General features: G+C 53.9%; 75 protein-coding genes and 2 pseudogenes (2 of these 77 cut by a window edge). 40 read left to right on the top strand and 37 right to left on the bottom strand.

Going from position 1 to position 52631, the window contains the following annotated elements; genetic code table 11:
- A protein-coding gene (gene dcuR, locus G6Q29_RS03695; RefSeq protein ID WP_165464554.1) for a two-component system response regulator DcuR crosses the window boundary here: on the bottom strand, positions 1-411 show its 5' portion. The gene continues 309 nt to the left of window position 1, outside the view; only the first 411 of its 720 coding nucleotides appear in the window; its start codon is at positions 409-411; its stop codon lies off the left edge, out of view.
- A complete protein-coding gene (locus tag G6Q29_RS03690; RefSeq protein ID WP_165464553.1) occupies positions 408-2024 on the bottom strand; it encodes a sensor histidine kinase in 1617 nt (538 codons plus the stop codon). The genes dcuR and G6Q29_RS03690 overlap by 4 nt, the downstream gene beginning before the upstream one ends.
- Positions 2025-2177: 153 nt before the next feature.
- Between G6Q29_RS03690 and G6Q29_RS03685 the strand changes: the two genes are divergently transcribed.
- Positions 2178-3041, top strand: a complete 864-nt coding sequence (locus G6Q29_RS03685; protein WP_165464552.1) for an N-acetylmuramic acid 6-phosphate etherase — start codon at positions 2178-2180, stop codon at positions 3039-3041.
- A 59-nt stretch (positions 3042-3100) separates the two neighbouring features.
- On the opposite strand, the gene G6Q29_RS03680 is transcribed toward G6Q29_RS03685, so the two are convergent.
- Positions 3101-4177 (bottom strand): porin, encoded by a 1077-nt coding sequence (locus G6Q29_RS03680; protein WP_165464551.1) that lies wholly within the window; start codon positions 4175-4177, stop codon positions 3101-3103.
- A gap of 284 nt (positions 4178-4461) precedes the next feature.
- Here G6Q29_RS03680 and G6Q29_RS03675 point away from each other — a divergent pair, with 284 nt between their 5' ends.
- From G6Q29_RS03675 to G6Q29_RS03665, 3 genes are read left to right on the top strand one after another with little or no spacing between them, the layout of a single operon-like run.
- Complete coding sequence (locus G6Q29_RS03675) at positions 4462-5163, top strand: phosphohydrolase (RefSeq protein ID WP_165464647.1); 702 nt, start codon at positions 4462-4464, stop codon at positions 5161-5163.
- Between the two features lie 43 nt (positions 5164-5206).
- A complete protein-coding gene (locus G6Q29_RS03670) occupies positions 5207-6640 on the top strand; it encodes a DNA cytosine methyltransferase (protein WP_165464550.1) in 1434 nt (477 codons plus the stop codon).
- Complete coding sequence (locus G6Q29_RS03665) at positions 6621-7112, top strand: very short patch repair endonuclease (RefSeq protein WP_165464549.1); 492 nt, start codon at positions 6621-6623, stop codon at positions 7110-7112. The genes G6Q29_RS03670 and G6Q29_RS03665 overlap by 20 nt, the downstream gene beginning before the upstream one ends.
- Here the strand turns inward: G6Q29_RS03665 and yedA are convergent.
- Positions 7084-7998: a drug/metabolite exporter YedA gene (gene yedA, locus G6Q29_RS03660; protein ID WP_165464548.1), complete on the bottom strand. Its 915-nt coding sequence runs from the start codon at positions 7996-7998 to the stop codon at positions 7084-7086. The two genes, G6Q29_RS03665 and yedA, sit on opposite strands and share 29 nt — an antisense overlap.
- A gap of 178 nt (positions 7999-8176) precedes the next feature.
- Between yedA and G6Q29_RS03655 the strand changes: the two genes are divergently transcribed.
- The 3 genes from G6Q29_RS03655 to dgcQ all read left to right on the top strand — a co-directional run bounded on the left by G6Q29_RS03655 (position 8177) and on the right by dgcQ (position 11131).
- Positions 8177-9088: a DUF808 domain-containing protein gene (locus G6Q29_RS03655; protein WP_165464547.1), complete on the top strand. Its 912-nt coding sequence runs from the start codon at positions 8177-8179 to the stop codon at positions 9086-9088.
- A gap of 76 nt (positions 9089-9164) precedes the next feature.
- A complete protein-coding gene (locus G6Q29_RS03650) occupies positions 9165-9347 on the top strand; it encodes a YodC family protein (protein WP_003859574.1) in 183 nt (60 codons plus the stop codon).
- 83 nt (positions 9348-9430) lie between these two features.
- Positions 9431-11131 (top strand): cellulose biosynthesis regulator diguanylate cyclase DgcQ, encoded by a 1701-nt coding sequence (gene dgcQ / locus G6Q29_RS03645; RefSeq protein WP_165464546.1) that lies wholly within the window; start codon positions 9431-9433, stop codon positions 11129-11131.
- Here dgcQ and G6Q29_RS03640 read toward each other — a convergent pair.
- Both G6Q29_RS03640 and yodD read right to left on the bottom strand, forming a co-directional pair.
- Positions 11116-11916: a mannosyl-3-phosphoglycerate phosphatase-related protein gene (locus G6Q29_RS03640; protein WP_165464545.1), complete on the bottom strand. Its 801-nt coding sequence runs from the start codon at positions 11914-11916 to the stop codon at positions 11116-11118. The genes dgcQ and G6Q29_RS03640 overlap by 16 nt on opposite strands.
- Before the next feature lie 295 nt (positions 11917-12211).
- Positions 12212-12439 (bottom strand): YodD family peroxide/acid resistance protein, encoded by a 228-nt coding sequence (gene yodD / locus G6Q29_RS03635; protein ID WP_165464544.1) that lies wholly within the window; start codon positions 12437-12439, stop codon positions 12212-12214.
- Between the two features lie 128 nt (positions 12440-12567).
- On the opposite strand from yodD, the gene dsrB reads away from it, so the two are divergent.
- On the top strand, positions 12568-12756 hold the full coding sequence (dsrB, locus tag G6Q29_RS21575; protein WP_003859583.1) for a protein DsrB: 189 nt from the start codon (positions 12568-12570) through the stop codon (positions 12754-12756).
- 99 nt (positions 12757-12855) lie between these two features.
- Here the strand turns inward: dsrB and rcsA are convergent, their stop codons facing one another.
- The 14 genes and pseudogenes from rcsA to fliF all read right to left on the bottom strand — a co-directional run bounded on the left by rcsA (position 12856) and on the right by fliF (position 24378).
- Positions 12856-13479, bottom strand: coding sequence for a transcriptional regulator RcsA (gene rcsA, locus G6Q29_RS03625; RefSeq protein WP_003859584.1), 624 nt, complete (start codon positions 13477-13479; stop codon positions 12856-12858).
- 290 nt (positions 13480-13769) lie between these two features.
- Positions 13770-14562, bottom strand: a pseudogene (fliR, locus tag G6Q29_RS03620) (flagellar biosynthetic protein FliR); the annotation flags it as partial.
- A 6-nt stretch (positions 14563-14568) separates the two neighbouring features.
- Positions 14569-14838 (bottom strand): flagellar biosynthesis protein FliQ, encoded by a 270-nt coding sequence (fliQ, locus tag G6Q29_RS03615; protein WP_003859587.1) that lies wholly within the window; start codon positions 14836-14838, stop codon positions 14569-14571.
- A gap of 10 nt (positions 14839-14848) precedes the next feature.
- Entirely contained in the window at positions 14849-15586 is a 738-nt protein-coding gene (fliP, locus tag G6Q29_RS03610) for a flagellar type III secretion system pore protein FliP (RefSeq protein WP_003859589.1), read from the bottom strand.
- Positions 15586-15960: a flagellar biosynthetic protein FliO gene (gene fliO, locus G6Q29_RS03605; RefSeq protein ID WP_165464541.1), complete on the bottom strand. Its 375-nt coding sequence runs from the start codon at positions 15958-15960 to the stop codon at positions 15586-15588. The genes fliP and fliO overlap by 1 nt, the downstream gene beginning before the upstream one ends.
- A 2-nt stretch (positions 15961-15962) precedes the next feature.
- The gene (gene fliN, locus G6Q29_RS03600) at positions 15963-16376 is read right to left on the bottom strand and encodes a flagellar motor switch protein FliN (protein WP_003859592.1); all 414 of its coding nucleotides are present in this window, start codon (positions 16374-16376) and stop codon (positions 15963-15965) included.
- Entirely contained in the window at positions 16373-17377 is a 1005-nt protein-coding gene (gene fliM / locus G6Q29_RS03595; RefSeq protein ID WP_006811158.1) for a flagellar motor switch protein FliM, read from the bottom strand. The genes fliN and fliM overlap by 4 nt, the downstream gene beginning before the upstream one ends.
- 4 nt (positions 17378-17381) lie before the next feature.
- A complete protein-coding gene (gene fliL / locus G6Q29_RS03590; protein ID WP_003859598.1) occupies positions 17382-17852 on the bottom strand; it encodes a flagellar basal body-associated protein FliL in 471 nt (156 codons plus the stop codon).
- Positions 17853-17958: 106 nt separating this feature from the next.
- Positions 17959-19173, bottom strand: a complete 1215-nt coding sequence (gene fliK, locus G6Q29_RS03585; RefSeq protein ID WP_165464540.1) for a flagellar hook length control protein FliK — start codon at positions 19171-19173, stop codon at positions 17959-17961.
- Positions 19170-19613 carry a flagellar export protein FliJ gene (gene fliJ / locus G6Q29_RS03580; protein WP_006811155.1) on the bottom strand — a complete coding sequence of 148 codons (444 nt, stop codon included), beginning with the start codon at positions 19611-19613 and terminating at the stop codon, positions 19170-19172. The genes fliK and fliJ overlap by 4 nt, the downstream gene beginning before the upstream one ends.
- A 21-nt stretch (positions 19614-19634) precedes the next feature.
- Positions 19635-21005, bottom strand: a complete 1371-nt coding sequence (gene fliI, locus G6Q29_RS03575) for a flagellar protein export ATPase FliI (protein WP_017693144.1) — start codon at positions 21003-21005, stop codon at positions 19635-19637.
- A complete protein-coding gene (gene fliH / locus G6Q29_RS03570) occupies positions 21005-21712 on the bottom strand; it encodes a flagellar assembly protein FliH (protein WP_165464539.1) in 708 nt (235 codons plus the stop codon). The genes fliI and fliH overlap by 1 nt, the downstream gene beginning before the upstream one ends.
- Positions 21705-22703 (bottom strand): flagellar motor switch protein FliG, encoded by a 999-nt coding sequence (gene fliG, locus G6Q29_RS03565; RefSeq protein WP_165464538.1) that lies wholly within the window; start codon positions 22701-22703, stop codon positions 21705-21707. Before fliG ends, fliH begins: the two co-directional genes overlap by 8 nt.
- Positions 22696-24378 (bottom strand): flagellar basal-body MS-ring/collar protein FliF, encoded by a 1683-nt coding sequence (gene fliF / locus G6Q29_RS03560; RefSeq protein ID WP_165464537.1) that lies wholly within the window; start codon positions 24376-24378, stop codon positions 22696-22698. Before fliF ends, fliG begins: the two co-directional genes overlap by 8 nt.
- Positions 24379-24606: 228 nt before the next feature.
- Here fliF and fliE point away from each other — a divergent pair, with 228 nt between their 5' ends.
- A complete protein-coding gene (fliE, locus tag G6Q29_RS03555) occupies positions 24607-24921 on the top strand; it encodes a flagellar hook-basal body complex protein FliE (RefSeq protein ID WP_003859612.1) in 315 nt (104 codons plus the stop codon).
- 26 nt (positions 24922-24947) lie between these two features.
- Here fliE and G6Q29_RS03550 read toward each other — a convergent pair whose 3' ends face one another.
- Positions 24948-26243: a tyrosine-type recombinase/integrase gene (locus G6Q29_RS03550; RefSeq protein WP_165464536.1), complete on the bottom strand. Its 1296-nt coding sequence runs from the start codon at positions 26241-26243 to the stop codon at positions 24948-24950.
- 45 nt (positions 26244-26288) lie between these two features.
- A complete protein-coding gene (locus G6Q29_RS03545) occupies positions 26289-26534 on the bottom strand; it encodes an excisionase family protein (RefSeq protein WP_040074976.1) in 246 nt (81 codons plus the stop codon).
- A 156-nt stretch (positions 26535-26690) separates the two neighbouring features.
- On the opposite strand from G6Q29_RS03545, the gene G6Q29_RS03540 reads away from it, so the two are divergent.
- Positions 26691-26903 carry a hypothetical protein gene (locus G6Q29_RS03540; RefSeq protein WP_165464535.1) on the top strand — a complete coding sequence of 71 codons (213 nt, stop codon included), beginning with the start codon at positions 26691-26693 and terminating at the stop codon, positions 26901-26903.
- Between the two features lie 78 nt (positions 26904-26981).
- On the opposite strand, the gene G6Q29_RS03535 is transcribed toward G6Q29_RS03540, so the two are convergent.
- From G6Q29_RS03535 to G6Q29_RS03480, 12 genes are all read right to left on the bottom strand, one after another.
- Positions 26982-27362, bottom strand: a complete 381-nt coding sequence (locus G6Q29_RS03535; RefSeq protein ID WP_165464534.1) for a hypothetical protein — start codon at positions 27360-27362, stop codon at positions 26982-26984.
- A gap of 169 nt (positions 27363-27531) precedes the next feature.
- Positions 27532-27873: a DUF551 domain-containing protein gene (locus G6Q29_RS03530; protein WP_165464533.1), complete on the bottom strand. Its 342-nt coding sequence runs from the start codon at positions 27871-27873 to the stop codon at positions 27532-27534.
- Complete coding sequence (locus G6Q29_RS03525) at positions 27870-28088, bottom strand: hypothetical protein (protein WP_109956910.1); 219 nt, start codon at positions 28086-28088, stop codon at positions 27870-27872. The genes G6Q29_RS03530 and G6Q29_RS03525 overlap by 4 nt, the downstream gene beginning before the upstream one ends.
- Positions 28085-28636, bottom strand: a complete 552-nt coding sequence (locus G6Q29_RS03520) for a phage N-6-adenine-methyltransferase (protein ID WP_165464532.1) — start codon at positions 28634-28636, stop codon at positions 28085-28087. The genes G6Q29_RS03525 and G6Q29_RS03520 overlap by 4 nt, the downstream gene beginning before the upstream one ends.
- Complete coding sequence (locus G6Q29_RS21675) at positions 28633-29097, bottom strand: hypothetical protein (protein WP_242637197.1); 465 nt, start codon at positions 29095-29097, stop codon at positions 28633-28635. Before G6Q29_RS21675 ends, G6Q29_RS03520 begins: the two co-directional genes overlap by 4 nt.
- A 10-nt stretch (positions 29098-29107) precedes the next feature.
- A complete protein-coding gene (locus tag G6Q29_RS03510) occupies positions 29108-29590 on the bottom strand; it encodes a siphovirus Gp157 family protein (protein WP_165464531.1) in 483 nt (160 codons plus the stop codon).
- Positions 29587-30501, bottom strand: coding sequence for a recombinase RecT (locus G6Q29_RS03505; protein WP_165464530.1), 915 nt, complete (start codon positions 30499-30501; stop codon positions 29587-29589). The genes G6Q29_RS03510 and G6Q29_RS03505 overlap by 4 nt, the downstream gene beginning before the upstream one ends.
- A 9-nt stretch (positions 30502-30510) precedes the next feature.
- Complete coding sequence (gamL, locus tag G6Q29_RS03500) at positions 30511-30789, bottom strand: host nuclease inhibitor GamL (RefSeq protein WP_165464529.1); 279 nt, start codon at positions 30787-30789, stop codon at positions 30511-30513.
- 72 nt (positions 30790-30861) lie between these two features.
- The gene (locus G6Q29_RS03495; RefSeq protein ID WP_022651077.1) at positions 30862-31071 is read right to left on the bottom strand and encodes a hypothetical protein; all 210 of its coding nucleotides are present in this window, start codon (positions 31069-31071) and stop codon (positions 30862-30864) included.
- A complete protein-coding gene (locus G6Q29_RS03490; protein ID WP_165464528.1) occupies positions 31068-31232 on the bottom strand; it encodes a hypothetical protein in 165 nt (54 codons plus the stop codon). The genes G6Q29_RS03495 and G6Q29_RS03490 overlap by 4 nt, the downstream gene beginning before the upstream one ends.
- Entirely contained in the window at positions 31229-31483 is a 255-nt protein-coding gene (locus tag G6Q29_RS03485; protein WP_147273960.1) for a hypothetical protein, read from the bottom strand. The genes G6Q29_RS03490 and G6Q29_RS03485 overlap by 4 nt, the downstream gene beginning before the upstream one ends.
- A 133-nt stretch (positions 31484-31616) precedes the next feature.
- The gene (locus tag G6Q29_RS03480) at positions 31617-32255 is read right to left on the bottom strand and encodes a hypothetical protein (protein WP_127341243.1); all 639 of its coding nucleotides are present in this window, start codon (positions 32253-32255) and stop codon (positions 31617-31619) included.
- 488 nt (positions 32256-32743) lie between these two features.
- Between G6Q29_RS03480 and G6Q29_RS03475 the strand changes: the two genes are divergently transcribed.
- A complete protein-coding gene (locus tag G6Q29_RS03475; protein WP_165464527.1) occupies positions 32744-33118 on the top strand; it encodes a hypothetical protein in 375 nt (124 codons plus the stop codon).
- A 13-nt stretch (positions 33119-33131) separates the two neighbouring features.
- On the opposite strand, the gene G6Q29_RS03470 is transcribed toward G6Q29_RS03475, so the two are convergent.
- The gene (locus G6Q29_RS03470) at positions 33132-33824 is read right to left on the bottom strand and encodes an XRE family transcriptional regulator (protein ID WP_165464646.1); all 693 of its coding nucleotides are present in this window, start codon (positions 33822-33824) and stop codon (positions 33132-33134) included.
- 127 nt (positions 33825-33951) lie between these two features.
- On the opposite strand from G6Q29_RS03470, the gene G6Q29_RS03465 reads away from it, so the two are divergent.
- The 16 genes and pseudogenes from G6Q29_RS03465 to G6Q29_RS03400 all read left to right on the top strand — a co-directional run bounded on the left by G6Q29_RS03465 (position 33952) and on the right by G6Q29_RS03400 (position 41297).
- Positions 33952-34203, top strand: a complete 252-nt coding sequence (locus G6Q29_RS03465) for a transcriptional regulator (RefSeq protein ID WP_001514164.1) — start codon at positions 33952-33954, stop codon at positions 34201-34203.
- A 29-nt stretch (positions 34204-34232) separates the two neighbouring features.
- Positions 34233-34778 (top strand): toxin YdaT domain-containing protein, encoded by a 546-nt coding sequence (locus G6Q29_RS03460; RefSeq protein ID WP_165464526.1) that lies wholly within the window; start codon positions 34233-34235, stop codon positions 34776-34778.
- A gap of 61 nt (positions 34779-34839) precedes the next feature.
- Entirely contained in the window at positions 34840-35556 is a 717-nt protein-coding gene (locus G6Q29_RS03455) for a GIY-YIG nuclease family protein (RefSeq protein ID WP_165464525.1), read from the top strand.
- Entirely contained in the window at positions 35557-36420 is an 864-nt protein-coding gene (locus G6Q29_RS03450) for a hypothetical protein (RefSeq protein ID WP_165464524.1), read from the top strand.
- Positions 36417-37106, top strand: a complete 690-nt coding sequence (locus G6Q29_RS03445) for a replication protein P (protein ID WP_165464523.1) — start codon at positions 36417-36419, stop codon at positions 37104-37106. The genes G6Q29_RS03450 and G6Q29_RS03445 overlap by 4 nt, the downstream gene beginning before the upstream one ends.
- Position 37107: 1 nt before the next feature.
- Positions 37108-37452 (top strand): transcriptional regulator, encoded by a 345-nt coding sequence (locus tag G6Q29_RS03440; RefSeq protein ID WP_165464522.1) that lies wholly within the window; start codon positions 37108-37110, stop codon positions 37450-37452.
- On the top strand, positions 37449-37904 hold the full coding sequence (locus G6Q29_RS21570) for a hypothetical protein (RefSeq protein WP_207309771.1): 456 nt from the start codon (positions 37449-37451) through the stop codon (positions 37902-37904). Before G6Q29_RS03440 ends, G6Q29_RS21570 begins: the two co-directional genes overlap by 4 nt.
- Entirely contained in the window at positions 37901-38068 is a 168-nt protein-coding gene (locus G6Q29_RS03430) for a hypothetical protein (RefSeq protein ID WP_165464521.1), read from the top strand. The genes G6Q29_RS21570 and G6Q29_RS03430 overlap by 4 nt, the downstream gene beginning before the upstream one ends.
- Positions 38065-38514 (top strand): ead/Ea22-like family protein, encoded by a 450-nt coding sequence (locus G6Q29_RS03425; RefSeq protein WP_165464520.1) that lies wholly within the window; start codon positions 38065-38067, stop codon positions 38512-38514. Before G6Q29_RS03430 ends, G6Q29_RS03425 begins: the two co-directional genes overlap by 4 nt.
- A gap of 1 nt (position 38515) precedes the next feature.
- Positions 38516-38725 (top strand): hypothetical protein, encoded by a 210-nt coding sequence (locus G6Q29_RS21670; protein ID WP_242637189.1) that lies wholly within the window; start codon positions 38516-38518, stop codon positions 38723-38725.
- Positions 38722-39327 carry a hypothetical protein gene (locus tag G6Q29_RS03420; RefSeq protein WP_207309770.1) on the top strand — a complete coding sequence of 202 codons (606 nt, stop codon included), beginning with the start codon at positions 38722-38724 and terminating at the stop codon, positions 39325-39327. The genes G6Q29_RS21670 and G6Q29_RS03420 overlap by 4 nt, the downstream gene beginning before the upstream one ends.
- 34 nt (positions 39328-39361) lie before the next feature.
- A complete protein-coding gene (locus tag G6Q29_RS03415; RefSeq protein ID WP_242637188.1) occupies positions 39362-39865 on the top strand; it encodes a hypothetical protein in 504 nt (167 codons plus the stop codon).
- A gap of 126 nt (positions 39866-39991) precedes the next feature.
- Positions 39992-40060, top strand: a pseudogene (locus G6Q29_RS21665) (hypothetical protein); the annotation flags it as partial.
- On the top strand, positions 40057-40506 hold the full coding sequence (locus G6Q29_RS03410) for a recombination protein NinB (protein ID WP_165464519.1): 450 nt from the start codon (positions 40057-40059) through the stop codon (positions 40504-40506). The pseudogene G6Q29_RS21665 and the gene G6Q29_RS03410, both read left to right, overlap by 4 nt.
- Positions 40499-40669 (top strand): NinE family protein, encoded by a 171-nt coding sequence (locus G6Q29_RS03405; protein ID WP_165464518.1) that lies wholly within the window; start codon positions 40499-40501, stop codon positions 40667-40669. The genes G6Q29_RS03410 and G6Q29_RS03405 overlap by 8 nt, the downstream gene beginning before the upstream one ends.
- A complete protein-coding gene (locus G6Q29_RS03400) occupies positions 40662-41297 on the top strand; it encodes a recombination protein NinG (protein WP_165464517.1) in 636 nt (211 codons plus the stop codon). Before G6Q29_RS03405 ends, G6Q29_RS03400 begins: the two co-directional genes overlap by 8 nt.
- A gap of 28 nt (positions 41298-41325) precedes the next feature.
- On the opposite strand, the gene G6Q29_RS21860 is transcribed toward G6Q29_RS03400, so the two are convergent.
- Positions 41326-41580 carry a hypothetical protein gene (locus G6Q29_RS21860; RefSeq protein WP_431732531.1) on the bottom strand — a complete coding sequence of 85 codons (255 nt, stop codon included), beginning with the start codon at positions 41578-41580 and terminating at the stop codon, positions 41326-41328.
- Between the two features lie 11 nt (positions 41581-41591).
- Here G6Q29_RS21860 and G6Q29_RS03390 point away from each other — a divergent pair, with 11 nt between their 5' ends.
- The 5 genes from G6Q29_RS03390 (at position 41592) to G6Q29_RS03370 (ending at position 44734) form a co-directional block, all read left to right on the top strand.
- Positions 41592-42281 (top strand): bacteriophage antitermination protein Q, encoded by a 690-nt coding sequence (locus G6Q29_RS03390; protein WP_165464515.1) that lies wholly within the window; start codon positions 41592-41594, stop codon positions 42279-42281.
- An 862-nt stretch (positions 42282-43143) separates the two neighbouring features.
- Complete coding sequence (locus G6Q29_RS03385; RefSeq protein WP_001514183.1) at positions 43144-43545, top strand: putative holin; 402 nt, start codon at positions 43144-43146, stop codon at positions 43543-43545.
- Positions 43542-43817, top strand: coding sequence for a phage holin family protein (locus G6Q29_RS03380; protein ID WP_001514184.1), 276 nt, complete (start codon positions 43542-43544; stop codon positions 43815-43817). The genes G6Q29_RS03385 and G6Q29_RS03380 overlap by 4 nt, the downstream gene beginning before the upstream one ends.
- A gap of 3 nt (positions 43818-43820) precedes the next feature.
- On the top strand, positions 43821-44261 hold the full coding sequence (locus tag G6Q29_RS03375; RefSeq protein ID WP_165464514.1) for a lysozyme: 441 nt from the start codon (positions 43821-43823) through the stop codon (positions 44259-44261).
- 35 nt (positions 44262-44296) lie between these two features.
- Complete coding sequence (locus tag G6Q29_RS03370) at positions 44297-44734, top strand: lysis protein (RefSeq protein WP_431732533.1); 438 nt, start codon at positions 44297-44299, stop codon at positions 44732-44734.
- Between the two features lie 614 nt (positions 44735-45348).
- Here G6Q29_RS03370 and G6Q29_RS03365 read toward each other — a convergent pair.
- Positions 45349-46209, bottom strand: a complete 861-nt coding sequence (locus G6Q29_RS03365) for a tyrosine-type recombinase/integrase (protein ID WP_165464512.1) — start codon at positions 46207-46209, stop codon at positions 45349-45351.
- 88 nt (positions 46210-46297) lie between these two features.
- Between G6Q29_RS03365 and G6Q29_RS03360 the strand changes: the two genes are divergently transcribed.
- The 8 genes from G6Q29_RS03360 to G6Q29_RS03325 all read left to right on the top strand — a co-directional run.
- On the top strand, positions 46298-46516 hold the full coding sequence (locus tag G6Q29_RS03360; protein ID WP_165464511.1) for a hypothetical protein: 219 nt from the start codon (positions 46298-46300) through the stop codon (positions 46514-46516).
- Positions 46517-46520: 4 nt separating this feature from the next.
- Positions 46521-46952, top strand: a complete 432-nt coding sequence (locus G6Q29_RS03355; RefSeq protein ID WP_165464510.1) for a terminase small subunit — start codon at positions 46521-46523, stop codon at positions 46950-46952.
- Positions 46939-48405, top strand: coding sequence for a DNA-packaging protein (locus G6Q29_RS03350; RefSeq protein ID WP_165464509.1), 1467 nt, complete (start codon positions 46939-46941; stop codon positions 48403-48405). Before G6Q29_RS03355 ends, G6Q29_RS03350 begins: the two co-directional genes overlap by 14 nt.
- An 11-nt stretch (positions 48406-48416) precedes the next feature.
- Positions 48417-49865, top strand: a complete 1449-nt coding sequence (locus G6Q29_RS03345) for a DUF1073 domain-containing protein (RefSeq protein ID WP_165464508.1) — start codon at positions 48417-48419, stop codon at positions 49863-49865.
- A complete protein-coding gene (locus tag G6Q29_RS03340; protein ID WP_165464644.1) occupies positions 49801-50790 on the top strand; it encodes a phage minor head protein in 990 nt (329 codons plus the stop codon). The genes G6Q29_RS03345 and G6Q29_RS03340 overlap by 65 nt, the downstream gene beginning before the upstream one ends.
- 83 nt (positions 50791-50873) lie before the next feature.
- Positions 50874-51170, top strand: a complete 297-nt coding sequence (locus tag G6Q29_RS03335; RefSeq protein WP_108444046.1) for a hypothetical protein — start codon at positions 50874-50876, stop codon at positions 51168-51170.
- 72 nt (positions 51171-51242) lie between these two features.
- A complete protein-coding gene (locus tag G6Q29_RS03330; RefSeq protein WP_165464507.1) occupies positions 51243-52592 on the top strand; it encodes a DUF2213 domain-containing protein in 1350 nt (449 codons plus the stop codon).
- Positions 52592-52631: the 5' end (the start) of a hypothetical protein gene (locus G6Q29_RS03325; RefSeq protein ID WP_126504002.1), read on the top strand. 422 nt of this gene lie beyond the right edge of the window; the window shows 40 of its 462 coding nt (coding positions 1-40); its start codon is at positions 52592-52594; the stop codon falls past the right edge of the window. Before G6Q29_RS03330 ends, G6Q29_RS03325 begins: the two co-directional genes overlap by 1 nt.

Here is a 52631-nt window from a genome sequence, read left to right as displayed (position 1 = left end):
GTCGGCCTGTTCATAATACTGATGCGACCCCATCAGACTGCGCCTGGACTTCCAGCCGTTTAGTGCCTCTTCAAAACGCGGGAACTGGAACGGTTTAATCAGATAATCCACCACGCCATAGTGCATCGACGTCTGGATCGTTGCGGCATCGGAGGCCGATGAGATCATAATGACGTCGATCGGGCGACCAGATGCGCGGATGATGGGCAGCAGATCCAGCCCGTTATCCTGCTGCATATAAACATCCAGCAGCACCAGATCGATAGGCTGACCTGGGTTTGCGATCAATGCCTCGGCCTGGTTGAGCGTGGAAGCGACGCCGCAGCAGCTAAAACCTTCAACGCGGTTAACATACAGACGGTTGAGATCGGCTACCATGGCGTCGTCATCGACAATTAACACATTTATCACGCGATATTCCTCTCGCTATCCCAGGGGATCTGAACAAAAAATTGGGTAAATACGCCAGGCTCCGACTCGACGGTAATCTCTCCGCCCAGGTTCTGGATCTGCTGACGCGCAAGGAACAGCCCAACGCCGCGGTTTTCACCTTTTGTTGAGTAGCCCTTTGTAAAAATAGCCTCCAGCCGCTCGGGATCAATACCGGGACCGTCATCGCTGACTTCACCGCTCAGCCAGCCGTTCTGATAGTGCAGCAGCAGGCCGATCTCGCCATCCGGCTGACCTTCCATCGCATCCAGGGCATTTTCGATTAAATTGCCCAGCACGGTGATCAGCACCGCAACCTGCTCTTCATTGGTGGTGTCAGGAAGCTGACTCTCCTCCGCCAGCGTCAGAGTCACCCCGGCCTCTTTGGCGCGGTTAATTTTACCCAGCAGGAAACCCGCAATGACTGGCGATTTCACCTTGCGCTGTATCGCGCCGATGTCCGTCTGATAATTCTGCGCGGTCTGGATGATGTACTCCTCCAGCTTATCGTAGCGCTTCATGTGCAGCAGGCCGAGGATCACGTGCAGCTTGTTCATAAACTCGTGCGTATGAGCGCGCAGCGCATCAACGTAGTTAACCATGCCATCGATACGCTGCATGAGCTGGCTGATTTCGGTTTTATCGCGGAACGTGCTGATGGCGCCGATCACCTGATTCTGGCTTTTTACCGGCACCATATTGCACAGCAGAAGCCGTCCATTACAGCCTATCTCCTGATCCTGACGGGCAATACCAGTTCTGGACACTTCGCGCAGGCTGGCCAGCAGCGGTTCACTGCTGCTTTCTGAATGCTCGCCAGAGGCCAGGAGTAATATTTCTCTGGCGGTGTGGTTAATCATCGTCACGCGCCCGTGAATATCCACGGCCATGACACCCTCGCGCAGAGACTGCAACATGGCCTGCCGCTGCTCAAAGAGGGCGGAGATCTCGTAAGGCTCCAGCCCGAACAGGATACGTTTCAGAACCCGGACCAGGCCCCATATCGCCAGTGAACTCATCAGCACGCTGAATAAGATAGTCCACACGGCGTTGAGCCGTCCGCGGGCAATCTGATCTTCTACTTTATTCAGCGAAATGCCCACCACCACTACACCGATCTGGTCGTGCCGATCGTCATACACGGGCGTAAAGACGCGCAGCGCTTCCGCCAGCGCGCCCCGGTTAACGGAGACATTCTCTTTTCCTTCCAGGGCGGGCGTCAGATCGTCGCCAATAAAATGCAAACCTAACAGCGCTTCGTTGGGATGGGAATAGCGGATCCCGCGCAGGTCAGTGACCACGGTAAACAGCAGGTCGTTGCGCTTCGTCACTGCCTGGGCAATCGGCTGGATGATGCCGGCCTGCGGCGACGCCATCAGGCCGCGCTTGATATCCGGGCTGTCGGCCAGCGTTCGGGCGATACCCAGCGCGGTATCTTTCACGTCATCGCGCGTGGCGCGGGTGATCTGCACAGAGTACAGGGCGAAGACCACCAGCAGCACAGAGCCGATAATGGCGCACACCATCAGCGTAACCAGCGTATTCAGCTTCATAGGGCGCTTGCGCGTCGGGGGAAAAGGCTGCAAATCGCTCATCAAGACTCCGCGATGAAAAAGAAAGGGCTAATTATCGCTGATGAAGGCCGTTTCATAAAGCCATGTAAAGAGAGGCGTTTCGTGAGCCTCCTCTCAGGTGACCTATATAAAACACTTTATAGTGTGTGGGTACTCATAATAAGGAGGCAGTTTATGAGCATTTTGCTTACCGGTACGGCCAGGGAAAGACGGCACGCCAGCTCGATGAACATCGACAGATTATCTACGCTGGATATGCTTAACGTCATTCACCAGGATGACGCGCAAATCTCTTCTGCACTGACCCCTCACTTAACTATGCTGGCCCGCGTGGTGGATAACGCGGCGGCGACGCTTAGCCGCGGAGGACGTCTGGTGCTGATCGGCGCGGGCGCATCCGGGCGTGTGGCGGAGCAGGCGGCGGAGGGATTTGCGCCGGGAAAACATCCCGTCATTGCGATGACAGCGGGCGATCACGCCGGTAGCTACGCACGCGGCGTTGCCGACCTTCAGACGATAAAATTTGGCGAGCATGACATGATGCTGGCGCTGTCCGTTAGCGGCAAAACCCCCTGGATATGGGGTGCCATGCGCCATGCGTGGTCTCTGGGGACAACGGTCGCGATCGTTACGGAGGATGCGCAAAGTGAAGCGGCGCAGCTGGCGAGCATGGTTATTGCCCCCGATCTGGGCGCTGAAGTCGTCGCCGGATATGACAATACCAAAGCAGGCATTGCGCAAAGTATGATTATGCATATGGTCACCAGCGGTCTGGCGGTACGGACCGGACGGGTGTACAGCAACCTGCGCGTTGATCTGGAGGCAAGCAACACCAAATGGGCCGAGCGACAAATTGCCATTGTGATGGAAGCGGGGGGATGTACCCGGGCGCAGGCGAAGGCCGCGCTGGAAAGCTGTAACCACCAGTGTAAAACGGCGGTACTGATGGTGCTGACGGGGCTGGATGCCTGGAACGCACATGAATTACTGGCGAAGAATAATGGCTTTATTCGCCTGGCCTTGCAGGAAGCACCGTAATATCTCCGCATGAAATAAAAAAAGCCCGCGCTGCGGGCTTTAATATTTATGGGATGATATTAGAACTGGTAAACAATACCCATTGCGAACTGATCGTCAGCCGCGTTACCGGTGATCGCCGCGTCATCCTCGTTCAACAGGTTAAACTTGTACGCAGTGTATACGTTCATGTTCTTATTGAAGTAATACCAGGTACCCAGTTCGATGTAATTCACGCGGTCGGCGTTGATACCTTCATAGCCATTTCTTGCACCGAAGTCTTTGGCCTGAGAATAAACATAGCCAAGGGATGGGCGCAGACCGAAATCGAACTGGTATTGCACTACAGCTTCGACGTTCTGGGTTTTATTGGCGAAGCCACGGTTAGTGCCTGTTTTGGTCATGTTGCGCGTTTCGCCATACATTACCGCTGCGTAGACGTTATTTGCGTCATATTTAGCCGACAGCGCCCAAACTTCTGCATTGTCGCCGTAACCGTCTACGGTCTGTTCGTCAGTACGGTCAGATTTACCGTAGGTACCCACGACACCAAAGCCGTCTACGTTATAGTTCACCGACATGCTGTAACCGTCGCCGTTTGATTTGAAACGGTCGCGATCGTTATTTTTGCCTTGATACTGAACGGCAAAATTGAGGCCTTCAACCATACCGAAGAAATCAGTGTTACGGTAAGTGGCTACGCCGTTGGTACGCTGAGTCATGAAGTTGTCGGTAGAAGCCCAGGAATCGCCACCCCATTCAACCAGCATATCGGTGTATGCCGCCGCATCGTAGGCGACACCGTAGTTGCGGCCATAATCAAATGAACCATTGTCTGCATATTTCAGACCGGCGAAGGCCAGACGGGTACTTTCGTCCTGATTACCTTCAGGTTCGCTGGCGTCAATATTGTATTCAAACTGGCCGTAACCGGTCAGCTGGGTATTGATTTGCGTTTCACCTTTCACGCCAAAACGAGCATAGGAGGTATCCGCGTTTTCGCTGTTGCTGGTATCAGTGCCCGTCCAGATGCGTTCACCCACCATCTTTCCGTAGAAATCAACTTTATTACCGTTTTTATTATAAATTTCAGCCGCATTTGCTGCGCCAGCCATTAATAACGCGGGTACAAGAATTGCCAAAACTTTTCTTTTCATTATATATTCCCTTTAAATATAAATTGTCTGAATATATGTAATCACCCTCCGTAATTACAGGTTTGATACTATTCTAAGGGGTATTATTTAGGTTCAAAAATAAATGTAATTAAAGTGGTAAAAATATTACAAAATGTTTCCTATTGTCTCTTTATTTTTCATGTGAATTAATTCATTGAAAATATAGCGGGTAATTATTATTAAGTATTTCGTAATTCTATTTTTAAAGTTTTTTGATTCGGATATATTATAATTCACTCTCTTTTAAGCAACAGGACGGGATGATGGAACTGGCGCAATGGCAGCAGCGTTTTGAGCAGTGGCTTGACGAAAATCATTTAACGGATGATGCGGCGCATGATATTGCCCATTTTCGCCGCGTCTGGATGACGGCACAGGGCATTATGGCTGAGCATCCCGCCGATCCGCTGGTCGTGCTGACCGCATGCTACTTCCATGACATTGTCAGCCTGGCGAAAAATCACCCTGAACATAGCCACTCCTCGCGGCTTGCCGCGCGAAAAACGCGCGACATACTGAGTCGCGATTTTCCTGACTTTCCGCCCGATCGTTATGCGGCCGTTGAGCATGCCATTGAAGCACACAGCTTCAGCGCCGGTATCGCGCCGCGAAGTCTGGAGGCCAAAATTGTGCAGGATGCCGACCGGATGGAGGCGTTAGGCGCAATCGGTCTGGCGCGCGTCTTTGCCGTGTCCGGTGCGCTGGGCACCGCGCTGTTTGATGCCGACGATCCGTTTGCCGAAACACGAAAGCTGGATGATAAAGCCTTCGCGCTCGACCACTTTCAGACCAAACTTCTGCGCCTGCCGGACACCATGCAAACCGCGCGGGGAGGCGAACTTGCGCGTCACAATGCCGATTTTTTGATCCAGTTTATGGCGAAGCTGAGTGCCGAAATACAGGGTGATTATCTCGGAACCGACAGCCAGATATTGTCCTATTTCCGTCGCAGTGTGCGATCCTGAACTGTGGTACTCTGTTTTCTGTCTTTATTGTCCGGTTAAGAGAATGCAGGAAAATCGATCAGTGACTGTGCCCGCGCCTGAGCGGGTTGAGAAATCAACGGCAGCCGTGCAGGCACTCCTGCGTCAGCTGCTGGAAATGTATGATGTTAAAACGCTGGCAAACCAGCTGGTGGCCCATGGCGAGAGCCACTGGAGCCCGGCGATACTCAAGCGGCTGCTGATAAGCGACAGGGCAGGGCACCGTCTGAGTGACGGCGAGTTCCGCTATCTGCACAACCTGCTGCCGCGTCCTCCTGCTGCGCATCCGAACTATGCCTTTCGCTTTATCGATCTCTTTGCCGGTATTGGCGGCATTCGCCATGGCTTTGAAGCGATTGGCGGGCAGTGCGTGTTTACCAGTGAATGGAATAAACACGCCGTTCGTACCTATAAAGCCAACTGGTATTGCGATCCCGACGCGCACCAGTTCAACGCGGATATTCGTGATGTCACGCTGAGCCACAAAACCGGCGTCAGCGATGAAGAGGCTGCTGAACACATTCGCAACACCATTCCGGCCCACGATGTGCTGCTGGCCGGTTTTCCGTGTCAGCCGTTCTCGCTGGCTGGCGTGTCGAAAAAGAACGCGCTGGGGCGTGCGCACGGATTTGCCTGCGATACGCAAGGCACGTTGTTCTTTGATGTTGCCCGGATTATTGATGCCTGCCGTCCTGCCATTTTTGTACTGGAGAACGTCAAGAATTTAAAGAGCCATGACGGCGGCAAAACCTTTCGCATTATCATGCAAACGCTGGATGAACTGGGTTACGACGTGGCGGATGCCGAACATATGGGGCAGGACGATCCGAAAATTATCGACGGCAAACACTTCCTGCCACAGCACCGGGAACGCATCGTGCTGGTGGGGTTCCGCCGAGATCTCAATCTGAAAGGCGATTTTACGCTGCGTGATTTACCCTCGCTCTATCCGGCGCGACGTCCGACAGTGGCCGATCTGCTGGAGCCTGCCGTCGATGCGAAATTCATTTTGACACCGGTGCTGTGGAAATACCTCTATCGCTACGCCAAAAAGCATCAGGCCAAAGGCAACGGTTTTGGTTTTGGCATGGTCAACCCGCTTAATCCTGACAGCGTGACGCGTACGCTGTCGGCGCGCTATTACAAAGATGGCGCGGAAATTCTTATCGATCGGGGCTGGGATAAGGTACTGGGTGAAAAAGATTTCGACGATCCACAGAACCAGCAGTATCGACCACGGCGCTTAACGCCGCGCGAGTGTGCCCGCTTAATGGGCTTTGAGACGCCGCAGGGCTACAGTTTTCGCATCCCGGTGTCTGATACCCAGGCCTACCGTCAGTTTGGCAACTCGGTGGTGGTACCGGCCTTTGCCGCTGTCGCAAAACTGCTGGCCTCACGCATCAGCAAGGCCGTGCAGCTTCGTCAGGGTGAGGCCATCAATGGCGGACGTTCACAATAAAGCTACGCGCAGTAAAAACATGCGTGCCATCGGCACGCATGACACCGCGATTGAACAACGGATCGCCGGCCTTCTTACCGCCGTCGGGTTTGAATTCAGGGTTCAGGATACAACGCTTGCCGGGCGCCCTGATTTCGTCATCGACGCGTATCAGTGCATCATCTTCACCCACGGCTGTTTCTGGCATCATCACGATTGTTATCTGTTTAAAGTCCCGGCGACACGCACCGACTTCTGGCTGGCGAAGATTGGCAAGAACGTCGAGCGTGATAAACGCGACGTTTCGCAGCTGGTCGCCCAGGGCTGGCGGGTGCTGATTGTCTGGGAGTGCGCGCTGCGCGGAAGAAAGAAGCTGAAGGATGTGGAACTGACGGAGCGGCTGGAAGAGTGGATCTGCGGCGGCGGTCAGGCCGCGCAGATCGACACCCAGGGCATTCACCCGATCACGGTTTCTCCACCTCACACCTCGTGACAATCGGTTTCGCGGGCAGCAAATATTTACCCAGCGTGACCAGCACCACGGCAAAGACAATCACACCCAGCGCCAGCCATTCAATCGTCGACAGCACCTCGCCAGCAAACCCGGTACCCAGCAGCACGGCAACTACCGGGTTAACGTAGGCGTAGCTGGTCGCGACTGCCGGTGAGACGTTGCGAATCAGGTACATATAAGCGTTGATGGCGATAATGGAGCCAAACAGCGCCAGGTACCCGACGGCCAGGAAACCTGAAAGGTCTGGCATCGCCGTCAGTTTTTCACCCGACAATGTGGAGGCAATCAACAGCACAATGCCTGCCGCGAGCATCTCAATGGCTCCCGCCATCATCCCGGAGGGCAGCTCGATCCGGGAGCCGTAGACCGAGCCAAACGCCCAGCTCATAGAGCCGATCATGATCAGAACTGCGGCCCAGGGGTTCCCGCTCAGGTTACCGCCGCTGTTCAGCATGATAATGCCCGCAAGCCCAATCGCGATGCCCAGCCACTCGAGCTTGCGAGTGCGGATCCCGAACAGACGACTAAAGCAGAGCGTAAACAGCGGCACGGTCGCGACGACCACTGCGGCGATACCCGACGGTACGTTCTGGTGTTCGGCAACGGTTACCGCGCCGTTACCCACCGCCAGCAGCAGCAGGCCGATCAGGGCGGCGTTAAGCAGGGGACGCAGCGGCGGTAGCCTGTGGCCGTGCAGCAATAAAAACGCCATCAGCAGCACGCCGGCCGTAAGGAAACGAATACCGGCCATCATCAGCGGGGGCCAGCTTTCCACGCCGATACGAATGACAAAATAGGTGGATCCCCAGATGATATACAGGGAAAAAAGTGCTCCAATGAGCGGTAATAACTGCCGAAAACGCATAGTCCCTCACGACGAAATAAAAAGGTCGCTCATAGTTAACGCCAAAACTATCAGGCTGGCGAGTGCTTTAATTGTGTTGCTGATGTGAAATTTTTGTTGACGCGAGGTGCCAGTTTCCGGGCGGTGAGTTTTGTTCCATACTATTCACTTAATTAGCAAAAAAAGAAGGATAGAGATTTTGGCAGGAAGTAGCTTATTAACATTACTGGACGATATCGCCACCTTGCTGGATGACATTTCTGTTATGGGAAAACTGGCGGCGAAAAAGACCGCCGGGGTGCTGGGAGATGATTTGTCGCTTAACGCGCAGCAGGTTAGCGGCGTGCGGGCGAATCGTGAGTTGCCGGTGGTGTGGGGCGTAGCGAAAGGGTCCTTTATTAACAAAGTGATCCTCGTGCCGCTGGCACTGCTGATTAGCGCCTTCATCCCCTGGGCCATCACGCCTTTGCTCATGATCGGCGGGGCGTTCCTGTGCTTCGAGGGTGCCGAAAAAGTGCTGCATATGCTGGCCGCACGCAAGCAGAAAGATACACCGGAAATGCGCCAGCAGCGTCTTGAAGCACTGGCCGCACAGGATCCCAAAACGTTCGAGCGCGATAAGGTCAAAGGCGCGATCCGTACCGACTTCATTCTCTCGGCCGAGATTGTGGCGATTACGCTGGGGATCGTCTCAGAAGCGCCTCTGATGAACCAGGTGCTGATCCTCTCCGGCATTGCGATCCTCGTGACGATAGGGGTTTATGGGCTGGTCGGGCTGATCGTCAAGCTCGACGATATCGGCTTCTGGCTGGAGAAAAAATCCAGCGCAATAGCGCGTAGCATCGGGAAAAGCCTGTTGGTGCTGGCACCGTGGCTGATGAAAACCTTGTCGGTGGTGGGAACCCTGGCGATGTTCCTGGTCGGTGGCGGCATTATCGTGCACGGTGTTACTTCGCTGCATCACATGATTGAACATTTTGCCTCAGGCCAGGGAGCGGTAGTCGCTGCGATTCTGCCCACATTGCTTAACCTCGTGCTGGGCTTTATCGTCGGTGTGATTGTTGTAGCCGTTGTTAAGCTGGTTGAAAAAGTACGCGGAAAGTCGCATTAATTATTACTGACCCGGGTGCAAAAAGACCATTCCTCGTCTAAATTGAAAACGTTTCACCCTGATACAGGAGGCAGGTATGGTCTTTTTGATCAGTGATGAAGTTAAGCCTAAGAATGGTGGTCCAGGCATGATTGTCACAGGGTATTCCAGTGGAATGGTGGAGTGTCGGTGGCATGATGGATACGGCATTAAGCGGGAGGCTTTTCGTGAAGACGAGCTTCAGCCTGCGAATAAAAGGCAAAAACGCGACAAGGCTTAATCACACAACGCCCGGCCTTGCCGGGCGTTTTTACTGGCAGAAGACTTATCATATCGGATGGTGAGGACAATCATGGAGTGTGTGTGCAGCACGATACCTTTGTTGTAAAACAATCTTTTTTGCAGTGGCTGCATACGCGTAGCAATCCCCGTTTGATTGTTAACCTCTGTTTTATTGTTGTCCTGATCTTTTCCACCCTCCTGACCTGGCGCGAAGTTGTGGTACTGGAAGATGCTTATATCTCCAGCCAGCGTAACCATCTGGCAACGGTTGCCAGTGCGCTGGACAGACAGCTCCAGTACAGCGTCGATAAAATGTTGTTTTTTCGCCACAGTATGAATGATGCGCTGGAAACGCCGCTGGCGTTTGGCGTGCTGCATGATGCGGTAAAGCGTTTTGCGCATTTGCGCACGTCCTCCACCTGGCAAATTGCGGTTGATAAACAGCGCACATTACCCATCAACGGTGTTTCAGATGCCTTCGTTGAAAAGACCACCCTTCTGAAGCGTGACGATGAGTACCTGGATAATGAACTGTCCGCCGCGCTCGAAGTAGGTTATCTGCTACGTCTGGCATCCAGTTCTTCCCGCAATGAAGAACGCATGATTTATGTCTCTCGCGCCGGTTTTTTTCTGGAAACGGATACGCCGGGTAATTTCAGCGGTATCGCGCAGCGCTATTACCATCTGGTCACTCAGCCCTGGTTTACCCACCAGTCCGAGCGTGAAAACCGTGCGCGAGCCGTACGCTGGTTTATCTCGCCTCCTTCCCCCTTCGCAGGCAAAATGCCGCTTATCACCGCCAGCGTGCCTGTTTATTACCATCACGTCTGGTATGGCGTAGTGGCAATGGATTTCACCTTAGCCACCCTGCGTCGCCTGCTGGTAGAGGCCGTGGACGAAACTCCGGAAGGGGAATACCAGCTGTATGACAATCGTCTTACCCTGCTTGCGACGTCTGAATCACCCGATACGGACGTTAACCATTTTGACGCGCGCGAACTGGCGCAGATAGCGCACGCCATAGAAACTGATTCCGAAGGCGGTAGCCGTCTGGGGAGTCGTTTTGTCAGCTGGGAGCGTCTCGACCATTTTGATGGCATCGTCCTGCGTGTACACACCCTCGATGAAGGCGTGCGCGGCGATTTCGGCAGCATCAGCATTGTACTTGCATTGCTTTGGGCGCTGTTCACCGCGATGCTGCTCATCTCATGGCTGGTGATCCGGCGCATGGTCAGCAATATGTATTCGATGCAGAACTCGCTGCAATGGCAGGCCTGGCACGATCCTCTGACCCGGCTGAATAATCGTGGGTCTCTGTTTGAGCAGGCGAAAATGCTGGCGAATCAGTGTAAACAGCAGTCGCTGCCTTTCTCTGTCATCCAGATCGATCTTGACTGCTTCAAGAGCATCAACGATCGGTTTGGGCATCAGGCGGGTGATAAGGTGTTGTCCCATGCCGCGGGGCTGATTGCCAGTTCTCTCCGCGCTAAAAATATTGCGGGACGCGTCGGAGGCGAAGAGTTCTGCGTAGTCCTGCCCGGCATGACGCTTGCAGAGGCGGCCGAAGTCGCTGAGCAGATACGCAAGCGTATCGACAGCAAAGAGATCCTGATCAAGAAAAGTACCACTCTGCGCGTAAGTGCGTCGTTTGGCGTCTCTGGCGCGGAGGAGAAGGGCAATTATCACTTCGAGAATCTGCAATCTACCGCCGATGCGCGTCTGTATGAGGCGAAACAGCGCGGGCGTAACCAGGTGGTCTGGCAGGATCACGTCAAAAAGTAATCAAGCCCCTCGCACCAGCCGGCCGGCCCGGTGTGCTGAGTGCGGTAAACCCGTGATGGATCGATGTTCTTAAGGTTGATGCCCTCCCGGTTGAAGCCTTTCACCACCACGGCGAAGTTTACGCTATCCAGCAAAGGGGCATCATTGGGGCCGTCGCCCAGGCCCAGCGTCGTTGGGTTGGAGCCTTCATGCAGGTGATACTGTTCCACAAGCCAGTGAACCGCCACGTCTTTGCCACAGCCTGTGTCCAGAATGTGCCAGAAGCGTGCACCCTGGACAATCTTTAGCCCCTGCCGGGCGAGTACGGCTGCAAAGCGTTTCATTTGTTCATCACTGTCACGCCAGATCAGCGTCACGGAAGCTTCGTGCTTGCGCGCAAGTACCGACCGGGGGTGGCTCAGACCGGTCCATTCGGCGACCACGCGCTCATCCACATCATGAAACGCAGTGAATTTCAGATGCATGTCCTGGCGTATCTGCGCGATAAACTGCCGGATATCATCGTGCTTCTTTTCTGAGATGAACCGTCTAGCGTTCTTCCACCGTTCGTCAGGCTGGATCACCGCGCCGTTTTCAGCAATGTACGGCAGCCCACCAAGCCCAAGTTCATGCTGAATGTCACGCATCTCGGAGGCGGTTTTGCTGCTGCACAGAATGACCGGTATCTGCTCACCCTTTAATCTCTCCAGCCAGGGGGCCGCAGGCTGCCAGTCGAGCGTGTGAAAATCCAACAGCGTGCCGTCGAGGTCGGTCAGGATAAGCAGAGTCTCCTTAAGCGAAGGCATAACGTCTCCCGTATGAGAATTTTATTCTAAGAAAAATCTTAAAAAAAGACGCGTTGACGCGCCGTTGAACTGGAAACGATCCCAACAAACCCACACGCGGCGCATGTTTATACTCATAACCAAAATTCACATGTATAAAATATAATATTCGTTGAGAGAATATATGCTTGTAAGACAATTCTGTTGGGGATAATGTCTTACCTGCATCAGATTTCCTGGTGTAACGAATTTACAAGTGCTTCTTGCATAAGCAAGTTTGATCCCGGTCATCCCCATGACCGGGATTTTTTTCGCCTTAGCGGTTCGTCTCCGAGACGCTAAAGTCATGGATATCCAGCTCGAACGCTTCTGCCAGTTCACGGTAGGTATGGTAATCCCGACCATTGACCACGACACGGTCTGAATTATCCTCCGCGCGATGCACTTCGGACTCACTCATTTCATTGATGGCGGCAAGCAGGGCATCGACGTCCACTTCAACCTCACGCTTAATGGTGTCGCTGTACTCTTTGTCAGTCTTCATTGCGGGTTCCTCATTTTACCGTTTCCACAGCTAAGTATAGACCGCACACAAAAACGTCATTCGCGCCAGGCGGCGATGCCAGGGCAGGTAATTTGTTCTACACTGGCTCAAAACCACAGGAGGAATGTATGAAGGTCAACGATCGGGTAACCGTCAAAACGGACGGTGGGCCGCGCCGCCCGGGCGTGGTGCTGGCAATAGAAGAGTTCAATGAAGGCACAATGTATCTGGTGTCGCTGGAAGATTACCCGCTCGGCATCTGGTTCTTTAACGAGCTGGGCCACCCGGATGGCATCTTTGTGGAAACGGCAGAATAGGGCGGCGTCGGGGGCATACTCTCCCCGGCTCCGGCTGCTGAAAAGCAAAATCTCTGGCCATGCCAGAGATCAGGGTAGGGTACAACATGGCCATGCAAATTAGCGCATATTAACGAAAATCCCATTTGTCACATTATCTGTCAGGCGTACGACATGGTATATCACTTGCTTATTATGCGTTTTAATTTTCCTTTTAATATTTCCTTTGTGTGACGATACGGTTTTTGCTTTGATATTCATCTGGTCTGAGATCTGAATTGTCCCTTGTCCAGCCATCCACATTCTTAACATACTTGATTCAGTTCTGCTTAATGATAGGGTGGGTAAGTTAATCGCCCCTACATTCTTCACTTCTTTATTCAAATAATCGCCGAGAATGTCATCCAGTGACTCTGGTTTTATCGATTTCGAACTGATTAATAAGTTTTTACGTACCAACAAATACTCATCGAAATGAATATTGGCGATCGCCATAAAAACAATAAACAGGGTTTTAGGATGCTGATTAATGATCTGCTTAATGTGCTGACTGTTAGCGGGGTCGTGAATGAAACAGTCCTCATTAATAAACACCACGCCTGGCTTGTGGGCGTCACAAGCGGCTGCGAGTTCTTCAACGGTGTGCGCATCGTTGATATCTCTCTTTCTAACCCCTCTGCTTGCTAAGTACCCGGTTAACCCTAGCCGGGTGTAGCTGCATAAATCCATAATGATCGTTGACATGGCATACCCTCACTCAATGCGTAACGATAATTCACCATCTGCCTGAGAGCTCATAAACAGCCATACGGGATGGAAAAAATCTTATAAAACCTGTGAGCATGACAAAGACTTTCAGGCGAACTCACTATCCCGTAAAGTTACGTATAATTTGCCAGGAATCATCTTAAAGTAAAGTAAATATTAAGTATTGTGAGGTGGTTAGAAACATTTAAACCGCGTCAGATATATCCTGGTAGATGTTTTTCGAGATTATTTTTAGGAATATCCTCAGAAAGACATTGCAAACGCTGCGGGTTATTATTTGTGTGGAAGCTCGCTGACAATATCCGCTAACAGATTGAATATCTCGCTGAATAAATGCTCGCAGAAGGGGGCGATAAGTGGCATCAATAATGACATTAATAAAAGCCCAACCGTCAATGTCACCGGAAATCCGATGACAAATACCGACAGCTGCGGGGCCATTCGGTTGAGCAAACCTAATGCGAGGTTAACGGTGAGCAGCAGGGTAATGATCGGCAGCGCCAGCATTAGCCCGTTGAGGAAGATCAGCCCGGCAGCCCGCACAAGCGCCAGAAAGGCGTTGCTGTTTACCGGGTTGTCGCCAATCGGCAGCGTATGAAAGGTGTCCACAAGCATGGAGATCAGCCACAGGTGGCCGTTGAACGAGAGAAACAACAGCATCGCCAGCAGGTCGATAATACGCGCCAGCACGGGCATATTCAGATGGCTGCCCGGGTCAACGAATGTCGCAAAGGACAGGCCCATCTGCAAACCGATCAGTTCCCCCGCCGTTCGTACCGCGGCAAAGGCGAGCTGCATCGTAAACCCGACCGCCACGCCAATCATCACCTGTTGCAGGGCAATCCAGATCGCATTCGGGGAAAAGAGCGGGATATCCACCGCCGGCAGAGAGGGAGCAACAATAATGGTGATAACGATGCCCAGCCCAATTTTGACGCGTTTAGGCACCGACTTTTCACTGAGTATGGGGGCGGTAGAGATCAGCGCCATGATGCGCAGCATCGGCCAGAAATAGATCCCGAGCCACTGAACAAACTGATCGCTGGTGAAATGCAGCATCGTCCGTCAGCCGATGATGTACGGCAGATTGGTGAACAGGTTACGCATATAGTCCAGCAGCAAATTAAGCATCCATGGCCCGGCAACGATAATCGCCACGAAGACGGCAATGATTTTCGGAATGAACGACAGGGTCATTTCGTTAATCTGCGTGGCGGCCTGGAGAATACTGATAATCAGACCGGTTACCAGCGCAACCAAAAGCAGGGGGGCGGCGACAGCAATCGCGACTTTCATCGCCTCCGTACCCATCATCATGACCGACTCAGGCGTCATCTCGCGCTCCTCAACTGTAGAAACTCTGCGCCAGCGAGCTGACCAGCAGCTGCCAGCCGTCGACAAGCACGAACAGCATGATCTTAAAGGGCAGGGCAATGGTCGCGGGGGGGACCATCATCATCCCGAGCGCCATCAGAACGCTGGCGATCACCAGGTCGATTATCAGGAACGGAATGAAAATGGTGAAGCCAATCTGAAACGCCGTTTTCAGCTCACTGGTCACATACGCCGGCAGCAGGATGCGCATCGGCACCGCCTCCGGTCCCTGTAACTCACCCGTGTTAGCGAGGCGGGCAAACAGGGCTAAATCCGCTTCGCGCGTCTGGCGAAGCATAAATTCACGTAATGGCTGAGCACCCTTTTCCAGAGCAACCTGCATGGAAATTTTGTCTTCGCTGAACGGCTGGTACGCCTCGGTATAAATCTTGTCGATAACCGGCGACATAATGAAAAAAGTCAGGAACAGGGCTAAACCCAACAGCACCTGATTGGGCGGCGCGGACGGCGTGCCGAGTGCATTTCGCAGCAGGCCAAACACAATGATGATGCGGGTGAAGCTGGTCATCATCAGCAGGATCGCCGGTATAAAGGTCAGCGAGGTGATGAACACCAGCGTCTGCACGGACAGGGACCAGCTTTGTCCCCCGTTCGCCAGCGGCGTGGAAACCAGCCCCGGAAGTTGCGCATACACAGAGGGCGCGAACAGGCCCAGGCCTGCCAGCGTGAGGAATAACAAACGGCGCATCAGGATCTCCCGGGACGCTTGAGCAAACTCTTCATAACGGACTGAAAGTCCGCAGGGGCCTGGGAGGAATTCTCCACCGGGGCAGGCGCAGGGGGGAGCGTATGAAGGACGTTAATGCTGGAGGCGGTCACGCCCAGCACCAGTCGCGCATCTTCCACTTCCACAATGACCACGCGCTCGCGCGGCCCGAGCGTAGTACTGGCGCTGACCTTCAACCCGCGCGTACCGGCCGTTTTCCCCGCCAGACCGAAACGCTTTACCAGCCAGGCGGCGAGAAGGATAAAGGCAATAATACCGAACAGCGCACCGCTCACCTGAAGCAGCGGTGAGCCGGGTACGGCGGAGGGCGCGGACAGTGTTGCCTGGGTTTTCATACTTAACGGCTCAGACGACGCATACGTTCGGACGGGGTAATGATATCGGTGATACGCACGCCGTATTTATCGGCCACCACCACCACCTCGCCCTGTGCAATCAGGTAGCCATTGATCAGAATATCCAGCGGCTCACCCGCCAAACCGTCAAGCGCCACCACGGAACCCTGCGTCAGACGCAGCAGCTCTTTAATCGTCATGCGGGTGCGGCCCAACTCAACGGTCAGCTTAACCGGAATGTCCATAATCAGGTCGATGTCCTGCAACGTGCCGCTGACATCGCCGCCGCCTAACTGCTGGAAAACCGCGTCTGCCGCGCTTTTCGTCGGCGTCGTTTTTTGCTCGTTTAACGCGTCAGCCCACAGATCGTCCAGTGCTCCGCTGTTTTCATCGGACGGATTGTTCATGTCACTCATTTGGGCTGTTCCTCATTCAGCGAATTCAAAATCGGGTTGATCAAGTGCTCAACGCGTAACGCATACTGGCCGTTAATCGTGCCGTACTGGCTAGTCAGTACGGGTACACCATCCACATGGGCAATAATGCGGTCGGGTTTATCTATCGGCAAAACGTCGCCGGGCTGTAATTTCAGGATCTGCGACAACCGCATGGAGATGTCGGCAAAGTTGGCCACGAGTTCCAGCTGTGAATGCTGTACCTGACGCACCAGGTTTTCACGCCAGTTCTGATCTTCATGGCGTGAGTTCTCCAGCGGTGGGTTAACCAGCAGTTCGCGCAATGGTTCAATCATGCTGAACGGCAGACAGATGTTGAACTCCCCCGTCAGGTTACCGATCTCGACGTGGAACGGCGTGTTGACGACGATATCGTTCGGGGAGGTGGTGATGTTGGTAAACTTCACCTGCATCTCGGAACGCACGTACTCCACTTCCAGTGGGTTAATCGCTTTCCAGGCGTCGCTGTAAGATTCCAGCGCCAGCTTAAGCATGCGGTTAATCACGCGCTGTTCGGTATGGGTAAATTCACGACCTTCCACTTTGGTCGGGAAACGGCCATCGCCACCGAACAGGTTATCCACCGCGATGAACACCAGGCTTGGTGAGAACACCACCAGGCCGGTACCGCGCAGCGGTTTCAAGTGGATCAGGTTAAGGTTGGTTGGCACCGGCAGGTTGCGGGCAAACTCATGATACGGCTGAATGCGGATCGCACCGACGGTGATATCCGGACTACGCCGCAGCAGGTTAAACAGCCCCATGCGGAACTGACGTGCAAAACGTTCATTGATGATCTCCAGCGCCTGTAAACGCTCGCGCACCACGCGACGCTGGGTATTGGGATCGTAGGGACGAATATTATCGTCGCCGGTCAGACCCGGTTTCGGATCGTCACTCTTATCGCTATCGCCGTTGAGCAGCGCATCGATTTCTGCCTGAGAAAGAATACTGTCGCCCATGTCGTTACCGCAGAATGAAGGCTGTATACAGAACGTCCGTGACTTCCTGCTTAGGTTGGCCGTTGACCAGCGGGGTCGCCAGGGTCTGTTTTATGGCATCGACCAGCTTTTGCTTGCCCACATCGGTGGCGAGCGCGGAGGCATCCTGACGAGAAAAAAGCAGCAGCAGACGACTGCGCACTTCCGGCAGATAGTCGTTCAGACGAGCACGGGTCGCTTCATCTTTCAGACGCAGCGTAATGCCCACGTAAAGCACACGATCCGCATCGCCCAGATTCACGGTGAACGTATCCAGCGGGTAGAAGACCGGTGCCGGCGGAGGCGGCGCTTCAGCTTTGGCGGCCGCGCTGGAGGGCTCCTGCTGCATACGCCAGTAACTGTAGCCTGCGGTAGCGCAGGCCGCGAGGGTAATCAACACCAGCAGCGGGATCCAGATGGAACGCTTGCTTTTTTTGGTGATAGCGGAGTCTGTCATCTGATACGAGCTTCCTGTTTCGGTACAGCTTAATACGGTGATTATCCCGTGTCCGGCCCAGGTCAAAGCGTGGAAAAGACGGGGATAATCACGTTACCTCTGGCGTTTAGGCAAAGATGTCTACGGCACGGCTGCCGCGTGCGGCGGATTGCAGGGCGGCAGGGGCAGGCAATAACTCTTCGCTCTCATCGTTAAACCCGCCATGCTGGCCGGAACGCGAAGCGTGCTGTTGCTGCCCGGATGAGGACTGCTGCTGCCCGGCAAAGCCCTCGCTGCTGACGCTGCTTTGGGAAAGCTGAATGCCGTTTTCCGCAAGCTGCGTGCGCAGGATCGGCAGGGCCGCTTCCAGCGCCGCGCGGACGTGGCTGTGTGGCGAAACCATCTGCAACTGCGCCTGGTTGTCGTCCAGCTTAAGCGAAATTTGTACCTGCCCCAGATCCTCCGGGTGCAGACGCAGCTCCGCGGTCTGCTGTCCCTGCTTTGTGAACAGGGTGATGTGCTGGCTCAGATTCTGCTGCCATTCGTGCGTCCCCAGCGGCTGGCTTAACACCGGTGCTGTAGCAACGGTAGCGGCAGGCTGGGGGGGAGCCAGATGACTGACGATTGGGGCCAGCGTTGCGGTTGGGCTGGCGGCAGGCGACGCCGCGCTCGCTACGTCCTGCTTCTCTGCGACGGCGGCGACGGCTGGCGTAGCCGCTGCCGTGGCGGGCAGCGATGTGTCGCTGTCCTGAACCGGCATTTTTTCCTGACCCGTTAACGCCTGGCTAAGCGGCTGATGCTGGCCGTTGTCCGTCTGGGCTAGCGCAGAGGGGAGGGCGGCTCGGGGGGCGATCTGCCCGGCGCTCGCTGGCTGCGTCGCTACCGGGGTGGTGGCCTGCTGGTGCGGTAACATCGCCATCAGCGCGCTTAACCCGGCCAGCTCCTCTTCTTCAGTCGTGGTCTCGCTGTTTGCTTTCGCGTCCGGCTGGGTCAGCGTCTTCAGCGCATCCGTATTTGCTGCGGGTTTCAGGCCGGAGACGAGGCTTTGCAGGAAAACGCTGGTATCTTCACCGATCGGCGTCTCCTGACGGGAGAGCAGCTCGGCAATTTTGGCCTGGAGCGTGGTATCACCGTTTTTTTCCTTTGCTGCTGTCGAGAGCTTGCTGCCCGCCGCTTTCAGGTCCGCCAGCGTCAGCGGGGCATCTTTGCCTTTGCCGGTGGTCTCGGTCAGCGCGCCCGCCAGCAGAGAGAGAAAATCTTGCGCGCCCTCAGCGCCTTTTCCGGTCAGCGTGCCGCCGGACGGATCGCTGTCGGTCATCAGCAGTTGTTGCAGTGTGATCATTCTGGTTTCCTCATTGATGCGCGCTGGGCAAACTCATCCATTTTTTTCTGATCCAGGCGGTTTTCCGCCAGGGTCGAAGCTGCAATCTGCCGGTCCTGCAAGGTCTGCCATGCCTGCAACCGCTGTTTTTTCTCGCGCCAGAAGTTCAGCGCGGTATCGACTTTTTGCGTCCACTGGTTGAGCTGCTGGCGATGCTGCTCAATTGCCTTTTCCAGCGTCTGGATAAACTGCTGATAGTTAATCCAGCGCTGGCTACCAATGCCCTGCGTCATGTCGGTGTTGAGGTTGGTGCGATATTCATGCTGATAGTCGATTAACATCTTCAACTGTTCCTCAGCCTGCTGGCACCCGCGCCGCATTGCGCCAAGCTGCAATGCGGCATCATCAACTTCTTTTTCAGCCAGATCTTTCAGCGTTGATAACGCGCTATTCTGCGCCATAACCTTCGCCCTCCACCTGTGTTACACCTGCGGGAAAATCAGCTCCAGTGCCTGGAGGGAATCTTCCCAGTCGGCGCGTTCAAAAATACCTTGTTGCAGAAATGCCTCCAGCTGTGGCCACAGGGCAATCGCTTTATCGAGCATCGGGTCGCTGCCTTTGGCGTACGCGCCGACGCTCACCAGGTCGCGGTTGCGCTGGAAGCTGGAGAGCAGTTGTTTGAAGTTACGCACGCGGGCGTAGTGCTGTTCGGTGATCAATGCCGTCATCGCACGGCTGATCGACGCTTCAATATCAATTGCCGGGTAGTGCCCGGCTTCGGCCAGACGGCGCGACAGCACGATATGGCCGTCGAGGATCGCACGCGCGGAGTCGGCAATCGGATCCTGCTGGTCATCGCCTTCGGTCAGTACCGTATAGAACGCCGTGATGGAGCCGCCGCCGCTGATACCGTTCCCCGCGCGTTCCACCAGTGCGGGCAGCTTGGCGAATACCGACGGGGGATAACCTTTGGTTGCCGGCGGCTCGCCGATGGCCAGCGCAATCTCACGCTGCGCCATCGCGTAGCGGGTCAGGGAGTCCATGATCAGCAGCACGTGCTGGCCCCGGTCGCGGAAATCTTCCGCAATACGCGTGGCGTAGGCGGCACCCTGCATACGCAGGAGCGGCGACACGTCTGCCGGTGCGGCGATCACCACCGACCGGGCGCGGCCCTCTGCACCGAGAATGTTTTCGATAAAATCTTTCACTTCGCGACCACGTTCACCGATCAGGCCGACCACGATAACGTCTGCCTGGGTGTAACGCGCCATCATGCCGAGCAGGACCGATTTACCCACGCCGGAGCCAGCAAACAGCCCCATACGCTGGCCGCGTCCCACGGTGAGCAGGGCGTTAATCGGCCGTACGCCGGTATCCAGCACGTGCTCGATTGGCGTGCGTTGCAGCGGGTTAAAGGGTTGGGTGATCAGCGCGCCGGTTTCGGTGGTATCAGGGGAGGGCAGGCCATCGAGCGGTTTGCCGCTCCCGTCCAGCACGCGGCCCAGCAGCGCCGGACCGAGCGGCAGCTGTTTGCCGCTTTGCAGGCCGTCGCCGCTGATGTTTTTCGCGTAGACACGGGCGCCGGGCAAAATCCCTTCGACTTCTTCAAGGGGCATCAGGAACAGGCGCTGGCCGTTGAACCCGACCACTTCGCTTTCCACTTCACGCGTCTCCCCCCCGTCCTGGCGCTCAATCACGCAGGTGGCGCCGAGCGGAAGTTGCAACCCCGTGGCTTCCAGGACCAGACCAGTGGCGCGTGTGAGGCGGCCATAACGACGAACGGATGGCAGCTGGGCCATCTTCGTTTCAAAATTATCGAGCGTATTAAGCCAGCGCGTAAGGCGAGCGGTCATCAGACGACTCCCGGTGCCGCCAGACGGCACAGTTCCTGCCAGCGGGTCGCGACGCTGGCATCCAGATCGCCCTCATCCGCCGAGACTTTACAGCCCCCGTGATGGAGCGACGGGTCACCGCGCAGCCGCCACCCGTGCAGGCTCAGCGTCGCGCCGAGGCTCTCTTCCACGCGCTGCAAGTCGTCAGGATGAACGCGCAGCTGTGGTTTTCCGCTGAACAGCGGCTCCTGCTGGAGCAGGCCCTGTATCTGCTTAATCAGCGCGGCGTTATCCACCACCGGCGTCTGGCCGATCACCTGACGAGCCGCCTCCAGCGCCATCTGCATCAGGCGCGAGGCAATTACGCTGTCCAGCGCATCCAGCGTGTGCTGAAACTCGCTCACCAGCTGCTGCATACGGGCATGCAGCGGCGCCTGCTGCTGGCGTGCCTGCTCGATGCCCTGCTCTAAACCTTTCGCCAGCCCTTCCTGATATCCTTGTGCATGTCCGGTCTGACGGCCTTCGTTTATCCCGGCATTGAAGCCCTGTTCGTGCGCCTGCATTTGCATCTGGGCCAGCATCTGGGCGCGCTGTTCCTCTTCACTCAGCTCGGGTTCGCCCGCCCCGGCGTCGCCCTCGTCGGATGACACAATGGCAGGGGTGAACTCTGCGGGGGGAGGGGAGAGGTCGTCAGGCGTCCAGCGCTTCCACGACAGTTCATCAGACATAGGTGTCGTCTCCGCTGCCAATCACCATTTCGCCGGTTTCCGCCAGACGACGAACGATAAGCAGGATGGCTTTCTGTTCGTTTTCCACCTGAGACAAACGCACCGGGCCACGGTTGGCGAGGTCGTCGCGCAGGATATCGGCCGCACGCTGGGACATGTTGCGCAGGAACTTCTCGCGCAGCGGCTGCTCGGCACCTTTGAGGGCGATAAGCAGGGACTCCGAATCCACCTCCTGGAGCAGGCGCTGGATACTGCGATCGTCCACTTCGACCAGGTTTTCGAACAGGAACATCTCGTCGATAATTTTTTGTGCCAGTTCGCCGTCGAACTCGCGTACCGCCGTAATAACCGCCTCTTCCTGCTGCGTTTTCATCAGGTTGATGATTTCTGCCGCCGTTCTCACGCCGCCCATTTTGCTGCGCTTGAGGTTCTGGCCGTCGAGCAGGTTGTTCAGCACTTCGGTCAGTTCCGCCAGCGCGGCTGGCTGGACGCCGCCGAAGGTGGCGATACGCAGCATCACGTCGTGACGCAGGCGCTCGTCGAACAGCGCCAGAATATCGGCAGCCTGGCCCCGTTTGAGGTGGACCAGAATGGTGGCGATAATCTGCGGGTGCTCGTCGCGAATAAGATCGGCGGCGCTTTGCGGCTCCATAAAGTTGAGCGTTTCGATCCCGCTGGCGGTGTCGCGCGTTTCGAGAATATCTTCCAGCAGGCTGGCGGCGCGCTCTTCGCCCAGCGCCTTAACCAGCACGGAGCGCAGGTATTCGTTGGCGTTGACGTTGAGCGCGGCAAACTGTTCGGCCTCCTGCTCAAACTCCGCCAGCACGTCGGTCAGCTGCTTGTTGGAGATCTGACGCACGTTGGCCATCGCCGCGCTGAGGATCTGCACTTCTCGCTGGGAGAGATGTTTAAACACCTCCGCCGCGCGATCTTCGCCAATGGTCATCAGCAGGATGACGCTCTTATCGGTGCCTGTAAGCGTATTACTCATGTTCGTTACCCATCCAACCGCGGATGACCAGCGCGACGACGCGCGGATCGTTATCTGACATTTCGCGAATGCGCTGGCTCATCACCTCTGCGCCCATGCGCTGGTTAGCACGGCGTTGCTGCATCTGCTCATCTTTGCTGAGACGAACTTCGACCGCTTCTTCCTCGTCCTGACGCGTGTTCTTCTGTTCCAGCGCGGCTTTCTCGGCTTCAGCACGACGCTGAAGCTGAGGACGAACACCCTTACGCCACAGCAGCCACGCGACAATTAGCACCAGCAACCAGCGGCCTGCGGACATCAACTGATCGAAGAATGCCTGCTGTTGCCAGAACGGCAGTTCGCCACCGGTTTCATCCACCGGGCTGAACGGCGAGTTCACGACGTTGAGGGTATCACCTCGTTTTTCAGAGAAGCCCATCGCTTCGCGGGTCAAATTTTCAATCTGCTTCATCTGCTCCGCCGTGAGCGGCAGCGGTTTCCCGTCCGGCAGCGTTTTGTAGTTCACCACAACGGCCACAGAGAGACGTTCAATATCGCCTGTGTTCAGTTTGGTATGGCGGATTGTCCGGTCAACTTCGTAGTTGGTTGTTTCGTTACGGCTGCTGTTGCGCGGTCCGGTACTGTTCGCGGTTGAGGTCGTCTGCTGATTCGCTTGCTGACCGTTCTGCGGGTTGGCCGGCGGCGTGGAGATTGGCGCGGCGTTGGCAGGCGCAGGCTGGTTAGAGAGCGCACCCGGGACACCGCCAGGATACTGGCCGCCTACCTGTTCCGTCTCGTTGATCTGACGCGAGCGTAACACGGCGCGAGAGGCATCCCCGTTCGGGGCGTACTGTTCTTCGGTCTGTTCTTTATTCGAGAAATCAATCTGCGCGGTGACCTGTGCGTGCACGTTGCTGCTGCCGACTACCGGGCCCAGAATCGCTTCAATGCGGCGCTGAAGGCGGCCTTCCACTTCGGCGGCATATTTCAACTGGGCATCGTTGAGATCGCGCCCGGCGGTGTTGGACTGCGTCAGCAGATGTCCACTCTGATCCACTAGCGTGACATTACCCGGCGGCAGACCGGCTACCGCGCTGGAGACCAGGTGCGTAACGGCGCTGATCTGCCCTTCATCCAGCGCACGGCCAGGTTCAAGGTTAACGGTCACAGAGGCGGAAGGGGACTTTTGTTCGCGGACAAACAGGGACGGTTTAGGCATCGCCAGGTGCACACGGGCACTTTTCACCGGACCTAAGGTTTCAATCGTACGGGCCAGCTCACCTTCAAGCGCGCGCTGGTAGTTAACCTGCTCGCTGAACTGACTGATGCCGAATTTTTCCTGATCCAGCAGTTCAAACCCAACCGCGCCGCCTTTCGGCAGCCCCTGCTGGGCGAGACGCAGGCGAAGCTCGTGCACTTTATCTGCCGGCACTTCAAGCGCACCGCCGTTATCGGCAAAGCGATACGGGATGTTCATCTGGGTCAACTGGGTGACGATGGCGCCGCCATCCTGGTCGGAAAGGTTGCTGTAGAGCGTGCGGTAATCCGGGCTTTTTGCCCATAAGACCATCGCGACAACGATCGCAATGGCGGCAGCGCCTGCCACAATCAACGGGATCTTAGGGTTGGCGCGAAGGCGGTTCATCCACTCGAGTGATTTATTCTGTGGCGCTGTCGATGCTGCTGTCGCACTCATTGCGCACCTCTTAAATCCTGGTGATTTACGTTATTCGTGTAGAGAAACAAAACTGACTCCCGGGTCGGCAAACACGACAAAAGTTCCATACTGATGGCCCTGCCATTATTTGATGATTCGGGATTTTCTATGCGTCAAATAACCTGGTTTTTTCACGCTATTTACCGCCATTATCTTATTGACAAGCTGTTAGTCTTGACCTCGTAAAAAACCATCCAGGGGAGAGTTATGGCTATACAGGGCATTGAAGGGGTACTCAGTCAGTTACAGGCAACGGCGATGACCGCCCGTAACCAGAGCGTGGCTGACCAGCCGCCTGGCGTCAGCTTCGCCGGCCAGCTGCATGCGGCGCTGGACCGGATCAGCGACAAGCAAAACGCGGCCCGTACCCAGGCAGAGAGATTTACCCTCGGTGAACCCGGCGTGGCACTCAACGATGTGATGGCCGATCTGCAAAAAGCGTCGGTGTCGTTGCAGATGGGGTTGCAGGTGCGTAACAAGCTGGTGTCGGCGTACCAGGAAGTGATGGGCATGCAAGTTTAGGTTATCTAACCTAATGATATTTATAATTAATAACCATCCGATCCCACAGCGTGGGGCATGGATGGGGCAAACTCACTCAATTTCTGGTTGAGGATGAGTACCTGGTCCTGATTATTTTCAGCCATCCAGGATCCGTACACCCGGTAAACCATTTGCGCGTCGGTGTGGCCCATTTGCTTCGCGATGAAGTTCGGGTTGGCACCGGCAGCTAACGACCAGCATGCATACGTGTGTCGGGACTGGTATGCTCTGCGATAGCGAATCCCGGCGCGTCGCATTGCCGCTTCCCACGACTGGTTAATCGACCCCACTGCGTAATGATGCCCGGCACGGCCATTACGTGATGCGATCTGCGGGTTGAAAACGAACGTGCATGGATGCACATCGGTACGGCCATACTCGCGCAGTTTCACCTCAACCTGATACTGCTTACCCAGGCGAGTTAAATCGGCCTGGCTCTTCAGCACGTCGATCGCTGGCTGAATGAGGTTGATGATACGGTCCGTCCCGGCCTCTGTTTTCGGAAGGGTGAACTCCTTCGTTAACGTGTGGTTCCGGCGGATCATCATCGTACCCGCTTTCAGGTCGATATCTTCCCAGGCCAGCGACACAAGTTCTCCGTGGCGCACGCCGGTGTAGACGGCAAGTGACCACATGTTTTTCAGTTGCTGGTGGGCGCAGGCGTTAATCAACCTGACAAACTCATCGCGCGTCAGCGGGTCAGGCTCGCATCGTGACCGCTTAAGCATGGCGATCCCGGTGAACGGATTCACCTGTACATAACCGCTATCAGCGGCAAACTTAAACATCCCGCCCATGGTCTTCATGTAGTTGTTGACCGTTCTGACTGAGCGGCCCTTAACCGGCGTTTTCTGCCCGACTTTCAGCGTGTGATAACCGGTCAGCAATTCCTTCCTGATAAACAGCAGATCTTCCTGTGTTACCGCAGATACCAGCCTGTCCCCACCAATCCTGGGCACCATGTTGCGAGCTATAGATGCATAGCGTGACATCGCGTTGGTGCTGATCTCCATACGCTTCAGTTCAAGCCACTTGTTCGCCAGCTCGAGTACGGTTATTTCCTTGCTCTCCACTCCGAACTTCTTCAAGTTGGGAGAGTCAGGGAACTGAGAAGCGTAATTAAAACTCCCCGTCTTAATTGAAAAGCAGACAGATGCGCGCAATTCGCCTGCCACCTTCCGGTTTTTTGTTGTATCAGGTACGCCAAGGCTTTCCCTCACCCTGACGCCTTTATAGATGAACCATATACGGAGAGTGCCTCCGTGGTTCTCAACGCCTGTTGGGTATGCTGACTTAGCCATTAATCCCTCCTGACGCCCAAGAGCCTAATAAGAATACCGCGTTCATCATGATTGAGCACCTGGCTGCTTCGATGCCTGCTGTTCAATCCACTGATTGATCGCCTCTGTGTTGTACATGCACTCACTGTTTGGCTTTGGATTTCCGTCTGGTGAAACGTGCATATACTCACGGCCGGCGAACCAGGATTCTCTCCGTGCACGCTCGATTGTGCCAGGCCTTAACCCGGTTACAGCAATAAGGTTTTGCTCTGTCACCCATTTATTGGGCGTCAGCTGTATAATGTCGCTCATGGTTATCTCCAGGCAAAAAAGAAGCCGCCTGTAGGCGGCAATAACATCAATGGATTTACGAGGCAGTGCATCCGCACCCAATAGCCGACTCATTGAATCAGCTATCAGTTGCGTTATCGGTGGGTTATATTCCTGTGCATTGAAAAGGAGGGATTCATGGCAACTTATAAGCAGATTCAGGAATACGTCAAAGCACAGAACGGAGTCACTGTTAAAACATGTCACATCGCTCATGTTAAGCACATACATGGTTTCCAGATGAAACAGGCACCGAACCGCATTTCTCCTGAATCAAGGGTGTATGAATGCCCTGATAAGTTCGTACTCTATATCGAGCAAGCGATGAAGCATTTCGGGATGATTGGTTAATCTCCTTATGCCGCACGCTGGGCGCGCAGCCTAAAAATGCCTTCATTTGGATATAGTGGCTGGGCTTGTTGTGAGGTCTTATCTACTGTGGATGGAACCGTCAGGATAGAGCCATGAATCACCTTCAAGATGAACAGGGCCATCATCGCTATCGCTGGGGCGAATCTCTGCATGCAGATCCGATAAGGGTTTCAGATTCTCACGTGCTTTATTCTCCAGCTGCCAGTAAGTTTCGACATCGTAACCGAGGGAGATCAACTGCTCATCGGTATTGACTCCCAAATCTTTTTTTAGCCCTATGATAGTGTAGATCCACTTTTTACCATCTTTAACGAAAAGGGGACGATCTCCCTCCGTTGATTCATTAGGTATCTCAACGAACCCATTACTAAGGGCATCGAACTCCGAATGCTTGAAATATCTTCTCGTGTTCATGACCACCTCTACTATGCCTAACATCAGCACCTGATTATGCCAGAAAATGAAATCAAGTTTTTATAGTGGCTTACGAAAACTGATGAATATCAGCCTGGCCATTGTCACTGCTCCCGGAACTGTCGGTTAATTAGGTTGAAGGTGAACGCCAGCAATAAAAAAGGCCGCGATAGCGACCTGGTGATTAGTGCCTTCATGCCTCTGGCACCGGAGGAGTGGGTGCCCAATGAGTAATGTTCATTTCCTCATCATCCAGGCTCTCGATCTGATAATTCCAGTCCCAGTCACCTGTTTCAGTCAAGCACTCTGAAAGCCAAACTGAGCGCCAGCCAATGACCCAGCCCTCACCGTTGGCGTCAAATAACAAACACTGCTGATTAGGGGAAGGTAGGCCATCTTTAACTGAAACAACCTCTGATTTAATTGCATCTTTCCACGCAACTGCCGCCAGCTCTCCGCCGAGAATGTTCATGCGGGAATGCACTGCTGGCTCTTTCCCGTCCTCAAAATCTACGACAAAAGTTACCTTGCTCATTGTTCTGCTCCGAAGCGGCGATTAAGCCGCCCTGTGTATACGACGAACTCCAGGAGGCTAACTCCCAGAGCTTCAATTTTCTTGTGATGCTTGTTGATGATGGGAGGCACCGTTTCGTTCCAGTTAGGCTTTGGCTTCTTGCGCATGGCCTGCTGGATTTCCTCGGTGCAGCGGCGGCAGGCCGCGCGGATGGCGTTGTCTGTTTCAGGCGTCATGCGGCCTCCCTGCGGGCGAGAAGTTTCGCCCCGAAAGCCATCAGCTCGTCCCGGTCCACAGTTGCGAAGTGGCAGTGTGTGCGCGGGTACGGTCGCCAGATGATGAGCATTGAGCCCTTGTTGTTTCCGCTGACAGGCTTACCGGTAACCGGGTTGATAAATGCCAGCCGCCCGGCGGTGATGAAGCGAACCTCGCTGGCGGTCTGGATAGCCTCCTTGAACCAGCCAACCGAAGTGTCTGCCGGTACCAGCATCACCGTCCCTATCTGATTGGCGCTCTCGGCGGCGGCCTTCTTAACGAACGGCGTGATGTCGCTGTACGGCGGGTTCAGCCAGACGTAACCGGGAATGCTTAGGTCATCAGCCCAGACCGTTTCCAGCGTATTCTGCTCGGCAGTGATGAACTTCCGGCACAGCGCGTTATGCGGCGCTGCGGCGGCATCAAGTTGGAAGCAAAACTCAGCATCAAGGGAAGCGAAGAGTGCTGGTGGAGTGCGCCAGAGGTCGCGCTGATCTGCTGGCGTGTTGCTGCCGGTGTAATCGGTCATGATTCCTCCCGCTCCGGATCGTTAACATCCCAGCCATTACGCTCAATATTGGTTTGCAGCCGCTTATCTCCGACCTCTTCAATGTTGCGGCCGGTAATCTCTGCGACTTCGGCGTTTGAGTGTCGCCACAGCAGCGCCAGCTCTTCGGTAGTCCATTCAGGCATGACTTTTCCCCCTGCCGATCGGGCAAGTGAGTTGCGCTTGCTGCGCACGGAGTGGATAGAGCGACCGGTTGCCGCAGCGATTTCTTCAGGAGTGAACCGGCCAAACAGAAACAGCTCTGCTTTGGTCCACTTCCTGAGGTTGATCTTCCCCGGGAATCTCACATCGAGGCGAGCGGCCTGTGTGTATACGGCGCGCTCACTTCTCTCCAGTTTTTCGGCAATCAATGAGACGGGCATCTGTCCGGCAACTTCATGCAGGAACAAGTTTTCCCATGGCTGCCAACGGTCATATGGCATTATTCATCCCTCATTTGATGATTAGGGATGGTTTTCCGAGCTTGATCTGCGCGCCAGGAATTACAATGCCAGCCTCAATTTGGTGTTTTATAGCCAACTTGTCAGGTTTGATGTTCGTCTCGTATTCGACAAACTCAGGAGGAAGCGCGCTGGCATCAGTAATCTCTACTGACTTAGACGGCGCTCGGACCGTTACCTGATGGATTCCTGCCTTGAGTGATTTCTTGCCTGCTGTTTCGAGGGAGGTGGCCACATAATCTTTCATGCTCGCCACACGGTTTTCTGCGGCTTTTGCGCGTTCTGCAAGGCGCTTGCTTTCTTCTTTCAGCGCCTCGGCATAAGCAGATTCGTTTTTGCAGACAGCAAGGATCTGCTCGACCTTTGCTTCCAGCTCCCACTCAATCCCCTCGAGAGTGTCAGCTATCATTTCAGGCTCCATTCCTGAATCAGTCAACTTTGCGAAATCATTGGCGATCTGGTAAAGAGCTGTCATTGCGTAACCTCTTCGAATTTTGCTTTGCACTTGGCATAAACGGCCTGAACCTCTTGTTGAAGCTGCATTCCGACGGTCATTTTGTAAGCTGCCTGGAAGTGGGTTTTGAGGGCATGCATATTTTTCGCCTGCTTCATGTCCTCACACAGCGACTGGATGGTGTTGGTAAGTTCCTGTTTTGCGTTTTCTTCTGACTGAATGATCTCGCTTTCAGGGGTGTATGGCATAACTGGCTCGGTGTATATGCCTTCGCTCTCGTTAAGCACATCGACGGCATTATCCAGTCGGTCAGCACGCGGCCAGTATTTATAGGCTCTCTTGACGATCGTCTTCCTGGCCATCTCAGACCAGAAGTTGACCCAAGGGCCTTTTGGTGATGTTCCCGCTTTGCTCACTTTCCTGATTTCTTCTATCTCAGCGAGGCTCATCTCTTCAGTGAGATAATCGCCATCAGCGGTTTTAACTGTGCAGTAGCCACCGATAACGGCGCCGCGATCGTCAGGTGTAGCAAATGGGTTGTATTTGTGAGCTGGTGCCTTATCGAGACCCAGCGTCTCGTAGTCGTCGCCAGCATGAACGAGCTTGCACTGGCCCCACTTGATGACGCCAGCCGACTGGGCGATGTGCAGAAGGCCCATATAGCTGATATCGAGGCAGACCATACCGTCGCGCGGAACCAGATAAGCCAGTTTGCTGGCAGGGTTCAGGCTTATGCCGACCGCTGCAACGTTGATGATCGCGTTCTGGGCGCTGGTGGGGTTGGCAATCGCCGTTTCTGCCAGTTTTTGATTGCGCTGGAATAACTGGATAGCGAACTGGCATTCCTTTGCCCATGTCAGAGACTGGTCGGTAAGGGCGCCGACAAATAGCGGCTCCTGCTCCTTAACGAACTGAATCAGATCGAAGCTCATAATCACTCCTTAAAAAGGGCAGGGCGCTTGGCGCTGCCATTCTTCTTCGGCCCGGGCATATGCGCAGGCCGAAATGTATTCGTTGTATGCCTCTTCGGCCTTTTCTCCGATAAGTGCAAACTGGGCTTCCTGGGGCAGGAACAAGCTGCTCATTTCCAGAGGTTTCGCAGGGAACATGGCGATCAGTTCCTTAGCCCGGTCGTCGATCCACTTCTCTTTCTCGTCGATGAGTTGCTGCTCAACCCAGCGCCGATCTTCGATGCGGTCGTAAGTGAGGTATGCGTTCATGGCTGAACTCCTGAAATTTGGATGTGCAGATCCCGCCCGCGTAATGCCAGGCCGATCGGTTGAGTAGGGTGGTTAGTGCTGGATAGGGTTGCCGTGACCGTCCAGAAGGACGTCAATCACGCAGTCACTGAGGCGGATTATTTCAGCATCGGTGTGCAGGTACACCCATTTGCGCTCCTGAATGACTGCTGAGACGCGATACGTTCGGCCTTCATGCATTGCCATCATGCCGGGCGTGACGCACTGGCGAATGAGCGGGGTGGTGCCGTAGTGAGACATCATTTTTTACCCTCCACCTGAGGCAGTAAGCCAGCAACGTGCATCTGCCAGCGATTCAGTGTGACCTGTTCGCGTGGATTGGTGAGCGACGTTAACCGCCACTCGTTATTGTTCAGGGCGCAGCGCTTTACGGAGTATTGCTTGCCGTTGTGGGTGACTGTCATGATTCCTCCCGGGCGCGGAGCATTGCGTCGGCAATGTGATACGCATCTTCGGCTAATTCTTTGTACTGTGGTGATTTCGGGCCGCCACCAAACGAATGCCCGTCCCATCTACGCACAATGGCTGCCATAGCCTTTGCCGCGAAGTAGTCGCGTAGCGACATACCACCACTGGTAATAACCTCTTCCACGCCTGGGGCTACCGGCTTTCTTATGTGTGGAAAAGCTGGTCCGCCATGATTTTCTTTGCTCATAATCATCTCCGCGCTTAAGGCCGCGCCGCCGAACGTTAAACAAGACTTCTGCGCTAATGGGCGGTGGATGGCCGCCGGTTGTCATAACTTAGTCGCCTCGGTGAAGCGACTGAGGTATGAAAAAAGCCGCTGGTTAGGCGGCTTTGATTGCTCGAATTGTTGTCCAAGTCACGGAGTGCTCAGCCGTCAGTTTGAAGTGGCGCTCGCACTCATGGCATTGATGCTCTTCTTGGCAGGCGTCGTAGGATTCATCGGTGGAAATTTCAGCCTTACACCATGGGCAGCGAGCCTCATCTTCGTGCCAAAAATCCATCTCATCATATTCATCATCAGGAACGATCCGCGCCTCTGCTTCTGCAAGACGCTTTTTGTTAATTTGTTCCTGACAGTCATTGCAACGCCATCCGTCACTGCAACCCCAAACAGCACCAATTCCATCAATGCCTGGAGATTTAGCTGCACGCTCTCTATCTACACCGCAATCAACGCAGACATCATGCTTGTCACAGCGAACATAGGCCCATTTAATAGGTGAGCCATTGCAATGATCACAACCCTCAACCCAATGCCAAACCCCATCAATTTCCTTTGAGTACCAACTCCTTTCTGGTGGCGTGATTTCAAAATCGCATTCCTGTATGCACTTTCCACCCTGGACAATCCGCTTTCCAAACATCTGAACTCTGCCGCTTCTGACACGTTCAATTCCTGAGAAAAGTCGAGGGTCGTTAATGACGCCCCGGATAATCTCCCCATCAATTCGTTTACACATACCCTTACCCTCTGTCGTTACCCGCTGATGCGGGAGAAATGCTTTGGTGGTGTGGTGGACTGGCACTGAGTCGCCACTCTCACTTACTTCCTGACGCCCTTTTTCTGTATTGGCAAACAACTATCTGCCCAGCCGGTTTTCAGGTCTTATCACACTGCTAGCGTTGCACCTCGCTTGAGGACACCGCCACCACACCCCAAAACATTCCAGTTACGCACCATTGCCGCTCTTCCTGAGCCCGCCGGGCGTCCGACGCATGGTTTACTGTCGCGCCGTTCGACTGACCGAATCTCCACTTCGCCGCTGGCTAACTTCGCTCAGCTGTCGATGTTTCGTTTCGATGAGCTAACAATAGCTAAAGCGATTATTTGAGTCAATCGCCATAACGATATTTATCATCGATAATGCGATAATCGCATGATTGTTAAAGCTATTTTTATTGAAATTTATTTACGTGTTATGCTGATTTTTTTTGGAGGGGGATACGTATGGACCATAAAGAATGGGTTGATAAGCTCCGCTGGCTAAGCCCAGAGCAGATCGTTCAGGTTCACTTTGGACTTCAGGAGGATATCAAGAAATATTACAAGCTGAGGGGAGAGGGCGATAACCTCGCAAGGGCCGAGCATTTATGCGAGCAGATGATTGCGCTATCTGAATTGGCGTTCCCAGCTTTGCGTCATGCTCATGACAAAAGGGTGGAAGAATACGAGTCGTTAACTGGAAATAAATATCCCAGCGAATTTTATCCGCCGTCACATTATGGCTTCTCACAGCTGTCAGTGATTTTGAAAAAAAGAAAGGACTACCAGCGCATTGAGGATATACGCGAGAAGCTGATTAAAGAGGGTTGGAGATGCTAGCCCGGGAGCCGGGCTATGCGAAGCGCTTATAGTCGATGGACTGTCTGAGCAACACCTTGGCCATCACGTAGAACGCGTCCTCATCCTCAGGTTCGACGTACCATTTTTCGTAAATGGGGTTATCGGATATTACTGCCAGTCGGTCACGCTGCATCTGAAGCCGCTTTACATGGAGAGTTTTGCCAAAGACAAACACATAAACCCCATCACCGTCAAAATGCGTAACGCCGGTATCAACAAAGATCTGATCTCCAGGCGAAATCGTCCCATCCATACTGTCGCCATTTACGGTAATGACTTTAACGTGCGTAGCTGGCCGGTTGCCAAACAAAGCGCGCGCCTGTTCAGTTGTGTATTCGATGGCCCGGATAGTTTCAATGAAATCGCTCGTGACCAGGGTGCCCGGACCAGCACTGGCTTTAACGTCGAGTACATCCACGCGATAAATCCCATTCAGTGACGGCTTAACCTGGTATAGCGCAGTTGACTCCCTGACGCCACCGGCAGCCATTTCCCCCTCACCAGTAGAAAGCCATTCAGGACGAACACCAAGTACAGAGGCAATCTCAACGGTTTTTCGAGAGCCTTTAGCATTCTTGAGTAACTTGTGTACGCTGGACTGAGCCATGTCGACCTCTTTAGCTAATCGACCCTGTGTATATCCAGCGCTTTCCATTGCCTGCGCTAAGCGCTCCGAGAATCCCATATTCACCTCTGTTAATGACCCCTTTAACTCTATCGCTCAAGCGATTATTTAGCAAAAAATCGCCTATGCGATTGACATTCGCTAAAGTGATAACCATAATCGCTTTAAACTGATAGCTGAGGTGATTATGAAAACCCCAACAGTAGAGAAGAACTCCGCAGTAGAGAAAGCGATCGCCATCGCTGGCAGCCAAAAAGAACTGGCAAAACGTTGCGGCAAAGCCCAGTCCACTATCTGTGACTGGCTTAACGGAAAGAAACGCATCTCCCCGGTTCACGTTCCTGAACTGGTGAAAGCGGTTGGTGGTGAAATCCAGGCTCATGAATTCCGCCCGGACCTGCCGTCCATCTTTCCACACCCTGACAACCATGCCGCTTAACGGCGGCCATAACCACGAAAGGGAAAGCAATGCATTCACTTGCGTACCAACAAAATACCAAATTATCGGTGCCACCGATGATTTACCAGAATCGCCGGGAAGCTGATTCCACGGCGCTAAACGTCGATGGGGTCCGCGCAGCAGTTCGCGCCTGGGCAGCTGATTGCCGCAGCCGTGAATTTGTCGCAGCGCTGATTGTTGAAGAGTGGCGGTCAACCGGCGGAACCGGTCTGGATATCCCGACTGACTCACACCGCCAGATGCAGAAGGTGTTTCGCTGGATTGATGGCGACACCGAATACGCCGCCAACAACATTCGCCAGCTGGCCCCGGCAATCATGTCCGTGCTGCCGCTGGAGTATCGCCATCGACTTCTTCCAGAGGACAGTTTTATGTCCCGTTTAGCGCGACTTGAGAAGGAAACGAGCGAGGCGAAAGTTGCTGTTGCGATGAACGCTCCGCGCCACCAGAAGCTCAAGGAACTGAGTGAGGGGATCGTAGAGATGTTCCGTGTCGACCCGGACCTGACCGCTCCGCTGATGGCTATGGTCACGTCGATGCTGGGGGTTATGTGAGAACTACAGAAATGGCGAAAGCCGGTCTGCGCGAACAGAACCGACTTTCTGGTGAAATTAATTGGATCAATTCACAGAGGCAATTATGCATCTCGAGCCATTAACAAAGCAAGTCGGCGTATTGAAGACTATGGATGTTCCAACCGACTTCAGAATGGAAGGGTGGGTATACGTGTTAAGCAATCCATGTATGCCTGGCATCTACAAAATTGGAATGACCACAACAAGCCCGGAAGTTCGAGCGCGAGAGCTTTCATCAGCTACTGGTGTTCCTGCTCCATTCAAGGTTGAGGCGGCTTTCTACAGCCACTCTCCGCTCGAAGCTGAAAAAGAGATTCACGATGCTTTGTCGGAATGGAGAGTAAACGAGTCTCGCGAATTTTTTCAGCTTGATTTGAAAGAAATTATTCATGCTTGCTCGTGTAGCTGTGAATGCCAGGTCGGTGAAAAAGCTGAATATATAGCTATTTACCACGACTTCATCATTTTTGAGAGCCTTAGCAAAATCAATATACCTGAACTTTTTAATGAGATTGGGATTAGCGTCTTCGGCGACAAGCTTGCAGCTGCTGAGCGATTAATTCGAATCGGTGCGGAAACTATTTTCAATATCCGGAGAAAAAGCGGCGTTGTTATCGCTGTGCACGATTCAAATGCGTATGCGATCGAACCGGCTGATGAACAGGCGCTAAAGGAAGCCATGAATGAATATCAGGCTCGCAGAGAAGAGCTTGAGAAACGTGGAATTTACGGCCCAGAACAACCAGTGGAGTTTTAAATGGCCAGATCGCGAAATATCAAACCAGGCTTTTTCACGAACGACGAGCTTGCAGAGTGTCAGCCGCTGGCGCGCATTCTCTTCGCTGGTCTGTGGACTATCGCCGATAAAGAGGGTCGCCTGGATGACCGCCCTAAGAAAATTAAAGCCATGGTGCTGCCTTTTGATGATGTCGACTGTGACGCTTTATTGCAGCAGCTGCATCAGCATAAATTCATCAATCGCTACCAGGTGAATGGAGATTCCTATATTCAAGTTTCTAACTGGAAAAAGCACCAGAACCCGCACTGCAAAGAAGCGGCAAGTGAGATACCAGAACCGTCTCAGAACCAAAATGGCACTGAACAAGAACAGTGCAATTCAGATGCAAAAGAGGAAAAGGAAGAAGAGGGAAAGCCTCAAGTCATTGAAAATAATGAAGCACAAGAAAAGCACGGTGCTAGTAATGTGCATGAACAGGTTCAGAACAGTTTAAATCCTGCTGATTCCCTTAACCTGATTCCTGATTCCCCTATCCCTGATCCTGATTCCTTGGTTAACACCCAAGCCGCTGACGCGTCTTGCGAAGAGGCCAATGCAGATATTCATGAAATATCGAGTCGGTACGCATTCGAGGGTCAGATCGTTAGGCTGAACCACAAGGACTATCAGGCATGGTTAAACCTGTACCCGCTGATAGACCTGAGCTACGAACTTCAGAAGCTGGATATTGAGTTCACTCATGAGAAACCAAAAAACTGGTTTATCACTGCCAGCCAGAAGTTGAGCTATCAGAACAAGCAGGCGGCAGCGCGAGGTAAATCTGCTGCTAAGCAGGATCTGGACTTCAACAACACTGACTGGGCCTACGGGGTGATCCGATGAAATCTCTTGCAGAGCAGATGCGTAACCATGACCTCGAGCAGATGAGCCGCATGGCCCATAACCTGCCAGAGCAGTACCAGGAGCGCGCCCCGGTCGAGCAGGTGGCGCAGGTATTCAACGGACTGTTCAACCAGCTGCGCGCCGCGTTCCCGGCCAGCATGGCGAACTTCCGCACCCAGGAAGACCTGAACGAATTCCGCCGTCAGTGGCTGCTGGCGTTTCAGGAGAACGGCATCCACTCAATGGCTCAGGTCGATGCCGGTATGCGCATTGCCCGCCGCCAGGAGCGCCCATTCCTGCCGTCGCCGGGCCAGTTTGTAGCCTGGTGCAAGCAGAGCGGCGGAGCGCTGGGCGTCAACGTTGACCAGGTGATCGCCGAATACTGGGACTGGCGTAACCGTTCGTTCGAGTTCACCTCCAGTGAGCAATTCCCCTGGTCTCAGCCGGTCATGTACCACATCTGCGTAGAACTGCGCCACCGCAGCACAGAGCGCCAGTTAACGCATGGTGAGCTAGCGCGGGAAGCGGGTGAACTGCTGGATATGTGGGAGATACGTGTCACGGAGGGCAAACCAGTGCCGCCGGTACGCCGGGCAATTGCAGCACCTGCTGCCGACCACGGGCCGACTCCGATCCAGCTGCTTCAGGCCAAGTACAACCGCATCAAGTCGAACGGGATGGTGTGAGATGACCATAACAATCCGTGAGCAGGTGCTGGCAGCCCTGCGCAACAACCCGGGCCTGAATAGTGCTCGCATTGCCACCATGATCGGCATGACCACCAAAAAGATTTCCGGCCCGCTAAGCACATTGTTTGCAGACGGCCTGATTGAGTTCGAAGGCAAGCATGGCCAGCGGCTGTATCGGCTGACCAGCTACGGCATGAAGTACGCACCGGAAACCATACCGGCCATGCCGAAGGGAAATTCGAAGCTGGTGCAGCGCATAGAGACAAACGTTATCTGCCAGGAGTGCCGGAACAGCGCGGCGATGAAGCGGGTATTGATGGTTTGGGGGAGGGTAGGGGCATGAGCAACAAATACGAAGATCTGATTAAAAACGCCAGGGTGAATGCCGAATGTGGTGAGCACATGTCCCCAGAAGAAGTTACGGCTCTGCTTAACGTAGTAGAAACCACATTCTCGGCGCTGGCTGCGGAGAATGCGGGGCTTATTGAGCAGGCTGAAGAGGTTTACGCAGCAGGCTATAACCACGGGCATCTAAACACTGTTGATGGAATCGCGTATGCAGATTGCGTCAAAGATGATTTTTATGGCCTGGCTGTGGAGTTGATGTGTGAAGCAGAAACCCCGGCTACCGACGCTTTCCTGGCTGAAGTGCGGGCCAGTGCTGTAGATGAGGTTTGCCTGAAAATTAGCAACGCAATTGTTAATTGCTATCAGGACGAACAGGTCGGCCTTGATGCAGCGGCAACTATCTGCGGTGATTTTGCATCAGAGATTCGCAAAGGAGTGCAGTCATGATTTGGATTCTGTTATCACTCAGCACTGGTTACTACAACAGCGGGAATATTTCTGGGGTTGAGTTTAATTCACAGCAGGCTTGTATTGATGCCCGTACAGAAATTCGGAAACACGACAGGATGAACCTTGTGGTTATGTGCGTGAAGAAAGGAGCCGCCCAATGAGCAACATCGACAAACAGGCCTTACGGGAAGTAGCGGAGAGAGCGAAAGACAACTTCATTCCGAACTTTAGGGCTCCAACTCGGGATGTGCTGGCGCTGCTGGATGAGCTGGAAGCCAAAGACAAGCGTATTGCTGAGTTGGAGAGCGACAATGCTTACATCAAAAACCGCCACAAAGAACTGGACCTGTTAATTGGCAAAAACATTCTGGTAATGCAGGCCGCAATCATCGAATGGCAGGGAACTGGCGACGCCAGAAAAGGGCTGGCATGGATTTATAACACGCTGTTTGGGCCAGGCGAACTGCCGGATGAGGCGGAGAAAGATGCACAGGCCTACTTTGACCGAAAATATGCTCCCCTCGATGAAGAGCTCATGAACCTTCACCGCTGGTTCTGGGAACAAAGCGAAGCTGAGCGCGCCGCCGCAGCCGGTAAAGGAGAGTGATATGCCCATAGCCGCCAATTACACCATGCACCTTTACTGCGACTGCAAGAGCTGCACAGAAGAAACCTGGCGCGGGCCAGAGTTTGGCGAGTATGTCGGTAACACGTGGTCAGAATGCGCGAAGGATGCTCGTTCCCATGGATGGCGCATCAGTAAGGACCGAACCCGTGCTTTCGCTCCGCGCCATAAGATTTCGAGGACTAACCCATGACATTAACTAAAGAATGGCTGCTCAAGGCCATCGCGGAGCTTGAAGAAGAGCGCGATGCTATGCCAGGCGCAGTAAACGAAGATGCGGCTATGGCGCTGGCGGCGATGAAGATTGCATTGGCATCGCTCGAAGCGGAGGCTGTGGCGTTCAGGTCAAAGCTGAAACCACCTGCCGCTATAGCTAGCGAGCGCTGGGATTATACGGATCATCGTCAACCTGACGGTTTCGAACTTAAAAACTGCGTGATTGAGCGCCTATTCACAGCCCCGCCAGCGCCGGTAGTGCCTGATGCTATTGAGATGGATGATGACTTTGATAGCGCGTTTGAGCATGGGAAAGCCGTCGGATGGAACGCCTGCCGCGCCGCCATGCTTCAGGGTGCCGATGGCAACTCTCCGGCGATTCCGGATGGTTGGGTAATGGTGCCGGTTGAGCCGACTGAAGACATGATCGTCAATGGGTTCGAGTCAGAGCCAGATGAGAGCTTTAGCGATGAGAAAGAGTGGGAAGCATACGACGCCATGAGTGGGTGCCAGCAGGCGGCGCATCGGGCGAAGCTATGCTGGGCTGCGATGATAGCGTCAGCACCAAAAGCTGAGTGATGTATAATCCCCTCAAAACACCGAGGGGATTTTTATGTCTGGTTGGGATATGGGTATTGCGGCAGTTTCTGCCATTGCAGCTGTCGCCTCTGCAATAGGCACTTTTGCAGCTTGTCGATCCTCAGAGGCGAGCAGGGCCACATCGGAAAAGGCATTGCAACTACAAGGTAAGCAGTATTTGTACGAGACATTAAAAGCGTGCGCTGAGAGAGCGAATTCGTATTCAAAGGGAAAGAAAGGGGCTGAATGGAGCTTTCATGACGCAGCCAATATTGTTCGGTGTTTAAATTTGGCAATGGGTACCATAGAAAATTACTCAGATAGCAACAACCAGGATGCAGTTAAAGGTCTAAAGCAATTCTTCATTAGCCAATTAAACATGGAGCTTTTTGAAGAGCTCAACTATGAGGTTGGGCCTGACGCCTTCTTCCGCGGAGAGGAACTAACCAGCATGACCAGCGATATTTACTCGCAGTGGGTAAAAATTATTTCATTCTTTAACCTAATGATGGTCACAGATGAAGACCTTGCTGATTAAACTCAGCTTAATTGATTTTCCATAATCAACCAGCCATAATCATGTCATCGGAGCCTGAACAACTCCGGTGACTTCTGCGCATTTAAGGGGACTTAAATGCGACCACAATCTGAACTCCTCACCTTGTCACAGATGCAGAAATGCACCTGCGATTTTCTGCAATCTGCGCTTGACCTCTGCGGAGGTGGCGTATGAAGCAGCACTACTGCGTCGTTAACGACACCGTTAAACACAACCTCATTGAATACATCCGCACCCTGCCAGTAAACCCTCGCGCTCCGATGGTCGTCGAGGCCCGGGAAGAGACGCGCACCGACAAGCAAAACCGTCTGATGTGGCCGTTGCTGAAAGACCTGTCTGACCAGGTGGTTTGGCACGGCGAAAAGCTGACCCGCGAAGAGTGGAAGGACCTCATCACCGTTCTGGTGAACCAGACCCAAGACCAGGAGCAGAAATCCGCGCCGGGCATCAACGGCGGCCGCGTTTATTTCGGCGTCCGCACATCCAAATCCAGCAAGCGCTACATGGTCGATGTCATCGAGGCGATTTACTGGTTCGGCACAGACCGCGGCGTGAAGTTTTCCGAAGCATCCAGTAAGCGCATCGCCTGGGCGCAAGAGTGGAGGGCTTCCCGTGGGTAGTCCTCTCGCTCGCGTCATCACCAACGAAATCTTCCGCGTTCCGGCGCGCCTCAAGCGTAAGCCCGCGGTTAAGCCGTCTGACATCCCGACCCTGAAAGACTACACCGCCCGTCTGGTGGATCAGAAATGGCTGCGTCTCGCGGCACGGAGGAGCCATGCGTAAACCAACCCGTCGCACCTGCAAGGTCTGCAAAGAGAAGTTCACCGCCACCTTCGACAACGTCTGGTGGTGCTGTCCTGAACATGGCGCCATTTACGCACTGGAGCTGCGAGCTAAGCAGAAGGTGAAAGAGGCAGCCAAGCGCATCAAGGAGCAGAAGGAGTCCGAAAAGGCCGGGCGCAAGCGCCGCAAGGAACGGCTGGCAGAGCTGCGGCCTGCCGGTTACTACAAGGCGCAGGCTCAGCAGGCTTTCAACGCCTACATTCGTGCGCGTGATGCTGATTTGCCATGCATCAGCTGCAATGAGACGAATCCCCCCGATCTGCATGGCGGCCAGTGGGACTGCGGCCACTTCAAAACGGTCGGCGCTAACCCTGAATTGCGCTTTGAAGAGCGCAACGCCCATAAGCAGTGCAAGTCATGCAATGCCGGAGCGGGCAAGTACACCGCCAAGGAGGCAACTGTCGCTCAGCAATACGAAGCTGGCCTGGTCGCTCGTTACGGCCAGGAATACGTCGACTGGCTCAACGGCCCACACGAAATGACCAACTACCGCCGTGAAGACTTCATACGGATCCGCGATGAGTATCGCGCCAAGCTCAAAGCACTGAAACAGCAGGAGGCAGCATGAGTCCTTTAATCGTTACCGCTATGGTTGTTTACGCCTTCTGTGCTGGGCTGGTTGCAGCAAGAGTCTGGCGCCGGGTAAACAACCTGAATTTCATGCTCAAAGAGAAGCTGGTCATTACTGCCATATGGGCGTGCTGTTGCTTAGTGTCGTGGCCGTTCCTTGGGGTGATGGAGGAGCGGAAATGACCAGAGAGCAGATAGTCCGGTACCAGGCCGAAAGCGTTAAGCGCGCCAACCTGCCGCCAGTAGCAAATCACAGCCAGACCAAAACCAACCAGCCACATAAGGAAGCCGCATGAACAGTCAGCAACTGGAATACGTACGTCAGCAGCTTATTGTGGCGACCGCAGATCTGAGCGGGGCTACGAAAGGGCAGCTGGTAGCTTTCGCCGAGAACGCGCAATTCACCGCGACTGCGCGCAGCCGGGGACGGAAAAAGGTATTCGACAAAGATAAGCAGCGCATGGTCAACCCGGACGGCCCGGCGATGAGCGGCTGCCAGTCCCGCGCCAAGGGATCGTCTATCGCGCTGGTCAGCCCGGTAGAGTTCGTGACCGCATCGTGGCGCCGCGCTGTCCTGTCGATGGAGGACCACCAGAAAGCTTGGCTGCTGTGGAACTACAGCGAGAACGTTAGCTTTGAGCACCAGGTGGCGATCACCCAGTGGGCGTGGGCAGAGTTCCGGGAGCAGCTCGGCGCGAAGAAGGTGACTGGCAAGACGATGGAGCGACTGAAGAAACTGATATGGCTGGCGGCGCAGGACGTCAAAGCGGAGCTGGCAGGGCGTGAGACGTACGAATATCAGGCGCTGGCGGAGCTGGTTGGCGTAACACCAAAGAACTGGTCAGAGACGTTTACGGACCGCTGGGTTGAGATGCGGCGCATCTTCTTGCGCCTGGATAGCGGGGCTTTATTGCAGGTTACGCGATCACGTTCACAACAAAAGGCGACAAATTTCGACAGAAGTCTTGCAAAACTGGATTGAAACGCATATATTTCATGTAAATCTGATATCGTCGCCATAGCTTCGTAGGTCGACAAAGAATTAAGAGCCTCGCCAATGTGCGGGGCTTTGTTTTTTGTGCTTTATGTAAACCAAGTAGTCTTTAAAAGTTAAAAATCATTTTTTACTTATGTAAAATGTGGCCTCCAGTTAAAACACAGAGGCCTCATCATGAAGAACTTCCAGCTTTACGTTGGCGGCACTAACAACATCACCTATCGTTACGAAATCAGAAAGGTGGATGATGCTTTTAGTGTTCGAATATTCAACGTTATAAACAAAGTGCACAAAGAGGTTGGTAGCAAGTCACTTCGCTTTGTGTCAGCCCATGATGTCATTGATGAGTGCACATCGCATTACAGGAGACACGCTGAAGGCTTCAAAGGCTTTATACGTGGACTCATGATGCGGTGAAGGTGAAAATCAACAAACAGGTCGCTCAGGCGGCCTTTTTTGTATCTGCACAACAGGAAAGAGCATTGGCGTGAAGGGCTCATAACCCAACCCACGCAGCAGCATGGAGCGCCAACGAAATGCTCAGTGCTCTATCCGTTTTGGTGTAACTCAATTCCCGCTTGCGGGTTGAATGGGTAGAGTAACGCATCAACCGGTTATCCGGCAGGGCAGGCATGATGCTAATGCTGAACCTGAGTATCGGTTCGAGTCCGATCGCCACACACAGACCCACTACCTGGGACCCTTCGGCCAGAGAGCCGACATTGCCTTACCCTCACATTGCCAGCTTGTCGCTGGCTTTTTTAATTCCAGGCTCACGGGAATCATCATCGACACGCCTACTTGTTAAATCGCCCGAGGGCCTGAACCAACTACACACGGAATAAATATGTCTGAGACCTTCACTATCGTAGGCGTTGGTCTTACATCGTCATCAGTCGGTGTAACCTTTGCCACGCTGTTTCCGGAGGCGACTCCAGCAGTGATGCTCGGATCACTCGCCGGAACTGCGCTATACGTTCTGACCTCAGATCCCCATCAACTCTGGAAGCAGGCTATCTTTGCGCTGATATCGTTTATCAGTGGCGTGTTCTTCTCCGTACCCATGGCGAAAATCATGGCCGGAATCATCAACACACCGTTAAGCCTGATGAAGCCACCGGCCAGCATTGAGGTATCGCCAGCTGTCGGTGCAATTGTCACTGCTTCCATTTCCGTGGCAGTCCTGCTGCGCATTCTCCGCAAATCCAAAAGCGGGAAGATGCCGGGGCTGGGGGAGGAAGATAAATGACATGGCAGCTTCTTCTGATGGATGCAAACGCCATAGTTTGCCTGTTAATCATGGTCAGGCTGATGTTTTTCCGGAAAGAGGGAAAGCGTCATCGCCTGAGTGTCGCGGTGCTGGCCTATCTGGTCATCCTTGCCGCCGGATTCAACGCCTTCAACATTCTGCTCGGCCATTACGTACAGGTTAACCTAGGCGATCTGCTGCTTAACTCCGTCATCTGCATGGCGGTGTGGCTGGCGCGCGGTAACCTGGCGAAGGTCGTTATAACGGAGTAGTCTATGCAAACCAGCGAAAATGGCATTGCCCTAATCAAAGAATTCGAAGGCTGTAGACTCACCGCCTACCAGGACAGCGTGGGCGTATGGACGATCGGCTATGGCTGGACTCAACCTGTCGACGGCAAACCGATCCGCGCCGGGATGACGATTAAGCAGGAAACGGCAGAGCGATTACTGAAGACAGGGCTGGTCAGCTACGAAAGCGACGTGTCCCGTCTGGTGAAGGTTCGACTAAAACAGGGGGAATTCGATGCCCTGGTGTCGTTCACGTATAACCTCGGCGCCCGGTCATTATCAACATCGACTCTTCTGCGAAAACTCAACGCCGGTGATTACGCTGGCGCCGCCGATGAGTTCCTTCGCTGGAATAAAGCTGGTGGCAAAGTCCTGAATGGACTCACACGTCGCCGGGAGGCAGAGCGGGCTCTGTTCCTGTCATGATTGGCGCGCTGGTTAAACGTTACTGGTTGCAGCTGATGTTGCTGGCGTTAATCGGCGTGCTGGCGTTCTTTGTTAACCACTACCGCGACAACGCCATCGCCTACAAAGACCAGCGCGATATGGCCACCAAGAATCTCAGCCTGGCTAACGACACCATCAAAGATATGAAGGTGCGCCAGCGAGATGTTGCTGCACTGGATGCCAAATACACGAAGGAATTAGCCGATGCGAAAGCTGAAAATGATGGTATGCAGCGCAAGCTTGATAATGGTGGTCGGGTGCACGTCAAAGGCCGCTGTCCAGTGCCAGCCTCAACCGAAGCCTCCGGCACCACCGGCGTGGGCCATGATGCCACCGTCGAACTCTCTGACTTTGCTGGACGAAACGTTCTCGGTATCAGATCCGGAATCAAGCAAGACCAGTCAGCCCTGAGAGTGCTTCAGGAGTACATCAACACTCAGTGCATGAACTAAAAAAGTGAAAAGCTTGCGGCAGCTGAGGCTTAACATATTTCGCTGGCAGGCCTGGTACAGAGCTGTTAAGTAGGGCCACCCAGTTTTTTTATATGAGCGACAATATTCCAGTTAATGATGACTGACGCTATAAGTCCAATGTACCAGGGAATGCTTGACCCCTCGAAAAATTTATCACCAATGATATCGCCCAGAGTAAGGCATGTAAAAATCGAAGAAAAATATAGCCATAAGCCAAAAATTTTGTTGGTGTTAAACATAAATATCATCCATTGACCTTGAGTTAACAAATCATCAGCTATATCAATAGCTCAAATCAACTACCTGTTTCAGTAAGTTACGGCAGTGCTTATCTCTAAGCGCTTTTAAAGTAGAGCGCCTGATGGTGTTCTCTGCACAACCCCCACGGTTAGCCACGCTGTGAATCGTATCGGTAATAGAGCCTCATCCCTGAGGTTCTGACACAGTCTCTCCTCTGGACTTTAACCGTAGCAAATTCTCACAGCCTCGCATCCGCGGGGCTTTTTATGCGCATCGCAGCGCATTACCATCCGAGAGCCTATAGGAAGCGAACCTGGGATACCGTGCAGGGGAAGCACATTGTAAGCGGTTCGTTAGATAATCAAAACTCTGTAACCTTTGCCGCGAATATCATTATACGAATCAGTCATTTTTCTCGACTTGTGCCCAAGAAGGGTCTGGGTGTCGAGGCCCTGCGCCCGATATAAACGCTCTGACAAGGAGCGCTGCTCTCTGAATGTCGGTGGCGTTCCATTTGAGGCATGCACACCGGCCTGCTCACGACATATCCTGAACCATCTTGAAAGCGTCCATGTATTGATACGTCTACCGCGACTCTGGAGAAGGGGGCCGCTTGCTTCGCAAATAGACAAAACTTCGTCGAGCGTGGTACCGATTATGTGAAGTCCGAGACTCAAGGGTAGTGCTATGCGTTCACCGGTTTTGAACTGTTCGATGTGGAGATATCCAGCTTTGATATCGCTCCTATCCATTTTGCATAAATCAGATGGACGCTGTCCTGTCACAAGAGCGAGTAGCAATGCCACCTGGAAGAAATCCGGCGCAACATATTTTGCCGCCCTGAATATTCTCAGCCACTCATCCAAGGTAAGGCGCTCAGTGCTGACGAAGGTAATTGGCTTTCTGCATACAAGTGCCGGGTTATGCCCAAGCGGTATACATCCAGCCCTTTGCGCCTCAATAAATACATCAGATATATTTATCCGCAACCTTCTGGCAGAGAAGGGCGCAATCTCGGCCTTATCCATTATGGCGCTTGTGATGTCTGCCACCGAAATGTCGACCAATGGCACCCTGGCCCAATGATTCAGGCAAAACCAAATCATCCGCCGATAATCACAGGCAGTCTTTGGTTTAATTAGCCCTGAATCTATGCGTCGCTGTAAGATTTTCTCGTAAGTCAGTAACCACTCAATTAACAGTATTTTTTCCATAAATCCTCCATTTAAAGAACTGCCTGCACGGCAGTGGAGGAGGGGCGTATTTTACCTGACGCGTTTCATATGAGAAAGCAGGCCATATATGACCGACATCTACCAAATCACTTTAACAACCCAAACAGGCGAAACCTTCACCGGCAAGATGTCACGACGTCAGCCTGAGCTGGTTAACGGCTTTGTGCCGCTGGCGACAGAGACGGGCGAGTGGCTGTATTTCACACCTGGCGACGTGAAGCGCGTGCAGTTCACGCCAGTACCGACAGAGCAGCCTGAAAAGCCAGCGGATGAAACAACGGAGTAAAAAAATGGCAGGTCTGACACCAAAGCAAGAGGCTTTCTGTCAGGCATACATCGAAACGGGTAATGCTTCTGAGGCTTATCGGACGGCGTATGCTGCTGACAAGATGAAACCAGAGAGCGTTAATCGTAAAGCCAAAGAATTACTCGACAACGGCAAGATCGCGGCAAGGGTGGCTGAATTGCAGGGAGAGATTAAGCAACGTCATAACGTCACCGTTGATTCGCTTCTGGCTGAGCTTGAACAAGCTCGCCAGGCTGCTCTTGGTGCTGAGACGCCGCAATCATCGGCGGCAGTAGCAGCAACCATGGGCAAGGCGAAGCTCACAGGCCTCGATAAGCAGGTTGTTGAATTAACTGGTCAGGGCGGCGGCCCGGTTCGGGTAGTAACAATGTCGCCTGACGATATTAAGCGGGTGATGGAGAATGACGACTGCTGACGACGCTATCCGGGCCAGTATGTGCGAGGCAGACGGCCTGTACTACGCGCGTTACTTCTTCAAACAGCGCACCGGCGGCAAGATGATAGTCGCGCCTCACCACAAGGTGATTCAGCAGACGCTGGACCGCGTTATTGATGGTGAGATTACCCGGCTAATCATTAACGTTCCTCCTGGCTACACGAAGACTGAACTGGCGACCATTAACATGATGGGTCGAGGCCTTGCGCTCAATAACCGCGCTCGCTTCATGCACCTTTCCTATTCACATAACCTAGCGCTGCTAAACTCATCCACAGCGCGCGGTATGATCAAGTCACAGGCCTACCAGTCGATGTGGCCGATGGCGTTGCGCGATGATGCTGACAGTAAGGCAATGTGGTGGACCGAGCATGGTGGCGGCGTTTATGCGTCATCAGCTGCCGGACAGGTTACCGGTTTTCGTGCCGGACATATGGAAACAGGCTGGCAGGGCGCGCTGATTATTGATGACCCGGTTAAGCCGGATGATGCTTATTCAGATACTGTTCGTAACGGCGTCAACAACCGCTTTAACGAGACAATCAAATCACGACTGGCGATCGAGACGACGCCGATGATTGTCATCATGCAGCGGATCCACTACCACGACCTGAGCGGATATCTGTTGCGGGGCGGTAGTGGTGAGAAGTGGCACCATCTGAATTTGCCGGTGCTGATCAATAACAGCCTGTCATACGCTGACCAGTACCCGGAGAACACCCACGCCATCCCGATTGACCATGGCCTGCCTGATGGCTGGCTGTGGCCGTTTAAGCATAATGAGTCGCACCGCGTTTCACTCTTTTCCCACCGGCGCACCGCTGAAGCCCAGTACATGCAGAACCCGAAACGCTTCAATGCGGAGGGCGCACTATGGACTGAGGACATGATTGGTGCTGCGCATGAGATGCGGATCACCCAGGAGCTTAACCGGACAGTGGTAGCGATTGACCCGCAAGCCACCAACAGTGAAGAGAGCGACGAATCAGGCATCGCGGTTGCCAGCGTGTACGGCACCGGTGATGAAAGGCAGTACAGCCTCGATGCTGATTACAGCGGCAAATACTCGCCCAACGGCTGGGCTACCAAAGCCATTGAAGCCTACGAGCAGCATGATGCTGATGCGATCGTCATTGAAACCAACCAGGGCGGCGACATGGCAGAAGACACTCTGCGGAATGCCGGGTTCGGCGGCCGCATCATCCGCGTACACGCCAGCAAGGGAAAATACGCGCGAGCAGAACCCATCTCCGCGCTGTATGCGCAGGGCCGGGTCGCTCACCGTGGAAGTCTCTATGAGGTCGAGAACCAGTTCATGGAGTACGTGCCATCTACTGCGAAGAAATCCCCTGACCGGCTTGATGCTGCTGTATACGCGCTAACCGAACTATCAGAACCACAATCAACCGGCATGTTGGTGCGCTCGCGCTGACGGAGGAAACCGTGAACGAAAGCGAAAACAAACAATTTGCCACGAACGCAAGTATTGATCGCGAGCGGATGCGTTACGTAAACGCTCTTTTCAATGGCACCAGTAACACCAAACGGCAGCGCCTGTATCAGGAGTTTGGTTACCCCAAAGAACTCTGCTTCGATGACTTCTACCGGGCGTACCGCCGCAATGCTATCGCTGGCGCAGCGGTGACGCGAATGGTTGATGGCTGCTGGGAAGATTTCCCGGAAGTTTACGAAGGCGATCAGACGAAGGATGCAACCCAGCAAACAGCCTGGGATAAGCGGGTCAACAAGCTGCTTAAACGCTGCTGGAAGCAGATTAAGGGAGCTGACAAACGTAACCTTGTGGGTCGTTACTCGGCGCTGCTGATCCAGGTTAAAGACAGCAAGCCATGGTCTGAGCCTGTCGATAAGGCGATGGTCGGCAGGCTCCAGGAAAGGGCGCTCGTCCGGCTCATTCCGGTCTGGGAGGCGCAGCTTGATCCGGTAAGTTATAACGAGGACCAGAACAGCGAGGAGTATGGCGCTGTCAGCATGTACTCGTTCACCGAAATTCCGGTGCAGCAGCAGCGCAGCGGACAGCCCGGGCGAATCATTAATGTTCACCCTGACCGCGTCATTATCCTGGCTGAAGGCTCTGACGACGGACGGCTTGATTCCGGTGAATCGCTATTGGAAGAGGGCTTCAACAAACTGCTGGACCTCGAAAAAGTTTCTGGTGGTGCTGCTGAGGGCTTCTTGAAGAACGCCAGCCGGCAGCTCAACTTTAACTTCAGCGCCAAGACAAGCTTTGCGCAACTTGCCAGGGCGCTTGGCGTTAGCGAGGCACAGCTCTCTGAGGGGATGGATGATCAGGTGCGGCGCCTGAATGACAGCACAGATAGCGCAGTCATCATGCAGGAGGGCGATACCAGCGTGCTTTCAGTCGCCGTTGCAGATCCTGAGCCAACCTGGCGTACCGCCCTAAGCGAGTTCTGCGCGACTGTTCCAATCCCTGTAAAAGAGCTTGTCGGGATGCAGACTGGTGAGCGCGCCAGCACTGAAGATGCAAAAGGCTGGGGCAAAACCAGGATGAGCCGCCGCAAAGGTTTCCTGACTGACGTTATCACCGATGTGGTGTCGCGCTTCTGGACGCTTGGCATTATCCCTCCCGCGCGGAATGAAGAAATTACCGTGGGATGGTCAGATCTGCTGGCCCCGAGCCAGGCAGAGAAGATTGCCAACAAGGATAAGCTGGCTGACGTGGCCGTGAAGTCAACGAACGCGTTTGGCCGCTCCGCTATCACCGAAAACGAGATACGCGCGGCAGGCGAGTTGCAGGCGCTGCCAGAACTAGATGACGAGGTGCCGCCAGATGGCAACAAGCCAAAGCCTGATCCACTGGCCGACCCAGAATCAGAGGCCGAAGAGTCCGGTAATACCACGGTCGAAAGTTGACCCCACGATGTCGCGCAAGCCAGTCAGCAGGATGGAGCGCGATATTGAGAACCGGTATTACGCGATTAAGGTTGCCCTGAAAGCTCTGTTCGACAAGCGCCTGACCGGGCGGGAGCGAGAGGTTAACAGCCACAACTGGCATTTCCTTTGCCATGTTAACGGCGATGACCAGCGGCTCTACCAGGTAAACGCCGGCAAGTTCATCTACGACATGTCGGCGCAGGAACTGGCTGACCTGCTCGAGGCGGTACAGTCGATTCTCGATGACTACCTGCTGGATGGTGGTGAGCAGAATCTGTGGGCGATGGATTACGTCGTCGCAGAAGCGCAGCGCGGAACGCTTGAGGCCTTCAACAACCTCTCGCAGCAGTCGCAGGTGTACGCCAGCCAGACGACGCTACAGCAGCTTTTAAGCAGTCCCGGTTATCTGAACCAGATATCTGCGGCCAGGCTGACAACGTTCAGTGACTGGAAGGTCATCAGCGATACAGCCCGCGGCGACCTGACCAACATCATCACCGATGCGGTAGCGCGCGGCGTGAATCCTCGCGAGACGGCCAGCGTCATCAGCAAGCGCCTTGATGTATCGATGTCGAAGGCCAAGACCATCGCTCAGACTGAGCAGGTCGGCGCGCTGCGGCAGGCTCAGTGGAATGAAACTGACTGGGCTGCTGACCGTCTGGGGCTAAATACCGGCCTTCTCCATCTTTCTGCGCTGAAGCCTACCACCAGGACAACGCACGCATTCTGGCATGGAAAGGTCAGAACTGTGCAAGAGGTGCGCGACTGGTATGCAGTCGATGGTAACAAATACCACTGCTATTGCAGCCAGATACCGGTACTGCTCAACGATGACGGAAGCATATTCAACGAAGGGCTGGCGGATAAGTTGGCAAGTGAAAGAAAGGCTTGGGAAAAAAAATAACAATATGTTGGGTTGAAAATATTCTTTTTGTCCATATATGTATTTTTGCATGCGCGGCCGCCATGCTCCCCTGGAGAAAAAAAATGTCTAAGATTGATGAGTTTAAGGACCATATCAAGGTCTACATAAATGCTGGTAAGCAGGTTGCAGAGTCGCCACTTGGTACAGCCAGACTGGTTGGCGGGTTTAGCACCTTAAAAAAAGGTGCTGATGCCGGTGTTACTCCTGAGCAATTTCGTGCAATGTTTGGCGACTTGCACAAGTACTCCAATGAAAAACTTGAAGGATTTATTGAGATTGGTTCGGATCTGGTAAAAGGTGATGTGATTATCCCTCAAACCATTTTCGAAGATCCTGCGGGTGAGCCAGAAAAAGAGTAATTGCCCAAATTTTTGCAAAGGTCGCTTAGGCGGCCTTTTTTAATGCCTGAAATCCACCAATGAGGACGCAACGTGAAGCTATCCAGCATCCACGTTAAATCCCTCGCCATCAACGCCTCCAACATCTCAACGACCACCATCAACGGCCAGGAACACTACGTCATTCGTGGTGTTGTTCCGATCGTGGATGACATCGTCATGAATGGCGGGCTGTACCCGGCGGAGGAGATTAACAACAGCTACCTGACGATGGAGCGCAAGTTAATGCCGATCGGCCATCCGATGGTGAACGGCAAATACGTCAGCGCCAACGACCCGCAGGCGGTTAACGATTATTACGCCGGGGCATGGGCTCAGAACGTCAGCAAGGCCAACGACAAAGTCGTGATGGACGTTTACGTCAATAAGGCTGTGGCAGAGACAAAACCAGACGGCAAACGCCTTATTCAGCGTCTGGATGACATGATTTCCGGCAATAACGCCGACCCGATTCATGTTTCTACCGGTCTGCTGCTGAACAAGGAGCAAAAGGCCGGTGAGTCGAAGCAGAAGAAATACTCCTGGGTCGCTCACAACATGCAGTTCGACCACATTGCAATCCTGCTCGACGAGCCGGGTGCCGGTACGCCGGATGAAGGCGTCGGCATGTTCGTCAACGCTGACGGGCAGGAGGCCGATGTTGAAGCGACGGGCCTCATCGATGCTGCAAACAGCATGAAAGACGGCCTTCTGAACAAGGTGAAGTTCTTCTTCGCCCACAACTCCGACGCCTCATTCGACGAAATCTACCAGATGCTGCGTGAGGCAATCCGCGCGCCGTCGGGCAGTGACGCTTATCGCTATGTCGTGACCGTCTGGCCGGACAAATTCGTCTACGAAGAGGGCAACAAGCTCTTCCAGCAGAAATACCTCATCGACGACAGCGCCGTAACGCTGGTCGGTGAGCCAGTAGAAGTCGTGCGCAAACCAACTGAGTACGAAGTCAAAACCAACGGAGAAACAAACCCGATGAAAGAGAAGATGATCGCCGCGCTCAATGCCGCAGGCGTTAAAACCGAGGGGCTGACCGACGATCAGGTCTGGGATGCCTACAACCAGCAGGTGCAGAAAAAAGAAGGCGGACAGTCTCAGTTTAATTCTGATGCCATTACCGCTGCTGTGAATGCTGCCATTACTCCGCTGACCGAGAAAATCGGCCACCTGGAAACTCAGCTTCAGGCTAACGCTGAGAAGGACCTCAAAACCAAGCGTGACGCGGTGAAAGCTAAGTTCTCATTCATGGATGAATCGGCAGTCAACTCGCTTTCTGGCGATGCGCTGAATGCGCTTTATTCGCAGTGCCAGACCAGCACCGGGCTGAACCCAGCATTCCAGGGTAACAGCGAAAAAAGCGACATCCTTACCATGGAGGCACCTGAATAATGGCTCTCGCTCCTCGTTCCCATACCGTAATCGCGGGTC

This window comes from Enterobacter cloacae (assembly GCF_011078175.1).
GTDB lineage: Bacteria > Pseudomonadota > Gammaproteobacteria > Enterobacterales > Enterobacteriaceae > Enterobacter > Enterobacter cloacae_Q.
Note: the sequence above shows the minus strand (reverse complement) of the source record. Positions and strands in the feature narration are given on the sequence as shown.

Coding starts and splice junctions, on each gene's coding strand:
- G6Q29_RS03690 (WP_165464553.1), bottom strand. CDS start 2,024: ATGAGCGATTTGCAGCCTTTTCCCCCGACGCGCAAGCGCCCTATGAAG.
- G6Q29_RS03685 (WP_165464552.1), top strand. CDS start 2,178: ATGAGCATTTTGCTTACCGGTACGGCCAGGGAAAGACGGCACGCCAGC.
- G6Q29_RS03680 (WP_165464551.1), bottom strand. CDS start 4,177: ATGAAAAGAAAAGTTTTGGCAATTCTTGTACCCGCGTTATTAATGGCT.
- G6Q29_RS03675 (WP_165464647.1), top strand. CDS start 4,462: ATGGAACTGGCGCAATGGCAGCAGCGTTTTGAGCAGTGGCTTGACGAA.
- G6Q29_RS03670 (WP_165464550.1), top strand. CDS start 5,207: ATGCAGGAAAATCGATCAGTGACTGTGCCCGCGCCTGAGCGGGTTGAG.
- G6Q29_RS03665 (WP_165464549.1), top strand. CDS start 6,621: ATGGCGGACGTTCACAATAAAGCTACGCGCAGTAAAAACATGCGTGCC.
- yedA (WP_165464548.1), bottom strand. CDS start 7,998: ATGCGTTTTCGGCAGTTATTACCGCTCATTGGAGCACTTTTTTCCCTG.
- G6Q29_RS03650 (WP_003859574.1), top strand. CDS start 9,165: ATGGTCTTTTTGATCAGTGATGAAGTTAAGCCTAAGAATGGTGGTCCA.
- G6Q29_RS03640 (WP_165464545.1), bottom strand. CDS start 11,916: ATGCCTTCGCTTAAGGAGACTCTGCTTATCCTGACCGACCTCGACGGC.
- yodD (WP_165464544.1), bottom strand. CDS start 12,439: ATGAAGACTGACAAAGAGTACAGCGACACCATTAAGCGTGAGGTTGAA.
- dsrB (WP_003859583.1), top strand. CDS start 12,568: ATGAAGGTCAACGATCGGGTAACCGTCAAAACGGACGGTGGGCCGCGC.
- rcsA (WP_003859584.1), bottom strand. CDS start 13,479: ATGTCAACGATCATTATGGATTTATGCAGCTACACCCGGCTAGGGTTA.
- fliQ (WP_003859587.1), bottom strand. CDS start 14,838: ATGACGCCTGAGTCGGTCATGATGATGGGTACGGAGGCGATGAAAGTC.
- fliP (WP_003859589.1), bottom strand. CDS start 15,586: ATGCGCCGTTTGTTATTCCTCACGCTGGCAGGCCTGGGCCTGTTCGCG.
- fliO (WP_165464541.1), bottom strand. CDS start 15,960: ATGAAAACCCAGGCAACACTGTCCGCGCCCTCCGCCGTACCCGGCTCA.
- fliN (WP_003859592.1), bottom strand. CDS start 16,376: ATGAGTGACATGAACAATCCGTCCGATGAAAACAGCGGAGCACTGGAC.
- fliM (WP_006811158.1), bottom strand. CDS start 17,377: ATGGGCGACAGTATTCTTTCTCAGGCAGAAATCGATGCGCTGCTCAAC.
- fliL (WP_003859598.1), bottom strand. CDS start 17,852: ATGACAGACTCCGCTATCACCAAAAAAAGCAAGCGTTCCATCTGGATC.
- fliK (WP_165464540.1), bottom strand. CDS start 19,173: ATGATCACACTGCAACAACTGCTGATGACCGACAGCGATCCGTCCGGC.
- fliJ (WP_006811155.1), bottom strand. CDS start 19,613: ATGGCGCAGAATAGCGCGTTATCAACGCTGAAAGATCTGGCTGAAAAA.
- fliI (WP_017693144.1), bottom strand. CDS start 21,005: ATGACCGCTCGCCTTACGCGCTGGCTTAATACGCTCGATAATTTTGAA.
- fliH (WP_165464539.1), bottom strand. CDS start 21,712: ATGTCTGATGAACTGTCGTGGAAGCGCTGGACGCCTGACGACCTCTCC.
- fliG (WP_165464538.1), bottom strand. CDS start 22,703: ATGAGTAATACGCTTACAGGCACCGATAAGAGCGTCATCCTGCTGATG.
- fliF (WP_165464537.1), bottom strand. CDS start 24,378: ATGAGTGCGACAGCAGCATCGACAGCGCCACAGAATAAATCACTCGAG.
- fliE (WP_003859612.1), top strand. CDS start 24,607: ATGGCTATACAGGGCATTGAAGGGGTACTCAGTCAGTTACAGGCAACG.
- G6Q29_RS03550 (WP_165464536.1), bottom strand. CDS start 26,243: ATGGCTAAGTCAGCATACCCAACAGGCGTTGAGAACCACGGAGGCACT.
- G6Q29_RS03545 (WP_040074976.1), bottom strand. CDS start 26,534: ATGAGCGACATTATACAGCTGACGCCCAATAAATGGGTGACAGAGCAA.
- G6Q29_RS03540 (WP_165464535.1), top strand. CDS start 26,691: ATGGCAACTTATAAGCAGATTCAGGAATACGTCAAAGCACAGAACGGA.
- G6Q29_RS03535 (WP_165464534.1), bottom strand. CDS start 27,362: ATGTTAGGCATAGTAGAGGTGGTCATGAACACGAGAAGATATTTCAAG.
- G6Q29_RS03530 (WP_165464533.1), bottom strand. CDS start 27,873: ATGAGCAAGGTAACTTTTGTCGTAGATTTTGAGGACGGGAAAGAGCCA.
- G6Q29_RS03525 (WP_109956910.1), bottom strand. CDS start 28,088: ATGACGCCTGAAACAGACAACGCCATCCGCGCGGCCTGCCGCCGCTGC.
- G6Q29_RS03520 (WP_165464532.1), bottom strand. CDS start 28,636: ATGACCGATTACACCGGCAGCAACACGCCAGCAGATCAGCGCGACCTC.
- G6Q29_RS21675 (WP_242637197.1), bottom strand. CDS start 29,097: ATGCCATATGACCGTTGGCAGCCATGGGAAAACTTGTTCCTGCATGAA.
- G6Q29_RS03510 (WP_165464531.1), bottom strand. CDS start 29,590: ATGACAGCTCTTTACCAGATCGCCAATGATTTCGCAAAGTTGACTGAT.
- G6Q29_RS03505 (WP_165464530.1), bottom strand. CDS start 30,501: ATGAGCTTCGATCTGATTCAGTTCGTTAAGGAGCAGGAGCCGCTATTT.
- gamL (WP_165464529.1), bottom strand. CDS start 30,789: ATGAACGCATACCTCACTTACGACCGCATCGAAGATCGGCGCTGGGTT.
- G6Q29_RS03495 (WP_022651077.1), bottom strand. CDS start 31,071: ATGATGTCTCACTACGGCACCACCCCGCTCATTCGCCAGTGCGTCACG.
- G6Q29_RS03490 (WP_165464528.1), bottom strand. CDS start 31,232: ATGACAGTCACCCACAACGGCAAGCAATACTCCGTAAAGCGCTGCGCC.
- G6Q29_RS03485 (WP_147273960.1), bottom strand. CDS start 31,483: ATGAGCAAAGAAAATCATGGCGGACCAGCTTTTCCACACATAAGAAAG.
- G6Q29_RS03480 (WP_127341243.1), bottom strand. CDS start 32,255: ATGTGTAAACGAATTGATGGGGAGATTATCCGGGGCGTCATTAACGAC.
- G6Q29_RS03475 (WP_165464527.1), top strand. CDS start 32,744: ATGGACCATAAAGAATGGGTTGATAAGCTCCGCTGGCTAAGCCCAGAG.
- G6Q29_RS03470 (WP_165464646.1), bottom strand. CDS start 33,824: ATGGGATTCTCGGAGCGCTTAGCGCAGGCAATGGAAAGCGCTGGATAT.
- G6Q29_RS03465 (WP_001514164.1), top strand. CDS start 33,952: ATGAAAACCCCAACAGTAGAGAAGAACTCCGCAGTAGAGAAAGCGATC.
- G6Q29_RS03460 (WP_165464526.1), top strand. CDS start 34,233: ATGCATTCACTTGCGTACCAACAAAATACCAAATTATCGGTGCCACCG.
- G6Q29_RS03450 (WP_165464524.1), top strand. CDS start 35,557: ATGGCCAGATCGCGAAATATCAAACCAGGCTTTTTCACGAACGACGAG.
- G6Q29_RS03445 (WP_165464523.1), top strand. CDS start 36,417: ATGAAATCTCTTGCAGAGCAGATGCGTAACCATGACCTCGAGCAGATG.
- G6Q29_RS03440 (WP_165464522.1), top strand. CDS start 37,108: ATGACCATAACAATCCGTGAGCAGGTGCTGGCAGCCCTGCGCAACAAC.
- G6Q29_RS21570 (WP_207309771.1), top strand. CDS start 37,449: ATGAGCAACAAATACGAAGATCTGATTAAAAACGCCAGGGTGAATGCC.
- G6Q29_RS03430 (WP_165464521.1), top strand. CDS start 37,901: ATGATTTGGATTCTGTTATCACTCAGCACTGGTTACTACAACAGCGGG.
- G6Q29_RS03425 (WP_165464520.1), top strand. CDS start 38,065: ATGAGCAACATCGACAAACAGGCCTTACGGGAAGTAGCGGAGAGAGCG.
- G6Q29_RS21670 (WP_242637189.1), top strand. CDS start 38,516: ATGCCCATAGCCGCCAATTACACCATGCACCTTTACTGCGACTGCAAG.
- G6Q29_RS03420 (WP_207309770.1), top strand. CDS start 38,722: ATGACATTAACTAAAGAATGGCTGCTCAAGGCCATCGCGGAGCTTGAA.
- G6Q29_RS03415 (WP_242637188.1), top strand. CDS start 39,362: ATGTCTGGTTGGGATATGGGTATTGCGGCAGTTTCTGCCATTGCAGCT.
- G6Q29_RS03410 (WP_165464519.1), top strand. CDS start 40,057: ATGAAGCAGCACTACTGCGTCGTTAACGACACCGTTAAACACAACCTC.
- G6Q29_RS03400 (WP_165464517.1), top strand. CDS start 40,662: ATGCGTAAACCAACCCGTCGCACCTGCAAGGTCTGCAAAGAGAAGTTC.
- G6Q29_RS21860 (WP_431732531.1), bottom strand. CDS start 41,580: ATGTGGCTGGTTGGTTTTGGTCTGGCTGTGATTTGCTACTGGCGGCAG.
- G6Q29_RS03390 (WP_165464515.1), top strand. CDS start 41,592: ATGAACAGTCAGCAACTGGAATACGTACGTCAGCAGCTTATTGTGGCG.
- G6Q29_RS03385 (WP_001514183.1), top strand. CDS start 43,144: ATGTCTGAGACCTTCACTATCGTAGGCGTTGGTCTTACATCGTCATCA.
- G6Q29_RS03380 (WP_001514184.1), top strand. CDS start 43,542: ATGACATGGCAGCTTCTTCTGATGGATGCAAACGCCATAGTTTGCCTG.
- G6Q29_RS03375 (WP_165464514.1), top strand. CDS start 43,821: ATGCAAACCAGCGAAAATGGCATTGCCCTAATCAAAGAATTCGAAGGC.
- G6Q29_RS03370 (WP_431732533.1), top strand. CDS start 44,297: ATGTTGCTGGCGTTAATCGGCGTGCTGGCGTTCTTTGTTAACCACTAC.
- G6Q29_RS03365 (WP_165464512.1), bottom strand. CDS start 46,209: ATGGAAAAAATACTGTTAATTGAGTGGTTACTGACTTACGAGAAAATC.
- G6Q29_RS03360 (WP_165464511.1), top strand. CDS start 46,298: ATGACCGACATCTACCAAATCACTTTAACAACCCAAACAGGCGAAACC.
- G6Q29_RS03355 (WP_165464510.1), top strand. CDS start 46,521: ATGGCAGGTCTGACACCAAAGCAAGAGGCTTTCTGTCAGGCATACATC.
- G6Q29_RS03350 (WP_165464509.1), top strand. CDS start 46,939: ATGACGACTGCTGACGACGCTATCCGGGCCAGTATGTGCGAGGCAGAC.
- G6Q29_RS03335 (WP_108444046.1), top strand. CDS start 50,874: ATGTCTAAGATTGATGAGTTTAAGGACCATATCAAGGTCTACATAAAT.